At 39.6% G+C, this 57,671-nt stretch carries 56 protein-coding genes and 1 tRNA gene (1 of these 57 running past the window's edge); 22 read left to right on the forward strand and 35 right to left on the reverse strand.

From position 1 onward, the window contains the following. Positions 1-557 (forward strand): thioredoxin family protein (locus tag ABJE44_RS04450; protein WP_348120660.1); only part of this gene is annotated, 557 nt, incomplete at its 5' end. 68 nt (positions 558-625) lie between these two features. On the opposite strand, the gene upp is transcribed toward ABJE44_RS04450, so the two are convergent. Both upp and ABJE44_RS04460 read right to left on the reverse strand, forming a co-directional pair. Then, positions 626-1,255, reverse strand: coding sequence for a uracil phosphoribosyltransferase (gene upp / locus ABJE44_RS04455; protein ID WP_348113568.1), 630 nt, complete (start codon positions 1,253-1,255; stop codon positions 626-628). An 11-nt stretch (positions 1,256-1,266) separates the two neighbouring features. Continuing rightward, positions 1,267-1,791: an ACP phosphodiesterase gene (locus ABJE44_RS04460; protein ID WP_348113567.1), complete on the reverse strand. Its 525-nt coding sequence runs from the start codon at positions 1,789-1,791 to the stop codon at positions 1,267-1,269. Positions 1,792-2,031: 240 nt separating this feature from the next. Here ABJE44_RS04460 and aroQ point away from each other — a divergent pair, with 240 nt between their 5' ends. Genes aroQ through accC form a run of 3 tightly spaced genes read left to right on the forward strand, consistent with a single transcriptional unit; the run spans position 2,032 to position 4,328 of the window. Beyond that, complete coding sequence (gene aroQ, locus ABJE44_RS04465) at positions 2,032-2,466, forward strand: type II 3-dehydroquinate dehydratase (RefSeq protein ID WP_348113566.1); 435 nt, start codon at positions 2,032-2,034, stop codon at positions 2,464-2,466. A 46-nt stretch (positions 2,467-2,512) separates the two neighbouring features. Next, positions 2,513-2,965: an acetyl-CoA carboxylase biotin carboxyl carrier protein gene (accB, locus tag ABJE44_RS04470; protein ID WP_348113565.1), complete on the forward strand. Its 453-nt coding sequence runs from the start codon at positions 2,513-2,515 to the stop codon at positions 2,963-2,965. Positions 2,966-2,978: 13 nt separating this feature from the next. Further along, positions 2,979-4,328, forward strand: coding sequence for an acetyl-CoA carboxylase biotin carboxylase subunit (gene accC / locus ABJE44_RS04475; RefSeq protein ID WP_348113564.1), 1,350 nt, complete (start codon positions 2,979-2,981; stop codon positions 4,326-4,328). A 74-nt stretch (positions 4,329-4,402) separates the two neighbouring features. Here accC and ABJE44_RS04480 read toward each other — a convergent pair whose 3' ends face one another. Next, positions 4,403-5,713 carry a PAS domain-containing methyl-accepting chemotaxis protein gene (locus tag ABJE44_RS04480; protein ID WP_348113563.1) on the reverse strand — a complete coding sequence of 437 codons (1,311 nt, stop codon included), beginning with the start codon at positions 5,711-5,713 and terminating at the stop codon, positions 4,403-4,405. 201 nt (positions 5,714-5,914) lie between these two features. Between ABJE44_RS04480 and prmA the strand changes: the two genes are divergently transcribed. After that, positions 5,915-6,796, forward strand: a complete 882-nt coding sequence (prmA, locus tag ABJE44_RS04485; RefSeq protein WP_348113645.1) for a 50S ribosomal protein L11 methyltransferase — start codon at positions 5,915-5,917, stop codon at positions 6,794-6,796. Positions 6,797-6,846: 50 nt separating this feature from the next. On the opposite strand, the gene ABJE44_RS04490 is transcribed toward prmA, so the two are convergent. The 5 genes from ABJE44_RS04490 to trxA all read right to left on the reverse strand — a co-directional run bounded on the left by ABJE44_RS04490 (position 6,847) and on the right by trxA (position 10,730). After that, positions 6,847-6,922 (reverse strand) — tRNA-Thr (locus ABJE44_RS04490). A 121-nt stretch (positions 6,923-7,043) separates the two neighbouring features. Then, a complete protein-coding gene (locus tag ABJE44_RS04495) occupies positions 7,044-8,198 on the reverse strand; it encodes a 5-(carboxyamino)imidazole ribonucleotide synthase (protein ID WP_348113562.1) in 1,155 nt (384 codons plus the stop codon). Between the two features lie 21 nt (positions 8,199-8,219). After that, positions 8,220-8,717 (reverse strand): 5-(carboxyamino)imidazole ribonucleotide mutase, encoded by a 498-nt coding sequence (gene purE, locus ABJE44_RS04500; RefSeq protein WP_348113561.1) that lies wholly within the window; start codon positions 8,715-8,717, stop codon positions 8,220-8,222. A 115-nt stretch (positions 8,718-8,832) separates the two neighbouring features. After that, positions 8,833-10,098 (reverse strand): transcription termination factor Rho, encoded by a 1,266-nt coding sequence (gene rho / locus ABJE44_RS04505; RefSeq protein ID WP_348113560.1) that lies wholly within the window; start codon positions 10,096-10,098, stop codon positions 8,833-8,835. Positions 10,099-10,403: 305 nt separating this feature from the next. Next, on the reverse strand, positions 10,404-10,730 hold the full coding sequence (trxA, locus tag ABJE44_RS04510) for a thioredoxin TrxA (protein ID WP_133468159.1): 327 nt from the start codon (positions 10,728-10,730) through the stop codon (positions 10,404-10,406). Positions 10,731-10,834: 104 nt separating this feature from the next. Here trxA and rhlB point away from each other — a divergent pair, with 104 nt between their 5' ends. The 5 genes from rhlB (at position 10,835) to ABJE44_RS04535 (ending at position 18,672) form a co-directional block, all read left to right on the forward strand. Further along, positions 10,835-12,097 carry an ATP-dependent RNA helicase RhlB gene (gene rhlB, locus ABJE44_RS04515; RefSeq protein ID WP_133468158.1) on the forward strand — a complete coding sequence of 421 codons (1,263 nt, stop codon included), beginning with the start codon at positions 10,835-10,837 and terminating at the stop codon, positions 12,095-12,097. After that, a complete protein-coding gene (locus tag ABJE44_RS04520) occupies positions 12,094-13,611 on the forward strand; it encodes a guanosine-5'-triphosphate,3'-diphosphate pyrophosphatase (RefSeq protein WP_348113559.1) in 1,518 nt (505 codons plus the stop codon). Before rhlB ends, ABJE44_RS04520 begins: the two co-directional genes overlap by 4 nt. An 86-nt stretch (positions 13,612-13,697) precedes the next feature. Continuing rightward, positions 13,698-15,575, forward strand: a complete 1,878-nt coding sequence (locus tag ABJE44_RS04525; protein ID WP_348113558.1) for a diguanylate cyclase — start codon at positions 13,698-13,700, stop codon at positions 15,573-15,575. 119 nt (positions 15,576-15,694) lie between these two features. Continuing rightward, positions 15,695-16,822, forward strand: coding sequence for an FIST C-terminal domain-containing protein (locus ABJE44_RS04530; protein WP_348113557.1), 1,128 nt, complete (start codon positions 15,695-15,697; stop codon positions 16,820-16,822). Positions 16,823-16,845: 23 nt separating this feature from the next. Further along, entirely contained in the window at positions 16,846-18,672 is a 1,827-nt protein-coding gene (locus ABJE44_RS04535) for a bifunctional diguanylate cyclase/phosphodiesterase (protein WP_348113556.1), read from the forward strand. A 94-nt stretch (positions 18,673-18,766) separates the two neighbouring features. On the opposite strand, the gene hemB is transcribed toward ABJE44_RS04535, so the two are convergent. The 7 genes from hemB to tatA are packed head-to-tail and all read right to left on the reverse strand — an operon-like array spanning position 18,767 to position 24,272. Further along, positions 18,767-19,762 (reverse strand): porphobilinogen synthase, encoded by a 996-nt coding sequence (gene hemB / locus ABJE44_RS04540; protein WP_348113555.1) that lies wholly within the window; start codon positions 19,760-19,762, stop codon positions 18,767-18,769. Positions 19,763-19,783: 21 nt separating this feature from the next. Next, positions 19,784-21,667 carry a diguanylate cyclase gene (locus tag ABJE44_RS04545; protein ID WP_348113554.1) on the reverse strand — a complete coding sequence of 628 codons (1,884 nt, stop codon included), beginning with the start codon at positions 21,665-21,667 and terminating at the stop codon, positions 19,784-19,786. Next, positions 21,657-22,469, reverse strand: coding sequence for a TatD family hydrolase (locus tag ABJE44_RS04550; RefSeq protein WP_348113553.1), 813 nt, complete (start codon positions 22,467-22,469; stop codon positions 21,657-21,659). Before ABJE44_RS04550 ends, ABJE44_RS04545 begins: the two co-directional genes overlap by 11 nt. Positions 22,470-22,472: 3 nt before the next feature. After that, positions 22,473-22,970, reverse strand: coding sequence for a hypothetical protein (locus ABJE44_RS04555; protein ID WP_348113552.1), 498 nt, complete (start codon positions 22,968-22,970; stop codon positions 22,473-22,475). Further along, complete coding sequence (tatC, locus tag ABJE44_RS04560) at positions 22,967-23,710, reverse strand: twin-arginine translocase subunit TatC (protein ID WP_133468149.1); 744 nt, start codon at positions 23,708-23,710, stop codon at positions 22,967-22,969. The genes ABJE44_RS04555 and tatC overlap by 4 nt, the downstream gene beginning before the upstream one ends. 5 nt (positions 23,711-23,715) lie before the next feature. Beyond that, complete coding sequence (gene tatB, locus ABJE44_RS04565; protein WP_133468148.1) at positions 23,716-24,015, reverse strand: Sec-independent protein translocase protein TatB; 300 nt, start codon at positions 24,013-24,015, stop codon at positions 23,716-23,718. Further along, entirely contained in the window at positions 24,015-24,272 is a 258-nt protein-coding gene (tatA, locus tag ABJE44_RS04570; RefSeq protein WP_348113551.1) for a twin-arginine translocase TatA/TatE family subunit, read from the reverse strand. Before tatA ends, tatB begins: the two co-directional genes overlap by 1 nt. 164 nt (positions 24,273-24,436) lie before the next feature. Here tatA and ABJE44_RS04575 point away from each other — a divergent pair, with 164 nt between their 5' ends. After that, entirely contained in the window at positions 24,437-25,357 is a 921-nt protein-coding gene (locus ABJE44_RS04575; RefSeq protein ID WP_348113550.1) for a hypothetical protein, read from the forward strand. Between the two features lie 69 nt (positions 25,358-25,426). Here the strand turns inward: ABJE44_RS04575 and ubiB are convergent, their stop codons facing one another. The 3 genes from ubiB to ubiE are packed head-to-tail and all read right to left on the reverse strand — an operon-like array spanning position 25,427 to position 28,504. Then, entirely contained in the window at positions 25,427-27,052 is a 1,626-nt protein-coding gene (gene ubiB, locus ABJE44_RS04580; RefSeq protein ID WP_348113549.1) for a ubiquinone biosynthesis regulatory protein kinase UbiB, read from the reverse strand. Between the two features lie 10 nt (positions 27,053-27,062). Further along, complete coding sequence (locus ABJE44_RS04585; RefSeq protein ID WP_348113548.1) at positions 27,063-27,698, reverse strand: SCP2 sterol-binding domain-containing protein; 636 nt, start codon at positions 27,696-27,698, stop codon at positions 27,063-27,065. Positions 27,699-27,700: 2 nt separating this feature from the next. Then, positions 27,701-28,504, reverse strand: a complete 804-nt coding sequence (gene ubiE / locus ABJE44_RS04590; protein ID WP_348113547.1) for a bifunctional demethylmenaquinone methyltransferase/2-methoxy-6-polyprenyl-1,4-benzoquinol methylase UbiE — start codon at positions 28,502-28,504, stop codon at positions 27,701-27,703. A 144-nt stretch (positions 28,505-28,648) separates the two neighbouring features. Here ubiE and ABJE44_RS04595 point away from each other — a divergent pair, with 144 nt between their 5' ends. After that, positions 28,649-30,994, forward strand: a complete 2,346-nt coding sequence (locus tag ABJE44_RS04595; RefSeq protein ID WP_348113546.1) for a TonB-dependent receptor — start codon at positions 28,649-28,651, stop codon at positions 30,992-30,994. A 214-nt stretch (positions 30,995-31,208) separates the two neighbouring features. Here ABJE44_RS04595 and ABJE44_RS04600 read toward each other — a convergent pair whose 3' ends face one another. The 6 genes from ABJE44_RS04600 to prlC form a co-directional block, all read right to left on the reverse strand. Beyond that, complete coding sequence (locus ABJE44_RS04600) at positions 31,209-31,667, reverse strand: DUF4262 domain-containing protein (RefSeq protein ID WP_348113544.1); 459 nt, start codon at positions 31,665-31,667, stop codon at positions 31,209-31,211. Positions 31,668-31,731: 64 nt separating this feature from the next. Beyond that, positions 31,732-32,148, reverse strand: a complete 417-nt coding sequence (locus ABJE44_RS04605) for a UPF0158 family protein (protein ID WP_348113543.1) — start codon at positions 32,146-32,148, stop codon at positions 31,732-31,734. Between the two features lie 84 nt (positions 32,149-32,232). Continuing rightward, positions 32,233-32,670, reverse strand: a complete 438-nt coding sequence (locus ABJE44_RS04610; protein WP_348113542.1) for a DUF695 domain-containing protein — start codon at positions 32,668-32,670, stop codon at positions 32,233-32,235. A gap of 121 nt (positions 32,671-32,791) precedes the next feature. Beyond that, positions 32,792-33,211: a hypothetical protein gene (locus ABJE44_RS04615; protein WP_348113541.1), complete on the reverse strand. Its 420-nt coding sequence runs from the start codon at positions 33,209-33,211 to the stop codon at positions 32,792-32,794. Between the two features lie 95 nt (positions 33,212-33,306). Then, positions 33,307-33,996, reverse strand: coding sequence for a DNA-3-methyladenine glycosylase I (locus tag ABJE44_RS04620; protein ID WP_348113540.1), 690 nt, complete (start codon positions 33,994-33,996; stop codon positions 33,307-33,309). A gap of 106 nt (positions 33,997-34,102) precedes the next feature. Beyond that, positions 34,103-36,142, reverse strand: coding sequence for an oligopeptidase A (gene prlC / locus ABJE44_RS04625; RefSeq protein WP_348113539.1), 2,040 nt, complete (start codon positions 36,140-36,142; stop codon positions 34,103-34,105). Between the two features lie 243 nt (positions 36,143-36,385). Here prlC and gorA point away from each other — a divergent pair, with 243 nt between their 5' ends. Both gorA and ABJE44_RS04635 read left to right on the forward strand, forming a co-directional pair. Then, positions 36,386-37,732 (forward strand): glutathione-disulfide reductase, encoded by a 1,347-nt coding sequence (gorA, locus tag ABJE44_RS04630; RefSeq protein WP_348113538.1) that lies wholly within the window; start codon positions 36,386-36,388, stop codon positions 37,730-37,732. A gap of 840 nt (positions 37,733-38,572) precedes the next feature. Further along, on the forward strand, positions 38,573-38,938 hold the full coding sequence (locus ABJE44_RS04635) for a hypothetical protein (protein WP_348113537.1): 366 nt from the start codon (positions 38,573-38,575) through the stop codon (positions 38,936-38,938). 147 nt (positions 38,939-39,085) lie between these two features. On the opposite strand, the gene ABJE44_RS04640 is transcribed toward ABJE44_RS04635, so the two are convergent. Then, the gene (locus ABJE44_RS04640; RefSeq protein ID WP_348113535.1) at positions 39,086-40,219 is read right to left on the reverse strand and encodes a helix-turn-helix domain-containing protein; all 1,134 of its coding nucleotides are present in this window, start codon (positions 40,217-40,219) and stop codon (positions 39,086-39,088) included. Positions 40,220-40,467: 248 nt separating this feature from the next. Here ABJE44_RS04640 and ABJE44_RS04645 point away from each other — a divergent pair, with 248 nt between their 5' ends. Further along, on the forward strand, positions 40,468-40,977 hold the full coding sequence (locus tag ABJE44_RS04645) for a hypothetical protein (protein ID WP_348113533.1): 510 nt from the start codon (positions 40,468-40,470) through the stop codon (positions 40,975-40,977). 146 nt (positions 40,978-41,123) lie between these two features. On the opposite strand, the gene ABJE44_RS04650 is transcribed toward ABJE44_RS04645, so the two are convergent. After that, positions 41,124-42,320, reverse strand: coding sequence for a serine hydrolase (locus ABJE44_RS04650; RefSeq protein ID WP_348113531.1), 1,197 nt, complete (start codon positions 42,318-42,320; stop codon positions 41,124-41,126). A 99-nt stretch (positions 42,321-42,419) separates the two neighbouring features. Here ABJE44_RS04650 and ABJE44_RS04655 point away from each other — a divergent pair, with 99 nt between their 5' ends. From ABJE44_RS04655 to ABJE44_RS04665, 3 genes are all read left to right on the forward strand, one after another. Continuing rightward, on the forward strand, positions 42,420-42,557 hold the full coding sequence (locus tag ABJE44_RS04655) for a hypothetical protein (RefSeq protein ID WP_348113529.1): 138 nt from the start codon (positions 42,420-42,422) through the stop codon (positions 42,555-42,557). A gap of 3 nt (positions 42,558-42,560) precedes the next feature. Then, positions 42,561-42,806 carry a ribonuclease E inhibitor RraB gene (locus ABJE44_RS04660; RefSeq protein WP_348113527.1) on the forward strand — a complete coding sequence of 82 codons (246 nt, stop codon included), beginning with the start codon at positions 42,561-42,563 and terminating at the stop codon, positions 42,804-42,806. Positions 42,807-43,051: 245 nt separating this feature from the next. Then, positions 43,052-43,702 (forward strand): peroxiredoxin-like family protein, encoded by a 651-nt coding sequence (locus ABJE44_RS04665; protein WP_348113525.1) that lies wholly within the window; start codon positions 43,052-43,054, stop codon positions 43,700-43,702. Between the two features lie 71 nt (positions 43,703-43,773). Here ABJE44_RS04665 and ABJE44_RS04670 read toward each other — a convergent pair whose 3' ends face one another. Continuing rightward, entirely contained in the window at positions 43,774-44,592 is an 819-nt protein-coding gene (locus ABJE44_RS04670) for a TIM barrel protein (RefSeq protein WP_348113524.1), read from the reverse strand. A 167-nt stretch (positions 44,593-44,759) separates the two neighbouring features. Here ABJE44_RS04670 and ABJE44_RS04675 point away from each other — a divergent pair, with 167 nt between their 5' ends. After that, positions 44,760-46,346, forward strand: a complete 1,587-nt coding sequence (locus ABJE44_RS04675) for a M28 family metallopeptidase (protein WP_348113644.1) — start codon at positions 44,760-44,762, stop codon at positions 46,344-46,346. Positions 46,347-46,371: 25 nt separating this feature from the next. On the opposite strand, the gene ABJE44_RS04680 is transcribed toward ABJE44_RS04675, so the two are convergent. From ABJE44_RS04680 to ABJE44_RS04690, 3 genes are all read right to left on the reverse strand, one after another. Beyond that, complete coding sequence (locus ABJE44_RS04680; RefSeq protein ID WP_348113643.1) at positions 46,372-47,091, reverse strand: heparin lyase I family protein; 720 nt, start codon at positions 47,089-47,091, stop codon at positions 46,372-46,374. Continuing rightward, positions 47,091-47,765 (reverse strand): nitroreductase family protein, encoded by a 675-nt coding sequence (locus ABJE44_RS04685; RefSeq protein ID WP_348113523.1) that lies wholly within the window; start codon positions 47,763-47,765, stop codon positions 47,091-47,093. The genes ABJE44_RS04680 and ABJE44_RS04685 overlap by 1 nt, the downstream gene beginning before the upstream one ends. Before the next feature lie 68 nt (positions 47,766-47,833). Then, the gene (locus tag ABJE44_RS04690) at positions 47,834-49,345 is read right to left on the reverse strand and encodes a LytTR family DNA-binding domain-containing protein (protein WP_348113521.1); all 1,512 of its coding nucleotides are present in this window, start codon (positions 49,343-49,345) and stop codon (positions 47,834-47,836) included. Between the two features lie 173 nt (positions 49,346-49,518). On the opposite strand from ABJE44_RS04690, the gene ABJE44_RS04695 reads away from it, so the two are divergent. Next, entirely contained in the window at positions 49,519-50,988 is a 1,470-nt protein-coding gene (locus tag ABJE44_RS04695; protein ID WP_348113520.1) for an alpha/beta fold hydrolase, read from the forward strand. 119 nt (positions 50,989-51,107) lie between these two features. On the opposite strand, the gene ABJE44_RS04700 is transcribed toward ABJE44_RS04695, so the two are convergent. Then, positions 51,108-52,292 (reverse strand): histidinol-phosphate transaminase, encoded by a 1,185-nt coding sequence (locus tag ABJE44_RS04700; protein WP_348113519.1) that lies wholly within the window; start codon positions 52,290-52,292, stop codon positions 51,108-51,110. Between the two features lie 259 nt (positions 52,293-52,551). Here ABJE44_RS04700 and ABJE44_RS04705 point away from each other — a divergent pair, with 259 nt between their 5' ends. Both ABJE44_RS04705 and dapF read left to right on the forward strand, forming a co-directional pair. After that, the gene (locus ABJE44_RS04705; RefSeq protein WP_348113518.1) at positions 52,552-52,860 is read left to right on the forward strand and encodes a hypothetical protein; all 309 of its coding nucleotides are present in this window, start codon (positions 52,552-52,554) and stop codon (positions 52,858-52,860) included. A 5-nt stretch (positions 52,861-52,865) separates the two neighbouring features. Next, entirely contained in the window at positions 52,866-53,387 is a 522-nt protein-coding gene (gene dapF / locus ABJE44_RS04710) for a diaminopimelate epimerase (RefSeq protein ID WP_348113517.1), read from the forward strand. Positions 53,388-53,433: 46 nt separating this feature from the next. Here dapF and ABJE44_RS04715 read toward each other — a convergent pair whose 3' ends face one another. The 4 genes from ABJE44_RS04715 to ABJE44_RS04730 all read right to left on the reverse strand — a co-directional run. Then, positions 53,434-55,038, reverse strand: a complete 1,605-nt coding sequence (locus ABJE44_RS04715; RefSeq protein WP_348113642.1) for an ABC-F family ATPase — start codon at positions 55,036-55,038, stop codon at positions 53,434-53,436. Positions 55,039-55,280: 242 nt separating this feature from the next. Next, entirely contained in the window at positions 55,281-55,709 is a 429-nt protein-coding gene (locus ABJE44_RS04720) for a 3TM-type holin (protein ID WP_133468122.1), read from the reverse strand. Between the two features lie 8 nt (positions 55,710-55,717). Further along, positions 55,718-57,085 (reverse strand): N-acetylmuramidase domain-containing protein, encoded by a 1,368-nt coding sequence (locus ABJE44_RS04725; RefSeq protein ID WP_348113516.1) that lies wholly within the window; start codon positions 57,083-57,085, stop codon positions 55,718-55,720. A gap of 139 nt (positions 57,086-57,224) precedes the next feature. Further along, positions 57,225-57,671, reverse strand: the 3' end of a protein-coding gene (locus ABJE44_RS04730; RefSeq protein WP_348113514.1) for a LysR family transcriptional regulator. 456 nt of this gene lie beyond the right edge of the window; 447 of the gene's 903 nt are visible here — the last part of the coding sequence; its start codon lies off the right edge, out of view; it ends in the stop codon at positions 57,225-57,227.

Consider the following 57,671-nt stretch of genomic DNA (forward strand, 5'->3'; position numbering starts at 1 on the left):
GGTCGCTGTTAGGGTTAGCAAGCTTTACTTATTTTTATGTGATGAACCAAGCCACAGCGGTGTCTTTCTTCAAAGGCGTTAGGGCATTAATTATTTTTGTCGGTTTGTTTATATCTGCAATCTATGGATATCAAACCACCAACAGTATTTTTTACCAAGATACTGTGAGTGAAGATAATGTTGGTAGTATTTCACACGTAAAGTTTAAGCAAGTTACTAGTATTAAAGCTTTTGAAGAAGCTTTAGCTGACGCCAATGCTGAAGGAAAGACTGTTATGTTAGACCTATATGCTGATTGGTGTGCGGCGTGTAAAGAGTTCGAGAAATATACATTTTCTGATCAAGCTGTAATTGATGCCTTAAGCAATACGGTATGGATGCAAATTGATTTAACTGATAACAACCCTGATAACCTAGCATTTCAAGAGTACTTTTCAGTTTTGGGTCTACCAACGATTTTATTCTTTGATAAAAGTGGCCAAGAACTGAGTTCAGCTAGAGTGACGGGGTTTATGAAAGCGAGCACTTTTGAGCAACACGTAACTCGTATTTTTTAATGCTTAATGAGTAAGGTACTTATTTTGGATTTGACATAAGTACCCAGTAGTTTAATGGTTAAAAGCCTTTATCGGGTGCCGAATATTTTATCTCCAGCATCCCCTAGTCCAGGTAATATGTAACCTTGCTCGTTAAGCTTTTCATCTATCGAGGCTGTGTAAATATCGATATCTGGATGTGCAGCCTCTAAAGCGGCAATGCCCTCGGGAGCGGCTACTAAAAATAAGCCCATAATATTAGTGCAGCCTTTTTGTTTTAATAAATCAATTGTGGCAATTAGTGTTCCACCTGTTGCTAGCATCGGGTCAACTATAAGCGCGGTTCGCTTGGTGATGTCTTTCACTACTTTGTCGAAATAGGCTACAGGTTGCAGTGTTTTTTCATCTCTGTATAAGCCAACCACGCTAATTTTTGCATTCGGAATAAGTTGTAGTACACCGTCCAACATTCCCAACCCAGCCCTTAGTATGGGTACAACTGTTATTTTTTTACCTTTAATCTTCTCCGTTTGTAATGGTTGTCCATCCCAAGCTGTAATGGTTGTTTGTTCTGTTTGTAAGTCTCTCGTGGCCTCGTAGGTAAGCAAGTTTCCTACTTCACTAGCAAGCTCACGAAAATCTTTACTACTAATGCCTTGTTTACGCATTAAGCCTATTTTATGTTGAATTAGCGGGTGTTTTATTTCTTTAATGGCCATGGTGCTTTCTCTTACTTGGGGACTGAATATGATTGAACAAAGTTTACTCCATGTTCTAATAACTCTGGGTAAAACTGTGAAAATTTTCTTGCAAATAGATTATGATTTTGTTTGATAAAGTGGTTGGCGTGGGCAGCAAATTGTATTTTATTTCCTAGCCTTGATTCAATTGAGGAATATGCTTGAAAACAAGTCTCTCGATTGGAATATTGGTTAAGCCATCGATATTTTACAAGTCTTTCAGCTTGTTTATCAAATTCGCTGCTTATGGGTAAACTGAACGTCTCTAGCTCATCATAAAACTGAGCAAATAAGATGTGACTGTTAGAAGTAGAATACTCTTTCCAATTCGTCATTAATAAATAATCAAAATATATATCGATTATGACACCTGACATTCTACGAAGTTTCCCGGTGAATTCTTGTTTAAGATCCAATACTAGTGGATGGCTATCCGTAAATGTATCTACGCTGCGATGCAAACGGACTCCTAACTCAATGTCTGAAGGTAAATGACTTAGCTCTGAGCCCCTCACAAAATCCCCTAAAAAGTTTCCAACTAAGCTAGTACGAGTATGATTAGCTAGGTGAATGTGGGCGATATAATTGATAGCAAAAGCTCCCTAAAAAGCGAGTGATAAAAATACAATTTTTGTAAACTTTGCGGTAATCTTCGCAGATAAGACCAGTATTTTGCTGCTAATTTCTATTTACCCACTATAATGGTCCGATAATTTCAATTCTAGTACATATATTGTACGTAAAATGGTCAGCCAGTGAACTTATTAGTCATTAATGGGCCCAACTTAAATATGTTGGGTACGAGAGAGCCAGAGACTTATGGATCTGAAAATCTACAACAAATTAATAAAAAGTTAGATAGGTTTGCTGAATCTATTGGTATTAGTTTAACTCATGTGCAATCCAATGCGGAACATGAATTAATTGATGCAGTACATAAAGCGTTTAACAAAATTGATTTTATTGTAATCAATCCGGGGGCGTTTACTCATACCAGTATTGCCTTAAGAGATGCATTGTTAAGTGTGTCTATTCCTTTTATAGAGGTGCATTTATCAAATGTGCATGCTAGAGAGGCGTTTAGAAAACACTCCTACCTTTCCGATATTGCTCAGGGCGTGATTTGTGGATTGGGCTCACAAGGGTATGAGTTTGCTATTGCAGCCGCGAAACAGTATTTAACTAAATAATTGCACACCCAATTTATGGGTTTGCTGGTCTATTAGAGAGAGAAAAATGGATATACGCAAAATTAAAAAATTGATTGAACTGGTTGAAGAGTCAGGAATATCTGAATTAGAAATCACTGAAGGTGAAGAGTCTGTAAGAATTCAAGTTGGTGGTAATGTTGCCGCTGCACCTGTTCAATATGCACCAGCTCCTCAAGTTGCAGCTCCTGCACCTGTTGCTGCTCCAGCTCCCGTTGCCGCTCCAGAAGCTGCCACAGCTATAAGTGGGCATACTGTATGTTCACCTATGGTGGGGACTTTTTATCGTTCATCATCTCCTACTGCAAGCGCGTTTGTTGAAGTGGGTCAAAAAGTGAATGTGGGTGATACGCTGTGTATCATCGAAGCCATGAAAATGATGAATCAAATCGAATCTGATAAAGCTGGGGTTGTTAAGCAAATTCTAGTTGAAAACCAAGAGCCAGTAGAGTTCGATCAACCTATGTTTGTGATTGAATAAAAGGTTAATGACGATGTTAAATAAAGTCCTTATTGCAAACCGTGGTGAAATCGCTTTGCGAATTTTGCGCGCCTGTAAAGAGTTGGGCATTAAAACTGTCGCGGTTCATTCAACGGCCGACGAGTCTCTAAAACATGTATTGTTAGCCGATGAAACCATATGTATTGGTAAAGCATCTGCAACCGAAAGTTATCTAAATATTCCGCGTATAATTGCCGCTGCTGAAGTAACAGATGCAGAAGCTATTCATCCAGGTTATGGTTTTTTAGCTGAAAATGCAGACTTCGCTGAAGCGGTTGAAAGAAGCGGCTTTATCTTTATTGGCCCTAAAGCAGACACCATTAATTTAATGGGCGACAAAGTGTCCGCAATTAAATCTATGAAGGCGGCAGGTGTGCCATGTGTACCAGGCTCAGATGGCCCTCTAGGAACTAACGAAGCTCGTAATAAAGAGCTTGCTCAAGGCATTGGTTACCCGATTATTGTTAAAGCTGCAGGTGGTGGTGGCGGTCGCGGTATGCGCGTAGTGCGTAATGAAGAAGAGCTTATTTCTTCAATCGAGATGACAAAGAGCGAAGCCGGCGCAGCATTTAATAATGATGTTGTGTATATGGAGAAATTTTTAGAAAACCCACGCCATGTAGAAATTCAAGTGTTAGCTGACGGTCAAGGTAGTGCGATTCATTTAGGTGAGCGAGATTGCTCAATGCAACGTCGTCACCAAAAAGTGGTAGAAGAGGCGCCAGCTCCAGGTATTACTCCTGAAATGCGTGCAGCTATTGGTGCGAGATGCTGCCAAGCTTGTATTGATATTAATTATCGTGGCGCGGGCACATTCGAATTTCTTTTTGAGAATGGAGAATTTTATTTCATTGAAATGAATACTCGAATCCAAGTAGAGCACCCAGTATCTGAAATGATCACAGGTGTAGATTTGATTAAAGAACAGCTTCGTGTTGCTTCTGGTCAAAAATTAACTATTACTCAAGAACAAATTGACGTAAAAGGCCATGCAATTGAATGCAGAATAAATGCAGAAGATTCTGAAACCTTTATTCCTAGCCCAGGTAAAATTACCAAGTTTCACCCACCGGGTGGCCTAGGTATACGTTGGGATTCTCACATTTATGCTGGATATAGCGTACCGCCATATTATGATTCTATGATAGGTAAGCTAATCACCTATGGTGAAACTCGTGAAGTGGCTATTGCTAGAATGCGTTTAGCATTAGATGAGCTAGTTATTGGTGGAATTAAAACCAATATCGAGTTGCAAAAGAGCATTATGGCTGATGAACATTTTGCTGCTGGTGGTGCAAATATTCATTACCTAGAGAAAAAACTAGGTATGGGTGGGCATTAGCCACAAGCTTTCTTGATGTCAAAATGGGGCTTTATAGCCCCATTTTTATAGTTAAGAATTACTATTAATCTTAACTAATTGGTTAATTGTGATTGTATTTCTTTCAGGATTTCTTTGGTATTACTGCTAATTTCATCAATTGCTGCACCAGTTTGTTCTACTAACTCTATTCCAGATTTAGAGTTTTCAACTACTGCCTCCATTGATTTTACCGCATCTGATGCGAGCGTATTATTCTCTTTTACAACACCATCTATTTCAGCTGTAGATTTACTCGTACGTGCGGCTAATTGCCTCACTTCATCGGCAACAACAGCAAACCCTCTACCTTGTTCTCCTGCTCTCGCTGCTTCTATCGCTGCATTTAGTGCTAGGAGGTTGGTTTGGTCTGCAATTGCAGTAATTGTATTCACTATCTCACTAATCTGGTCAGACTGGTTACTTAATGAGTGAATACTCTGGGCAGCAGATTCTAAACCGTCCGATACTTTCGACATTGCTTGTATCGCGTCATTTACGATACCTAGCCCCTTTTCAGATACACCGTCAGTGTTTGTCAAAGATTCATATGCCATTTGGGTGGACTTTGAAGAGGAAGTCACGGTTTCTGTTATGTTATTTGCAAACTTAACAACCTTAAAAACTTTATTATCAGAATCGAACATGGGGTTATAAGTTGCCTGTAACCAAAGAGGTTGGTTGTGTTTGTCTACCCGTTCAAATTTTCCTGACAAAAATTGCCCTTGATTCAACTGTACCCACATATCTTTATATTGGTTAGAGCTAGCGTATTCCGGGGTACAAAATATTCTATGATGTTTTCCGATTATCTCTTGCTCTGTATAGCCTGTTGAGGCAGAAAAATTGTCATTGCATTTAATAATTGTGCCGTCGAGGTTGAACTCTATTACTGCCATTGAGCGTGAAACTGAGTCAACCATGCTCTTCAACTCCCGCATAGAATTAACAGTTTCAGTGACATCTGATGCAATTTTAATAACTTTTTCAACATTTCCTAATTCGTTGAAAACAGGACAATAACTAGCAGCTAAATATATACTTTCCCCGGATTGGGTGAGACGTTCAAACTCACCATTAAAGGCCTCTCCTTTTTCCAGCCTTTGCCAGAATTCTTTGTACTCATCAGAATTGACAAACTCCGACTTACAAAACATTTTATGGTGCTTACCTATAATTTGTTCTAGAGGGTACTCCATCGTATCTACGAAGTTTTGATTCGCACTAAGAATGTGTCCGTCAGGCGTAAACTCAATCATTGCCATGGAAGCTGAAAGAGCGTTGAGCATTGAGTTTTGTGAGCTTAATTCAGCATCTTTTTGAAGTAATTTATTTTCTAATTCAAGACTTTTACTAGTTAACCACATGAGTTTGACCCCTTTATGACTTTACATTTAATCGTAGCAGGGTCTGGTCAACATGCGTATTAAACTATAGTTGTATAAATGTTGAGCAGTTAATTTACCTCTTAAAACGAAGTGAAAAAAATATAAGCTTGGTTGCTATTTATATTAGGTGGACAGACTAATGGTATACTAAAAAGTAAATACATTTTGAAGACTTCTACCATGCCTTGGATCCAACTAAAAATAAATCATCAAGCTGAATATGCGGAACAAATTGGGGATATGCTGTCTGCCAATGGCGCACAAGCTGTTACCTTTGTAGATGCTAAAGATACTCCTATGTACGAACCAAAGCCTGGAGAAGTGCTCCTTTGGCCCGACACTCAGGTTGTAGGCTTATATGACGCAGAATATGATATGCAGCGGGTTATCAATCAGCTTGAGAAATCTAAAATTTTAGGTAAGGGGTTTAACCATAAGCTTGACCAACTAGAAGATAAAGATTGGGAAAGAGAGTGGATGGAGAACTTCCATCCCATGCAGTTTGGAGAGCGCTTATGGATTTGCCCAAGCTGGCGTGATGTACCAGACCCAAAAGCTGTTAATGTCATGCTAGATCCAGGCTTAGCATTTGGTACGGGTACCCATCCTACTACTAGTTTGTGTTTAAAATGGTTAGATGGTTTAGAGCTGTCTCAATCTATAGTTGTCGACTTTGGTTGTGGCTCAGGTATTTTGGGTATTGCAGCCCTTAAGTTAGGCGCAAAAAGAGTCATAGGTATAGATATAGATCCTCAAGCTTTATTAGCCAGTCAAGATAATGCTAACCGTAATGAAGTAGGTGACAAAATAGAGCTGTATTTACCTGAGAGCCAGCCTGAGTTATTGGCTGATGTTGTGTTAGCTAATATCTTAGCAGGGCCGCTTAGAGAGCTTAGAGAAGTCATTACCGCTTACTGTAAACCTGGTGGAAAACTAGTACTTTCAGGTATTCTAGATAACCAGGCTCAAGAAATTAACGACTTATACTGTCAGGATTTTGATATGGAACCTATTGTTACAGATGGCGAATGGGCCAGAGTGTCTGGTAGACGAAAAATATAAGTTTCAGCGATTGATTGTAGATTTTCTTGAAAGTATTGCGGAAGAGAAAATGGTGCCGACTACCGGAGTCGAACTGGTGACCTACTGATTACAAGTCAGTTGCTCTACCAACTGAGCTAAGTCGGCACTGTTTTCTTTACTTAGTGACGCTACTTTAAGGTTGTTGGTATTACTGCGAGTTGCAGCTAAGCCTCAAAGCGAGCGCCATTCTATTCATAATTGGATTGATGTCAAACATTTAACGCGATTAGTTTTGTTTTGTATCAAAATCAATCAATCTTTGCGCTTCGTCTTTTAACATTGGGAAATATTCAGCGGGTACATATTCGGTTAAAGCTAACATGGATTTTCCAAGTTGTTGGTAATCTTCAGCACATAAATTGAAGTGTCCCATCTTGCGTTTCTCTCTCGGGGCTTTGCCGTACCAATGTAGATGGCAACCAGGAATACTTAACATTTCCCGTGCAAAATTTTTGCAGCCGATAATATTGATCATGGCCGTTGGTGAGGTGACTTTTGTTGAGCCTAGGGGTAAGCCTCTAACGGCACGAATGTGATTTTCAAACTGGCAAGTATCAGCACCATGCATGGTCCAATGCCCTGAATTATGGACCCTTGGGGCTATTTCGTTGACTAAAAGTTGCTCTCCTAGTTGGAAAAACTCAACGGCTAACACCCCCACATAATCAAGTGACTCGGCAAGTTTATTAAAGATTGTTTGCGCTTGTGAGGTTAGGTCATCATTTATATTGGTTGCGGGTGCTACCGATACATGTAATTGACCTTGATGATGTAGGTTTTCTGCAAGTGGGTAATAGGCCATTTCACCATCAGCACTTCGTACTGCTACTAATGAAAGTTCTCGGTCAAACTGAAGCATTTTCTCTACAACTAAAGGCACCTTATTAAGATCTAATTCAGATAATTGCTCTTTTAGTTTTGGTAGGTCAGCTTTATTCTGCAAACGCCACTGGCCATAGCCATCATAGCCATCTCGACTTGCCTTAATGATTAGCTTTTCACCTAAAGACTCAACCGCAGCATCAAGCTGTGCAACGTCGATGACTATGCTAAATGGGCAATTGGCTATGTGGAGTTTTTCTAGTAATTTCTTTTCTCTTACTCTGTCAGCGCCGGTCAGTACTGATTCAACACTAGGTTTGAGCTTCCCGCTGCGATGGGCTAACTCGAGTAGATCTTCTGGTATATGTTCGAACTCAACTGTGATGGCGTCCACTTCCCCTAGTAGTTGTTCAAGGGTGTCATTAATCGCTTGTTTGGTAACAGGGTCGATAATTTTATTATCAGCCACATCAACAGCTTGTACACTAATGCCAAGTGGGTAGGCTGATAACGCCATCATTCTAGCTAATTGGCCAGAGCCAAGAACTAATATACTCATGCTGCTACTCTCTAGGGTTGTCTATTTTTCGGTAGGTAAGGTTAGTTCGTCTTGCGCTAGCACAGTCGAGGTTTGTTCGGCCCTAAATGCCTTTATCGCCTGCTCAACATTTTTGTCTTGTAACGCTATAATTTGAGCGGCTAGAAGACCTGCATTTGCGGCTCCAGCTTCGCCTATCGCTAAGGTTCCAACAGCGACGCCCTTTGGCATTTGCACTATAGACAATAACGAATCTATACCGTTAAGTTGGCTAGAACGCACAGGTACGCCAAATACGGGTAAGTGAGTGTGAGCTGCAATCATACCTGGTAAATGAGCAGCACCACCTGCACCACCGATTATAACTTGATAGCCTTGTTCCGCAGCTTGTTCTGAAAACTCTGTCAGTAAACTTGGAGTACGGTGCGCAGAGACTACTTTTGCAGTGTAATCCACCCCTAATTTTTCTAACATTAATGCTGCTTGCTGCATAGTAGGCCAGTCTGATTTAGAGCCCATAACAATAGCTACTTTTGACATATTCATCTCACTTAAATTTGTATCTGTGGTTTAGGAGTGACTGATGGCACTATTTAAAAATCCGCGAACAGTTTCCTGCGCGGATTTTAGATAACTTATTATTTGTAACGTTGGCTTAGCTTTTTTGCCTGCGCATCGCGGTGAAGAACTCATCGTTGGTTTTAGTCATGGATAACTTACCAATTAAAAATTCCATTGCATCTATCTCTGACATTTCATGAACTATCTTGCGTAATATCCACATTTTTTGTAGTTCGTCTTGAGTAGTAAGAAGTTCTTCACGACGAGTACCAGAACGGTTGTAATCAATTGCTGGGAATACACGTTTTTCTGCAATTTTGCGGTTCAAGTGCAATTCCATATTACCAGTACCCTTGAACTCTTCATAGATAACCTCGTCCATTTTTGAACCGGTATCGATTAATGCGGTAGCTATAATGGTTAAGCTGCCACCTTCTTCAATGTTACGAGCGGCACCAAAAAAGCGTTTTGGTTTGTGTAGAGCATTTGCATCTACGCCACCGGTTAGCACTTTCCCTGAAGACGGGATTACCGTGTTGTACGCTCTGGCTAGGCGAGTGATAGAATCTAGTAAAATGACAACATCTTTTTTATGTTCAACTAAACGCTTAGCTTTTTCGATTACCATTTCAGCAACTTGAACGTGACGACTTGCAGGCTCATCAAAGGTAGATGCCACAACTTCACCACGTACCAAGCGTTGCATTTCGGTTACTTCTTCAGGGCGTTCGTCAATAAGTAATACCATTAACAAACATTCTGGATGATTAGCCGCAATAGATTGGGCGATGTTCTGAAGTAACAGTGTTTTACCTGCTTTAGGTGGAGCGACAATTAAGCCACGTTGGCCTCGACCTATAGGAGACGCTAAGTCTAATACTCTTGCAGTTATGTCTTCGCTACTGCCATTACCACGTTCCATTGTTAAACGTTCGTTGGCATGTAAAGGAGTAAGGTTTTCGAATAATATTTTGTTACGTGAGCTTTCTGGACGGTCGAAGTTAACTTCGTTAATTTTTAATAATGCAAAATACCGTTCGCTATCTTTGGGTGGGCGGATTTTTCCAGATATGGTGTCACCGGTACGTAAATTAAAACGTCTAATTTGACTCGGTGATACATATATATCATCAGGTCCTGCCAAATATGAAGAATCATTTGAACGTAAGAATCCGAAGCCGTCTTGAAGTATCTCTAGTACCCCGTTTCCAAAAATATCTTCTCCACTTTTTGCGTGGGATTTGAGTATTGAGAAGATTATGTCTTGTTTGCGAGCACGAGCCATGTTTTCTAGCTTCATTTCTTCTGCTAGTTTTACAAGTTCACTGATCGGTTTATTCTTAAGTTCAGTTAAATTCATATTGGTGGGTCTTTATGATAACAGCTTGTTACAAGCTAATTGTGTTGAGTGAGTCAAAGGTTTTTACTTTTTTATGTCTCTGATTTGAGCGAAGTCTTGGTCTGTTCAGCTGTGAACATGGCAAAAGTTAGCACCAAAATTACACTTAGTCTAGCAAATTGTATGATTAATAGCGCTTTAAGTGGATTTTTATTGTCTATCTACTCTGCACTAACGCTACATATATATACATGACTAGATATCAGTAATAAAAAAAGCTCAATAATTATTGAGCTTTTTTATTCTACTTTATTTTGTTAAAGCATTTAAATGTTGTCGTTTAAGAACTCTAAAAGTTGAGTTTTTGACAAAGCACCAACTTTAGTTGCGGCAACACTTCCACCTTTGAAAAGTAACAAAGTTGGAATGCCTCTGATGCCATACTTAGGCGGTGTTTCGTTATTTTCATCGACATTCAGCTTGCCAACTGTTACTTTGCCGTCAAATTCGTCAGCAACTTCATGCAGAATTGGCGCAATCATTTTACATGGGCCACACCATTCTGCCCAAAAATCAACTAATACAGGACCCGCAGCATTGATAACATCGGCCTCGAAACTATCGTCAGATAACTGGATAATTTTGTCGCTCATTTTTTTCTCCGTAATTTTTTTCTGTCGCTGAATAATAAACCAGCGCGGTTATGATTGTTATATAGAAACTGGTTTTTAATGCAAGCAATGATAAGCTATAAGCTATGCAAACAACACATTTAACCGAAACACATTTTTCAGACTTGCCGATTAATCCGCAGGTTATAAAAGCGCTTTCTGCTGCTAACTTTAACCACTGTACCCCAATTCAAGCGTTGAGTTTACCTCCATTGCTTGAAGGCAATGATATAGCGGGGCAGGCACAAACTGGAACAGGTAAAACCATTGCGTTTTTGGTTGCTACCTTCCATTATTTGTTGTCCAACCCACAAGACTCAAAAGGTCAACCTAGGGCTATTATTATGGCTCCTACTCGAGAGTTGGCGGTGCAAATCTTTAATGATGCAGAATTGCTTAGTAAACACACAGGTTTAAGCCTTGGTCTCATTTATGGGGGTGAAGGTTACCAAAGTCAACGGGAAAAGCTTCAAGAAGGTGTAGATATTATTATCGGTACTACCGGGCGTATTATTGATTACTATAAACAGAACATTTTTTCTTTAGAAGGGATTCAAGTTGCTGTTTTGGATGAAGCCGACAGAATGTTTGATTTAGGCTTTATTAAAGATATCCGTTATTTATTCAACAGAATGCCAAAGCCAACTAAGCGTTTAAGTATGTTGTTTTCGGCGACTTTATCATATCGAGTACAAGAATTAGCTTATGAGCACATGGATAATCCTACCCATGTTCAGATAGAGCCAGAAAGAAAAACTGCAGAGCGCGTAAAAGAAGAATTGTTTTACCCTTCAGATGAAGATAAACCCTATTTATTATTAACTTTAATGGAAGAGGAGTGGCCAGAAAAAGCTATTGTTTTTGCAAATACAAAGCATAGTTGTGAAAGAGTGTCTGATTGGTTGCAAGCTGATAACCATAGGGTTGGTTTGTTGAGTGGTGATGTTCCTCAAAATAAACGCCTTAAAATTTTGGAAAACTTTACATCAGGTAATATAGATATTTTAGTGGCAACTGATGTTGCAGCTAGGGGATTGCATATTTCATCTGTTAGTCATGTGTTTAACTATGATCTACCAGATGATGCTGAAGACTATGTGCACCGTATTGGTCGTACTGGGCGAGCTGGGCAAAGTGGTATTTCAATTAGCTTCGCCTGTGAGAAGTATTCTCTTAATCTTCCGGCTATTGAAGAATATGTGCAACATTCAATTCCTGTCACTGAATACAACCCCAATGACTTGATGAGAGATGTTGCTCCGCCAAAACCGCGCTTTAAAAAGCGCATGCAAAATGGACGTACACCTCAAAAAAGGCATTCAGGGCCTAGACATAAGCAGCCTAGATGATTAATAACACTGAAGTCACAGCACCCTTTACCCAACCTGAACAGTTATATGCAGCCGTAGATTTAGGCTCAAATAGTTTTCATATGGTGATTGTGCGAGTATCGGCTGGAAGTGTTCAAATCATAGGTAAAGTAAAACAAAAAGTACGATTGGCTGCAGGTTTAGATGACAACATGCAGCTTAACCAAGATAGTTTAGATCGGGGGTGGAAGTGCCTAGAAATGTTTGCAGAGCGCTTGCAAGATATTCCTCTCGCCAATATAAAAATTGTTGGTACAGCAACCTTAAGGTTAGCTACGAACGCCAATGTGTTTATAAAGAAAGCACAACAAATTCTGCATCACAGATTAGATGTTATTGATGGTAAAGAAGAAGCAAGGCAGATTTATTTAGGTGTTGCTTACACTTCGGCTAATCAAGGAAATACACTGGTTATTGATATCGGAGGAGCGAGTACAGAAGTTATAGTCGGTAATGATATGACTCCCATTCACCTAGAAAGTCTCAATATGGGCTGTGTTACGTTTAAAGAACGTTATTTCTGTGATGGTAAAATTACTACTGAGAATTTTGAACAAGCCATCGATGCCGCGAAATTAGAATTAAAACCAGTGGTTAATGATTTTATCCATTTTGAGTGGCTGCAATGTTTAGGCGCATCAGGCACACCACAAGCGATAACGGAAATATTAGTTACTCAAGGGATCAGTGATTCCATCCGTTTAGATTACCTTTATAACTTGCAACAACAATGTATAGATTGCATGGCTATTGATTTGTTAAGTATAGACGGATTAACCGAGTCTAGAAGGGCTATTTTCCCTAGCGGTTTGGCCATTTTGATTGCTTTGTTTGAAGAATTAAATATACAAGAGATGCAAATTTCGGGAGGAGCACTTCGAGAAGGCCTCATTTATGGCATGCTCGATAACATGCAACAGAATGATCGAAGGTTGCAAACGTTACGACAAAACATTGCACGTTTTCATATCGAATCTAGTCATGCAAATAGAGTAAAAAATTTATCTCTAAACCTGTTTAGGCAGGTGCAACGCCAAGTAGAATTCGGCAATTTGGATTCTGAGGCAATTTTGATCGCAGCGGCTATGCTACATGAAACCGGTTTACACATTGAGTACAAACAACATCATTTGCATGGAGCATATATACTCAGTCACCTACCTATGGTTGGCTATACAAAACAACAGCAATCAGGTATCAAAACCTTAGTGCAAAGTCACAGGCAAGATATTAATCTGAGCTTGTTTGATGCTTATCACCCTGATGTACGCCACGCGCTATTGATTTTACTTCGCGTTTTACGATTGGCTTGTATATTATCTATTCGCAGAAAAGATAAAATTCTTGCTAAATATGAACTGCAAGTTTCAGATGAAAAATGGGTGTTAACCTTTCCTGTTGGGTGGTTGAAATCTCATCCATTGATTGACGCAGAACTCGCTAATGAAAAGTGGCAACAATACAAAGTGGGTTGGGTATTAGAATGCCGTTGATCGTATATATAAAAAGCTTAACTTTCTTTAAGTAGTTTAATACGTTAGACATTATTTGCTCCGCTACATAGGGATTTATAGCGTTTATGATCGCTCAGAGGTTAGAAGTAAAAACACTACCATCCAAAGTGTTATCAATTATTTTATTTTTGATGACTGTCGTTCTTTTTTCCGCTTTAATTTTTCACTTTGGTGTCGCACTCAAAGCTAGTCATGTTTTGGCCAAAGGTGGTGAGCTGACGTTTCAAGAAAATTACTTTAAAAACCATAAAATAACTTCCTTGACTGGTGAGTGGGCTTTTTTTGAGCGTCAGTTAGTTGAGCCTCATAATATTCAAAATCTACTTAGTGACGCTACTTTAATTCAAGGCACGGGTGGTTGGTCTTTAAACAACTCTACTAGAGACTCTGTGCTTGGATATGGAACTTACCATCTAAAGGTTCACCTATCAGATTCTGATTTAAATTTAGCTTTGCAAATTCCAAAAGTAGAAACAGCATATAAATTGTTTTTAGATGAAAAGTTAGTTGCCAGTGCGGGGGTAGTTGCTACAAGTGTGGAAAAGGGGGTGCCAGAGTTTAAACCAACAATAGTTATCATCCCTAAACACACTGAGAGTTTTTCACTAACAATACAGGTCTCTAATTTTCATTCCGCATGGGGTGGATTATGGTCACCAATAGTGCTTGGTAATACTGACAGTATTTACTCAGTACAGCGAGATTTGGTGGCATTAAGCATGTTTATAATTGGTGCGCTGGTGGTAACTACGGCGTTTTACCTGATTCAGTATTATTTTAGACCAGATGAAAAGATTCCATTAGCGTTTGTTTGTTTATGCTTAATCTTTTTATTGAGAGAGTTCACAGCTGAGCATATGTATTTTGTTTTGCAGTACTTTTCCATTGGTTATTCCGCTGCCTTGAAACTAAATTATCTAACGTTTTATCTTGGCGTACTTAATGTATTGTATTTTATGCACTTATGTTTTCCTAGGGTATTTAATATTAATATATCCAGATTTTTCTATGTTATTGGAATCAGCTATTCGCTATTTATATTGTTTAGTCCAGTAGAATTAATCGGCTACTCATTAATGAGCTACCAGTTATTTTCTTTTATTGTGATGCTGTACATACTCATAAATATGTTGGTTGCTAATGTAACCAAGCAACCGACTGCTAAAATGATGACATTTAGTGCTGTTGTTCTTAGTCTCTTTGCAATTAATGACATCTTGTACGCAAATAATATTCTAGATACTGGGCCGTTTTTTAACATGGGGATAGTTGGATTTATTATTTGCCAAAGTTATGTAATAAATCAGCGCTTTAATAGCGTTATTAGCAATAATGAAGCTTTGTCTATGCAGATCCAGCAAAGTAACAGCGAATTGCAGCTTCTGGGTGCCGAGTTAGAAAATAAAGTTGAGTTACGTACTAAACAGCTGGAGAAAGCGAATTTTGAGTTAGATAAACTAGCTCGTTCAGATAAGTTAACTGGTTTGTTAAATAGACACGGTTTACATCCTTATTTACAACGAGCCTTTGATAATTCGAAGCAAGATTTTGAACCTTTTTGTATAGTTTTGTATGACTTTGATAATTTTAAATACATTAATGATAGCTATGGCCATGATCTAGGTGACACTGTATTGATTAATGGGGCGAAAATACTTAAAGGAACAATTAGAAAGCAAGATAAGCTAGCTAGATGGGGGGGCGAGGAGTTTTTAGTGTATTTACCAAGTACTGATTTAGTGGGAGCCATGGCCATAGCTGAGAAGTTAAGGTTGGCAATTGAAAACATGCAAATAAACCAAGGAGATGTAAATATACCCGTTACTATTACCGGCGGGGTAGCTGAGCTTGAACCTGAAGATACATTCGAAGCTTTGTTTAAAAGGGCTGACAATGCGCTCTATAAAGGAAAAAGTTTGGGGCGGAATTGTATTCAAAATTAACGTTCCATGTATTTTCTTCATTTTTTGTACTAAGTTTAGTATCTTACGTTTCTTGTTTGGGGTGTAAATTTTACCGCTTGTCTTTTGGCCGCTGTCTTGTTTAATAAAATGGAAAATACATGGGTCTTTTATTTGGACAATATCAATATTCAGTAATAGTCACAGGCGAATCACTGCAATCATTAATTAATGCCGCTTTATCTAGTAGCCCCCAAGCTTTATTGATATTTTGCTGTGATGAAAGCTTAAAAAACCAAACTTTTGTTGACCCCATTTTAACATCTTTGCAGGTTCCCGTTTTTGGAGGGGTATTTCCGGCTATCATTATAAAAGATGAAGTGATAGATGAAGGCCTGCTAGTTGTACCTATATTTTCTGATGTAAAGGTAATGCTACTTACTAATTTAGAAAATGCTGATTCAAGTGATTTTGATATGTTGAGTGACTCCTCTCATTTCGAATCTGCCATGATATTAATTGACGGAATATCTAGGAATATAGACTTTGCTTTGAATTCTATGTTCGAGCACTTTGGAAATAAATTAAACGTTTTTGGCGGTGGCGCTGGATCATTAAGTTTCGAACGCAAACCCTGTCTATTCTCTAATCAAGGGCTGCTAATGGATGCAATGGTTGTTATTTTTATGCCAACCTTATTCGAGCTGGCAATTGGCCATGGCTGGGAGGTTTTGGACGGGCCATTTTTGGCGAATGAAGTTGATGATAACAAAATTATTCAACTGAATTTTCAGCCGGCATTCGAGGTATATGAAGACGTCATTGATAAATTTGAAAATAAGAGCTTCACTGCGAATGAATTCTTTGAAGTCGCTAAAACCTATCCTTTTGGGATAGAGCGTTTAGATGATGATGTGTTAGTGCGTGACCCTATTAGTGTTGAAGAAAATAGTTTAGTTTGTGTAGGTAAAGTTCCTGAAAACACTTTGCTATATATATTAAAAGGTGACAACAAAAAGCTGGTTGCTGCAGCCGTAAATGCAGTAGAGGAAGCAACACAAGCTACTGTTAAGGAGCAAGGGTTGCTATTTGATTGTGTTAGCCGGCATTTGTTTCTTGAAAACGAATTTAAGGATGAATTAAAAGGTATTACATCTGCTTTCAATAACTCAGCTTTGTTAGGGGTTTTAGTATTAGGAGAAATAGCATCGAGTGCATCTGGTGCTATTCATTTTCATAATAAAACAGCAGTGACTGCTGTAGCTAAGCACCCAGTAAAGACTATTTAGATAAAAGAATTAACATTAAATTTATGTACTCTACAGACCGAGCATTACAAATTATTTCTATTCAACATGAGCTGGTTATGAATATCGGCTTAGATTTGAAACTAGAAACGATGCTGAATACATTCATGCAGCGCACCTTACAGCGATTAAGTTTGAGATCGGTTATGCTAATGGACTTTAACCAGTGTGAGTTGACAGAAACACCCAAAACTCACTCTGATGGGAATTTATATTGTTACCCACAGCTAACTTCTGACTATAAACTAACGTTAGTAGAGGACGCAAAGCGCTTCTACTATCAAGAGGAGGTGGCCTATTCATGCATTTCAAAACAATCATGCCATTATTATTTTTTAAAGGTTCCACAATTTGGCGTGCTCATTTTAGAAAGGTACGCTACAGAAATTGATGAGGTGATACTTGCAGCTTTAGAGCCGTTATTAATTAAGCTATCCGCAAGCTGCAAAGCCTGCCAAGAACATCAGAATTTAATTAAAGAAATCGAAGCGCGCAAATTCGCAGAAGAGTTATTAATAGAGCAGTCAATGTTAGACCCTCTCACTAATTTGGCTAATCGAAAAAAGTTTAATCTAGACTTACTAAAAACATTATCTTCAAGTTTTACGACCAAAAACATCGGCGCAATTTTTCTATTAGATTTAGATCGCTTTAAGGTTATTAACAATACCTTAGGTCATGCAGTGGGTGACGATGTTATAAAAATTGTTGGTAAGCGACTACAAGAGTGCATGCGGCAAGGAGATACGTTAGCAAGAATAGGAGGGGATGAATTTGTTTTATTAGTTGTTGAGCTTTCTGTTGACTATTCAATTGCAATAGAAAAGGCTAAGAAAATAGCTAAGAAAATAGCGGCTCTAATAGCAGCTCCTATTAACGTAGATGGCAACATATTTAGTATTTCAGTGTCCACAGGGATCAGCATGTTTCCAGTAGAGGTGGATAGTGTACTAAGTGCTCGCCAACAAGTAGACGTAATCGTACAAAACGCTGAAAAAGCAATGAATGCAGTAAAGCAAGCCAATCGCAATGGTTATAGCTTTTACAATAAGCAGCTCGAATCTTCTTCAGAGAGAAAAACGCAAATAGAAAAGTACTTAAAAACTGCGATTCAAAATGATGAATTTGAAGTCTACTATCAGCCATTAGTGGCAGCCGATGGGAAAGTACTTGGAGCAGAAGCCTTAATACGATGGTCTAATCAAAGCTTAGGACGAGTAGGTCCTGACGAGTTTATCCCTATTGCGGAAGAGTCTGGTTTAATACTAGATATTGGGAGTTGGGTTTTGGAACAAGTTTGCCAAATCTTGAGTTCTGTAGCGTCAAATGACGCACTCAAATATATTAGCGTTAATGTTAGCCCTCGCCAGTTTATTCATCATAATTTTGCCGATAGTTTACTGAGTGCGCTTAATAGATATTGTATAAATAGTCGTCAAATTAGAGTGGAAGTTACAGAGGGAGTGGTGATCGATAATATCGATTTAACTATTCTAAAAATGAAGTACTTAAAAGATAAAGGTGTGGTGACTATGCTTGATGACTTCGGTAGTGGCTACTCTTCTTTATCTTATTTACATCAATTGCCATTGCAAACTATAAAAATAGATAGAAGCTTTATTATAGATATTGACCAAACCAATAAAAATCACGTTATCGTCGATTCAATCATAGATATTTGCGAACACTTTTCTTTGGAATGTATTGTTGAAGGTGTTGAAAACAGTGATGAGTTTGCATATTTGGCAACTAAAAACATTACAGCGTATCAAGGTTATTATTTTCATCGCCCAATGCCTAAATATGACTTTATTACGCTCTTAGAACAATAAAAAAAGTGACAATGTTATGGGGTTAAAGTAGGAGCTATTCGTATGTTTAAATTGAAAGCTCGTTTAGCTACTAGATGCATCAAAACTTTAATCATTACCCTTTAAGTAATTGCGCAGCTTGTTTAGCAAAGTAAGTCAGAATTCCATCAGCTCCTGCTCGTTTAAATGCTAACAATGACTCCAGTATTACCTGTTCTTCATTGAGCCAGCCATTAGCAAATGCAGCCTTGTGCATGGCGTACTCACCGCTAACTTGATAAGCGAAAGTGGGGACTTTAAACTCGTCTTTACAGCGTCTTACAATATCTAAATAAGGCATGCCTGGTTTCACCATCACCATGTCAGCCCCTTCCTGAAGATCTAAAGCGATTTCTCTTAATGCTTCGTCGGAATTGGCGGGGTCCATCTGGTAGCTTTTTTTGTCGCCACCTTTAATATTGCTTGCTGAGCCGACCGCATCTCTAAATGGGCCGTAATAGCTAGATGCATACTTAGCTGAATAGGCCATAATACAAGTGTTTATATAACCTTGCTCTTCGAGTGCCTTACGAATTTCACCTATGCGTCCGTCCATCATATCTGAAGGGGCTACAATATCGGCCCCTGCTTCTGCATGTGATAAAGCCTGTTTGACTAACACCTCTATGGTTTCATCATTAAGCACGTAGCGAGTATCGTCAATAAGTCCATCTTGACCATGAGAGGTGAAAGGGTCTAATGCAACATCAGTAATAATCGCTATATCTGGCACCGCAGCCTTTAGAGCTCGTACTGCTCTTTGTGCTAATCCCTGGGGATTAAATGCCTCACTGGCGCACAGCGATTTAGCTTCTGGCGGTGTTACCGGAAATAAAGCAACGCCTTGAATACCAAGCTCTAGTAGCTCCTGAGCTTCTCTAACTAACAGGTCGATAGACATTCGTTCAACACCTGGCATAGAAGGCACTATTTGTTTTTGGTTTTCGCCTTCCAATACAAACATCGGATAAATCAGGTCATTAGTCGAAAGTTGATTTTCTGCTACTAAATTGCGAGTTGAAGCTTGTTTACGCACTCGACGCATACGGCTTTGAGGATATTGTTCAAACATGTGTGTACCTACGTAAGTTGGCTAAGACAAATAGCTGCCAATCGTTTGATTGCGGCCAGCATTTTTTGCCTTGTATAATTGTTGATCAGCCAGTGCCAAAATGCTCTTTTCATTCATGGTCACTTCCGCTGTTGCAGTACCGATACCGGCACTGATTGTTACTTTTACTGAGGCTTCATTTAATACAATCTCTGTATTTGATATCTCTATACGTATTTTTTCAACCAGAGCTAAAGCCCCTTCTAAATCAGTACTAGGTAATATCATTGCAAATTCTTCACCCCCATACCTGCAAACATCATCACTAAGCCTCTTTAATGATTGTTTCAAAATATTGGCTACTACTTTAATGCACTCGTCTCCCATCAAGTGACCATGAATGTCATTGACACTTTTAAAATGGTCTATGTCTAACATAACAATGGACAGTTGAGTTTGTTCTCGTTTACTTCTACGAAGTTCTGCCTGGTATTTTTTATCAAAATAACTACGATTTCTAATTCCGGTTAATGAGTCTAAGGTGTTCTTCTTCTCTAGCTCTTGATTTTTTTCTGAAAGTTCTCTTAGAGTGATTTCTAATTCTAAAGTACGTTCTTGTACTTTGTACTCAAGTTCTTCGGTAGCTGTTTTTTGTTGTTCTAATACTTCTTTTTCGGTGTTACGGGTTTGTCGTTCTATATCTAACAGCTCGGTTTGTTCAATTAGCTCAGCTTGTTTCTGCTTGTTATGGCTAATAATTAGAATCAAGGCTAAAAATATAGTCTCTATCGTTGCCCCTAACATTAAAAAGTGAGTGGGCGATAAACTAAAGCTCACTATATTTAAATTGTCTAAAACAACTGCTAGGCCTAGAAGATACAACATAGCCCACGTAAGGGTGTAATAGTGCGCGACGGTTGAGCCTTTTTTCCACAACCAAATACCAGTCAAAAATACAACTAAGCCGCTTACTAGTGTCATTGATAGAAAAGCATCGATAAATAAAGGTAAAGGTATGAAGAAACTCACACCCGCGCCAATGATAAAGATTGTAGCAATAACTCTTAAAAGTTTGCTTAACTGAGCACTGTAAACTTTTACTTTGAGTAATTGATCGCAAAAAATAGTAGATAGGCAAAGTAAGCATGAGGCGAAAAGTGCCAATGAATCTTGTTGAAATAAAGTGGATTCAGGCCAAAGGTATCGAAATGTTAAGCCAAATAAGGTGGTAATGGTAAGTACCAAGCTACCAACATAGCCACTGTAAATTAGAAACGGTAAGGCTTTAGTGGCGACAAAGCAGAATAAACTGCAAATTCCCATAGCTAACATCAAGCCAATAAACACCCCCATGGTGATGGCACTTTTAGTTTCGTAACTCAAATACATCTTCTCTGGCCACAGGTATATTGGCAGGCGAATGGACCCTGTTGAATAGGCGCTAACGTAAACATCGATAGTACCTGTGGTTGCCGGCACTGAAAAAACAAAGTTCTCATGTAAAATCGGCCTTTCACTAAAAGGTTGTTCATCACCTGTGCTTAGATGGCTTAGTATTTTATTTTTTTGTACAAACCAGACATTAACTCGATTTAAAAATGGGTTATCTATCTCTAATAGTTTAGGACCTAACGCCTCTCTACCTTGGATAGTAAATTTTAACCAGTGTATATCGTCCGACATGGCCGGGGAGTAGATGTCTGTGACATTAGTCTGCCAATCTTTTGTTTCAAAGTTGAGGGCTTGGCTAATATCAATGTCATGTGCTGAGTCAACAAGGTAATGTAAGTTATCTATTCTTACTTCTTTTTTTCCATTATTACTCATCAGAGCATTTGCAGTAATAAACATTAGTAAGCAACAAAAGCCAGCTAGTATTATTGAGCCATTTACAGATAATTTGGTACCTAGAATGCTAGTGCTCACTATCGATACCTATCTTAATTTTATTGAATAACTTATGGGTGTTGTCGTAACAAGTTTGTTGTAGTGCCTGCTGCTCAACACCCATTAGGTTCGACAATTCAGCCGCAATAAACGGTAAATAAGCAGGCTCGTTATTACCTTTATCTAATTTTCGGTTGTTGGGTAAACCTTTAGGGCGTAGATAAGGGGCATCCGTTTCTATTAGTAATCGTTCTAAGGGCAGAGAAGAAACTGCGTTTCTAAGAGCCTGACCTCTTTTGGTGTCGCAAACCCAACCAGTAATGCCTATATATAGGTCTAAATCTAAGTATTGAGCCATTTGTTCTGAGTCACCAGTAAAGCAGTGGGCAACGCCACCGACTAATTCACTACGGTATTTTTTAAGTAATGTGACTTGCTCTGCAAATGCGTCCCTTTCATGTAAAAAAACTGGCAAGCCTAATTCGCTAGCTAATTGTAATTGTTGTTCGAATGCATGGAGTTGCTGTGCTGGTGTAGAAAAGTTGCGATTGAAATCTAAGCCACACTCACCAATTGCTACAACTTGCTTTTCATTAGCTAACTTTTCTAAATTAGTACGAGTTTGATGGTTAAAGTGTTTTGCGTGATGGGGGTGAACGCCTGCTGTAGTGTACAAGGTTTTTGGATGATTTTTAGCCAATGTTAAAGCGTCGTAGCTAGCTTGAATACTCGTCCCTGTGATAACTAATTTTTCAATTCCAACATTAATGGCCCGTTGTATAACTGGCTCAGCATCTAATCTTGAATCAGCTAAGTTGACTCCAATATCAATCCAGCTCATAGGTCATTTTACTCGTTTTACCCGTATTCGCGTGTTCATTCCGTCTTTTTTAATAAAGAAAGAATTAAGTGCACCTCTTTGAATTATTACATTATCGCCCTTTGATAATTTTAAGCGTTTGTCATCTGTTTGTTTCCATATATGCCCGTTATCTAATTGGATTGCATATTTTTTATAGGGTCCTAGCTTAACTGATGTGATAACTGCACTAATCGTAGCCGGTAAATCGCTGGTATCCGCTTTGTGCTCGACTCCAAACTGCTTGATTTTATCCTCTAACTTTGGTTGTTGTTTTGTGGGTGGGTGCGGCTCTACGCCCGCTATTGGCTTTAATTCTTGGTAGGTTGTGGGTAGATTTTTACTGACTTTATCGAAACACACTAACCTTTCGAGTGCATTTTCAACTTGCTTACAGTGTTGCAAGTTATTTATTAATTCATTGCTTGAAGCAGCAAAGCTAACTATAAATAATAATGCTCCAATGGCGGTAAACAACTTCATATTTGTTCCTCTGGGGTGTCTTCTTTCTTTTTACGGGTGTATATGCTGCCCACAATTACGCCACATTCGAATAATATCCACATAGGAATTGCAAGGAGTGTTTGTGAAATGATATCTGGTGGCGTGAGTAACATACCAAGGACAAATACCCCAACAATCACATAAGGACGTTTTTCTCGAAGGGAGTCGGGTGTTGTCATTCCTGTCCAGCACATTAAAACAATGGCTATGGGGATTTCGAAAGACAATCCAAACGCAAAAAATATTTTTAATACAAAATTTAAGTAGCTGCTTATGTCCGTGTTATTGACTATGCCTTCCGGTATGACACTTGTAAAAAATGCAAACGCGAGGGGAAAAACAACGTAGTAGGCAAAAGCCATCCCTAAATAAAATAATAAGGTGCTCGAAAATAGCAAAGGCGCAATTAATCGTTTTTCATTTTTATACAATCCGGGCGCGATAAACCCCCAAATTTGATATAGCACCATAGGAATGGCTATAAAAAACGATAACACCATGGTGAGCTTAAAGGGCGCGAAAAACGAAGATGCAACATCTGTCGCTATCATTTGTGCATTATCGGGCAAAGCTTCTTGTAAGGGAGTGGCAATCCATAGATATAAATCTTGAGCGAAATATACAAGGCATAAGAACACAAAGAAAACACTTAAAAATGCTTTTAAAACGCGGCTTCTAAGCTCAATTAGGTGGGTAACTAAGCTATTTTGGTCGGCCATTCTGGTTACTCTTTAGAATAGGGTTTTTGTACGGATTTTGCGGCGTCACGTAATTCGTCAACAGACTTTTGTAACTCCGGAGATAGATTTTCTAAACTTTGCTCTTCAGCTTTTTTTAGATTTTCGTGGAGCTCATGAATTTTAAACTGTTGTTCAACTTCTTGACGAAAGCCATTAGCCATACCCTTAATACCTCGAACTGTTTTGAGAGTAGAACGTATAGCTCCAGGTAGCCTTTCTGGGCCTAACACCACTAACGCAATGACAGCAATGAAGAGTATTTCAAAAAAGCCAATATCAAACATTAATTGTGCTCTTTTTGTTCACTTTTTGTTTGTTGCACTGTGTTGTCAGCTGATTCGCTAGATTTGTTTTCTACTTTTTCATTAGCAACAAAGTCAGCGTCTTTTTCTTTTTCTTTGTCGTCATCGCTCATAGCTTTTTTAAAGCCTTTAAGAGCTGAACCTAAATCGCCACCCATACCGCGCAATTTTTTTGTTCCAAATAATAAAATAACGATTACTAAGATGATCCCTAACTGCATAGGACTAATACCAAACATAAATAGACTCCTTAAGACTTATCTCTCCCTATTATACGTAGCTAAATGAAAAGGTCACTGGATTTGATAGCACAAAATCCTTGTTTGGTCATTTAGGTAATATATGGGTACACTAATTATCAACTTTTAAGTCACATAACGTATATCTTGTATTGAGAGAAAGTGTGATTAAAAATACTATTATTGTTTCTTTTTTTACCTTACTTGGTTTTAGTGCTTACGCTGAAGAGCAGCTCGAACCTTATCCTTGGCTAGATGCTATGCACCAAAGCATAGCGTCTTCAGTTAACGATAGCGTTTTATGGTTTGATGATTTTTTTGCTTTAGAAGGCTTTGATACCACAGAAAAGGCAAGAGGAGAGGCGCGAATTAGACTTGGTTGGGAGCCGAGAAGCCGAGACTTCAGTGAGGTGAAACCCAGGTTTAAATTAAGAGTAAAATTACCCAATCTCAAAAATCGTGTTGATGTCGTTCTATCTGACTATGACGATGAATCCCCAGATGACAACCTGTTAAGTGACGTAAATAATAATATTCGAGAACGAAATCGCGTTAGCTTAGCGCTACGTTGGCAACGAACTCCGGGTAAAGGTTTAGCCCATCGAATAGGCATAGGTCGCAGATTACAAGCTTTTACAAAAAGTACGTTTCGAAATTCAATACCCATATCAGATAAAGCGAGTTTGCGCTGGGAAACGTCAGCTTATTTATATAGCCGAGATGGCTTAGGGGCTGATTTTGCTTGGCAGCTTGCTTATAAATCCACTAAAAACGCTATGTACAGATTTAATAACCATTATTATTTTAGGGACCGAAGTAATGATTGGCGATGGCTGCATAGCCTGCAAAAGTTAACGCAATTTAGTGAACATAATGCACTTATAACTGGGGTCTACTTTGAAGGTACTAGCCGTCCTAACTTTCGACTAGAAGAGTATTTGGTGAGTATGCGGTGGCGTAAAAATGCCCTGAGAACATGGCTTTTTTATGAAGTCGAGCCCTTTGTTTTATGGCGTAGAGACGAACACTTTTCAGCTTCTTACGGGGTGGCTTTAAGAGTCGAAGGCTATTTTGGAAAAACATGATTTTGTATAGAATATTGTGAATCTCTAGCCAGAAAATAGAGGACGAACGGCATCATCTAATTTGATTCTTTATTTCGCGCGCCAAGCTAAAATCCAACTAATTAAGCCTATCACCCCACAAGATGCACTTGGCCACCATGGCTGTAAATACATGGGTAGCAGTGCGGCAACCAAAATAAAGGTTGTACCAATCATCATCAATTGTGAGCTGGTATGTTGACGTTTAGCTGCCAGTTGTTGACGCTCAAACTCTTGCCTTTGTTGCTCTGGAAGAGTTTTTATCTGTTTCAAAGAGTCATAAATGAGATCTGGCATTTCTGGCATCTTTTCTGACCAAAAAGGCAAGTTGGTGGAGATTTTTTGATACATGGCTTTGACGCCAATTTGCTCTTTCATCCAGTTTTCTAAAAATGGCTTTGCTGTTTGCCACAGATCTAATTGTGGGTATAGCTGACGCCCTAATCCTTCTATGTACAACAAGGTTTTTTGCAATAACACCAGTTGCGGCTGAATGATCATATTGAAGCGGCGGGCGGTATTGAACAGTTGCAACAACACATTGCTAAATTCGATTTCAGCGAGAGGTTTTTGAAAAATAGGTTCGCACACTTTACGTATCGACGCTTCAAAATCATCAATGTCAGTGTTAGATGGAACCCATCCGGAGTCTACGTGTAGTTGAGCAACTTTACGGTAATTACGATTAAAAAAGGCAATGAAGTTTTCGGCTAGATAACGTTTATCTTCACTATTTAAAGTGCCCACTATGCCAAAATCTATAGTGATATATTGTGGGTCGTCTGGGTTAACCGTAGATACAAATATATTACCTGGGTGCATGTCTGCATGAAAAAAACTGTCGCGAAACACCTGGGTAAAAAATACTTCAACGCCTCGTTCTGCCAAGCGTTTCATATTGGTATTACGGGCTTTAAGCTGTTCAATATCAGATATAGGTGTACCATAAATGCGCTCCATAACCATGACACTTTTGCGGCTATAATCACCATAAATGGTAGGCACGTATAAAGCGGGTGAGTTCTCAAAGTTCACCTTAAACTGAATGCCGTTGGCGGCCTCATGCATCAGGTCTAACTCATCAATAATGGTACGTTCGTACTCTGCAATCACTTCAACTGGACGTAAACGTTTGCCATCGGGTAACAACTTTTGAAGAACCGCTGCAGCGGTCTGCATAAGCTCAATATCAGACTGGATAAGTGATTTGATATTAGGTCGAATAACCTTCACTACCACATCTTTATCGCCCTCTTTTAATCTAGCCGCATGAACTTGAGCAATAGATGCAGATGCTAATGGTTTGCTCTCGAAAGAGCTGAATATTTCGCTGACATCTTTAATGCCGAGCGATTGACAGATAATGTTTTGGGCTATGTCGCTGTCAAACGGCTGTACTTGATCTTGTAAAATAGTTAATTCGTTGGCGATGTCATCGGCCAATAAATCTTTGCGAGTCGATAACATTTGCCCAAATTTAATGAAAACAGGCCCTAAGGTTTGTAAGGCAAGTCGAACTCTAACTCCTTGTGATTTATCTGGGTGTTTGTTGCGCAGCCAAAATAAGCTAGCTCGACATAATTTTGCGTACCAAGGTAACCATTTTCGAGGGATCAACTCATCTAAGCCATGCTCTAACATAACTTTATTTATCTGATAAAAGCGTAAAATTCTCACCTTGGGGTATTTATCCTTTAGAGTCGTCTAGGGATTTTTCTAGTCTTTGAAGTCTAGCTTGTAAGCGCTCAGTATCACTGCGCAAATCGCTAACTTGATCGCTAAATAAAGCCATTTCAATGGGTTTTACGGCTACCGCGTCAGCTTGGGTCATACGGTTGCCAATACTTGTTGCGGCTTTTTCAAGTTCTTGCTTGGCTTGTGATAATAGTGACTTTGCACTGCTAAATGTTTGGTGAGCGACCACATCACCCGTGTACTTTGATAGCTGCTCTTCCCAATCAATATCTAACTCTTTAATTAAGTCACCAAAAGTTTGCGCAATATAGATATCACCAATGAGTGACAATTTCTTTTGTTGAATAAGCTGAGTTAACTGACTGCTGTCTTGTAGTTTGGGAAGGGTGTTAATGTCTAATTCTATCAAGCAATCTGGAGCTTGATTATGTTCGTTGCTTTCAATTACCGCGCCGACTTCAACCTGTTCAGAAAAGTTAAACAATAACGGGAAGGGTAACTCTTTTACTGAGACCTGTAGCGACTTTCCATTTAATTTGGCTAGTCGAGCTTGGCTATCTGAGTCGAGCTTTAGAAGTTGATTAAACCCTAGCTCAACCCCTGATGTAAGTAACTGTGCAATAGGCATAACTAAAACTTAAAGCCACGGTGTAGGGCGACGATCCCACCTGTTAAATTAGTATAAGTGGTTTGTTCGAACCCTACATTTTCCATCATTTCTTTTAATACGTCTTGCTCTGGGTGCATACGAATCGACTCAGCCAAATATTGGTAACTATCTGCATCATTTGCTACAAGTTGCCCAATTTTAGGCAGCAAATGAAAAGAATACATATCGTAAGCTTTGTTGAGCATGTCGTGGGTAGGTTTAGAAAACTCTAACACTAACAATCTGCCGCCGGGTTTCAGAACGCGGTACATAGACGCTAATGCTTTATCCTTATCGGTTACGTTTCTTAGGCCAAACGCTATGGTGATTATGTCAAAGCTATTATCTGGAAAAGGTAATTCTTCGGCATTGGCTTGTACATATTCAACGTTACCTACTATGCCTTTGTCTCTAAGCTTTTCGCGGCCAACTTTAAGCATAGCACCATTGATATCAGCCAGTATTACTTGCCCAGACTCGCCTACTATTCGTGAAAACTTAGCAGTTAAATCACCTGTGCCACCGGCTAAATCTAACACCTTGTGACCCGCTCTAACACCACTAGAGTCAATGGTGTAACGTTTCCATAATCTATGAATACCCAAAGACATCACATCATTCATTATGTCATATTTTGCGGCCACCGATTGAAACACGTCTTTCACCATATTCACTTTTTGGTCGGTATCAACCTGTTTAAAACCAAAGTGAGTAGTATCGGATAACGCCTCGATGGGAGGGGTTTCGTTATTATCTTGCTCGGCATTGTAACTCTGGGGACTCATAGCGTTTCCTTTAGAATATTCACTTGATAGTTTACCTAATAAATCACTCAGCCAACAGATAAAATGGTCATCAGAAAAGATAGACTGTAATAAAACTTAGACTCGTGAGGTCTTTAAGCTCGAATCAATATCGTGAGGATCAACATGTCTACTAGACTACGCAGCATGAGTATAACTATCAGCCTAACTATGGCCTTTGCTGTTTCAGCCCAAGACTCAAATAATGAGTTAGAACATATAACTGTAAATGGACAACCGACTTCATCGTTAATTGTGTCTCCCAAAGACTCAATAGTAGATGGGCCATTTGGAAAAAATAAGCAAATAACAGAAATCTCAAGAACCCTCACCTCTATCTCTGAAGACATGCTTGAGCAATTATCGATTGATGATTTACAAGATGTGCTTGTTCTTGTGCCTAATACTTACGCTGCTAGTGGGTTTGGTGCGCCGAGTTTGCCAACTATTCGTGGGCAGTTGGGTGAAGTATTTCAGGAAGGGCTGCGGCGACAAGGTGGCAACAATGGTTTTGGTATTCCTTTGTCGTTTAACAGCGTAGGGCAAATAGACATAGTGAAAGGTGCTCCTTCGGTGTTGCTTGGTACAACCCAGCGTAACGGTGGGTTTGTGAACTTAAACAACAAAACGGCCACTCTAACGGGAAGCGATGTTAGCTTACTAGTAAGTGCTGGCAGCTGGGATCACTACCGTGGTCAGTTAGATATAGATAAAGCGATAGAAGAAGGCAAAAGCGGCGCCCGTGTCAGCATTGAGTTAATCGATAACGGCAGTTTTTACGATTATAGCGCCTACCAAAGTGAGGATGTATATGTTGCATATCGTTTGTTGCCAGACGCTCAGTCTAGTTGGGATGTAAGCTTCGAATACTACAATGTGGATTTTACCGACAACGCTGGTATTAACCGCCCCACCCAAAATTTAATAGACCATGGTTTGTATATTACTGGCCAAGGTGTGCAACCTAATGGTTCAGAAGTACCCGGTGCCTTTGCTGTGATATCGCCAACAGGTGAAGTACCGATTTCGCGAAGTACAGTGTTGACCGATCCTGACAATATAAACAATGTACAAACATACTTGTTTCATAGCACGTACGAACGTCAGCTAAATAGCATACACAGTTTAACCAATCGTAGTTATTTTCAATATTTAGACCGAGAAGAAATCGCCCAAAATAGTTTTGTAGAAATTATAGATGGCGCTAAAACTGCACAAAACAGAATTGAAATAAACTCTATCTGGAACCCACAGCAGCAAACTACTTGGGGGTTTGATATTCGTTATAACGATGTGGTGGGCTACAGTCAGTTCACAACAGAAGCTGATTTACCCATTGATCTATTGGGCACCCTAGAGCAGCGCCGTATTCCATTAACCGAAGCCCAAGAAGCCCGCTTAGTTGAATTGCGCCCAGGCGTGTTTGTATCCCCTGGAGCTAATTATGATGTAGATGGCGATGGTATAAACGACTTTTCAACCTCTGATACCACTGACTCCACCACTTGGCAAAGTGGTGTTTTTGTTGAGCAGCAAAGCGATTGGAGTGAGCGCTTTAGCACTAATGCAGGCGTGCGTGCAGACTATTACGACGTCGCGGCGCAAGATGCTCTAGCGCCACAAGGGCAAATTGCCGCTCATGATACCTATAATACTTGGCTGTACTCAGGCTCCCTAAGCGCTAACGTGAAATTACAAGATGATTTAGTGACTTACGCCAGTTACAACTACAGCGAAGCCACATCTAACAGTATTGCTGGTGGCACAGCATTGGGCGCCGACAACCAGATTAACCCACTAAATTTTGAGACAATCAATGAGCTGTTTGAAGTAGGCATTAAATATGCGCCTTCCCAAAACCCTTGGTATGCTGATGCCTCAATTTTTGAACAAACCCGTAGTCTACGTAACAGAGACGGCAGTAACTCAGGGATTGTGGCAAAAGGTTTTGAAGGGCAAGTGGTGTACCAAGGGCAAAAACTTTGGGCTACCTTAGGTTATAGCTATTTAGATGCACGCTACGACGACTCGGCTAGTTTTCAAGATTCACAACAAGTGGCTGACGCCTTTGATAACTCACGCCCAGACATTATTGTAGGCACAGGTATAGGCGCACCTAACTTTGCAGGTTTTGCTCCGTCTAATCAAAGAGTGCAGGGCATACCAGAACAAACAGTATCGATGAATGCAGGGTGGATGATCTCAGAAAACTGGGACATTTCAGCCTCGGCAATTTATAGCAAAAGCTACCCGCTAGACTACTTGGCCACTGTGTTAATACGTGATCAAATTACCATAAACGCCAATACAACTGTGGCATTAAGTCAGCATGCTAAGTTACGTTTCGAAGTTCAAAATTTAACGGATGAAAAAAACTGGCGACCGGTGTTTGAAGGCGGCTACTTTGGCTCTACCTTGGTATTCCCAGAATTACCAAGAAGCGTGCAAGTTACCTATCGTCATAACTTCTAAGCGGTTAATTGAATTAGGTGATAGGTTGGTCATAGCTCAATTAGTCATCATGCAATCTTAAAGACTACAGGGCGCAAGTAGCTTTTATTAAGCTACTTCGTTCTAAACTAACTTATTGCCTTGTTAACTGCTTGCCCCCTTAATATTAAAAGAAGAATAACCAGTTAAACCTTCAAGTAAACACCTAATAGATATTACATACACTGTTTAGAGTTCACCATGCTGATACGTGCTGAAAACTTGGTTGAAGAGACTTAAAACTTTCTGATGCTTCCTTTTCCCACGGCCAAATACCATTCACAGTAGGGAATACTAGTTGTAACACTGGGTAATCAGTTCCTTTGTATAACCAATTACATGAAAGCATATGTTCTTCTTTGTACTTTTCCGTAACAGGTTTAAAGCAAACTTCAAAACCATCAAGGAACCCCTCATAAAAATCCCCTACAGAAAAGTTTTCATCATTTTGGATTCGGCTATTATATTCATTTGCAATCCAGGATGCTAAGTCGTTTCTAAGACCAAGTATGATCAATTCAGGCTTCTTTGTTTGCCTGGTGATACCTGTCGTGTATGTAAAATTAGGATCGTCTTCTTTTGGGTCAAATACAGAAGTAACATGACATCCATATTCTTCTATATTTTTCATTATCTCTATTTCAGCTTGGTTCATATAAACGCTTGTGATTCCTTAGGTTTAACATATACGCCTTTGCAGTGGGGTTCTGCAAAATTTGTTACGTGTCGCTGTTAATTTTAATATTATTATTTTTACACCATTGAATAGTCGCTCGTTTTAACGCAGCCTCCTCGTACGTATACCAATCTTCTAGCTTTCCTTTTGATTCTAACAGCGACTTAAATTTTGCGTATGCGCCGCGGCGGCTAAAAATATCGTATCCAAGTTCCAATTTTTCGGGGAGCAACTCAGCAATAAAACTCAGGGCCAATCGCTTACTTAATCCTAAATCCTGTTTGCTGGGTAACATAAGATATCTATCACTCTCATAGAGGTCATCTGGTATCGGTTCTTCCACAGCATCACCAACATAATAAATTTTGCCAGTATCTAAATTGATATACGCCTCATGGTCTCCCAATCCAGAAGAAGAGAATTCAATTGCCCACTCAATGTCATCTAATTTTGCTGCCATAACCTTCTCTTAGACATATAGCGATTTGCATATGAGGTGCGGCTTTTTCGCGTTTCATGCATAGTTGATTTGTTAGGTGCATTTTTACTCACAGATTTCATATACTTTTTTTAGCTCTGTCCACTCAGTGTCTTCGCACACTTGTAATTCGATTGGAAATTTATCGTGTTTCGATAGCGCACTATTTATTATTTCTCCTACTTTTTCAATGTTACCGGTATAGAAATGCCATTCGCGGGTGCCCGCATTTGTGTAGGAATAAACAAATATTGCTAATCGATCGACATCTAAGGGATCGACGATTGCATCTTCAAAAATTTTCATTTCATCTAGTTGGGTGTTGCTAGGCAACCCAGAGTCATTCGTCTGTTTATAATCCCAAAATATAACAAGCCGTTGAGGATAGTTAGGAGAGCCGATAAGTTGTCTTAACTCTGGTCTATAGCGGATAAGGCTAGGTTTTCCATTAGCTTTGCCTTCAGCAATGTTCCATGCGTCTGAATCCGCGGGTTTGATTTCCATTATGTTTCCTTAAATCAACTGTTCGCACCTCGAATCTATTGTGTCAGATTCATTGATTAAACGGTTCTGATCCCACAGGCTTGTAAATAGGCTGACTATGTAAGTGGTGCTTATGGGATTTTTAGACCGCATTATCAATAAAACGATAGCGATTTTGGTATTTATTACCATGCTTGGTTGCAACTACCAATATAGCTATATAAGCAAATAGCTCAACAATAAACACTTCCCAGGTTATCAAAGCGATTGGAATTAGAAAATCTAACGTAAAGCCTATAGCAATATTCAAAATATATACGAAAACTGCATGCTGAAAAGGGTGATAAAATTGCTTTTTCGCTAACGTAAAATAGGCAAAATAAGTAATAGCAAATGAACAGAAATAGCTAGCCAACAGAAATATTGTTGCGTCTTCAGTAAAATCAAACCCCAAATTCAATAAACTAAAAGTTAGAATAGCAACAACGAACACAACTGAAATGCTGAGCACAATGGAGTAAGTGATGACTTTTAACCACTGGATTTTTTTAAAGTGCAGCATAATTTGCCTAAGATGATCTTACAAATACACCAAGATAAAATTCTTAAAAGAGTACGTCCATTTTATTATCCACTGACACCTATGCTAGTCGCTTACTAGAGAATATTATCGCCAACACTTCTAGAAATAATTAAGCTTAATTCTTGTAACGAGCGTCCGCTTTGTTGTTGTAACTCATTGAAGGATTGTTGTATCGCGGTAAGTGAGCGTTTTGATTGAGCAGAGCCTGAGATTATGCCTCTTTGGGTAAAGTAGCCCACAATATCGTTGGTGAGTAAGAAGGTATCTTTACCAATGGCCCGCAAACCATAGGGGCCAGTGTTGCCGCCTAATCTAGCGCCGTTCTTTTTGAGAAAAGCCCATAAACCTATAATATCATCGCTGGGCCAGTCAGCCACAAACTTAGCAAAGCTGCCATGTTCACGGGCTACACTGTCAATCATTTGTGCATTGTCGCGTATGGTTTTCACCTTAGTGAAGTTGCGAATAATGCTGGGGTCAGCTGCTTTTTGTTCTAGCATTTCATCAGGTATCAATAAGATTTTTTCAATCGCGAACCCAAAAAACATACGCTCAAAATCAGGCCATTTGTTTCTAACCACACGCCACACAAATCCAGACTGAAATACTTTTTGGGTAAACTCTGCTAAAAAACGGTCGTCACCAATTTGCTGTAATTCTGCAGGCGTTAAAGGTTTACCTAACATAGCTTCTAGTACTTTAGGGCCACCTTTTCGCTCACAAGCTCGCTGGTATATATCTTTAAATTTTTCTAAATTTTCCATGGTGTGCTTAACATCTGTTGGGCGGTAACTGGGTATACGCCACGCTATAAATTTAAGTTTACAGCGTGGCGCAAGTTAGTGTTTTTAGTTTGGGGGGCAAACTAAATTATGCGGCAATGCCCGAGTGACGTAATAGTGCATCAACTTCGGGCTCGCGGCCTCTAAAGGCGACAAACACCTCCATAGGCTCTTTACTGCCGCCCATTTCGAGTATGTTTTGCAAAAAGTCTTGTCCGGTTTGAGGGTTAAAAATACCTTCTTCTTCGAAGCGGCTAAAGGCATCTGACGACAATACCTCAGCCCACTTATAGCTGTAGTAACCTGCGGCATATCCACCTGCAAATATGTGGCCAAAGCTGTTTTGAAAGCGATTAAAGCTAGGTGGAGTCAATACTGCCACTTGTTCACGAACTTGATCTAACCAGGCTTGTACATTGGTTTGTTCTGCATCGATAAAGTTTTCGTGCAGACTAAAATCAAAAATACTAAATTCTAGCTGTCTTAACATCTGCATAGCTGACTGGAAGTTTCGGGCAGCTAACATATTGTCTAATAAGGTTTGTGGTAATGGCTCGCCAGTTTCATAGTGGCCAGAGATAAAGCTTAGAGCTTCTGGCTGCCAGCACCAGTTTTCTAAAAACTGACTAGGTAGCTCTACTGCGTCCCATGCCACACCGTTAATACCTGATACACCGCCCACATTGATTTTGGTTAGCATGTGATGAATGCCATGACCAAATTCGTGGAATAAGGTTACGACTTCATCGTGGGTAAATAGGGCTGGTTTGTCACCTACTGGGCCACTAAAGTTACAGGTTAGGTAGGCCACAGGAAACTGCTGTGTATCGTCTAATTTTTGTCTGCGTACTTGGCATTCATCCATCCATGCACCGCCGCGCTTTTTCTCACGGGCGTATAAATCTAAGTAAAAGCTACCTCTTAATTCACCAGACTCGTCTTTGATATCGTAAAAGCGTACGTCTTTGTGCCACGTGTCAACGCCTTCTCGCTCAGTAACAGTTAACTTGTAAAGCCTTGAAATAACTTCGAACAAGCCTTTTACCACCGTGTCTTGGGGGAAGTACGGTCGTAATTGTTCGTCAGATATTTTGTAGGTTTGCTCTTTTAGTTTTTCACTGTAGTAAGCAAAATCCCAAGCTTGTAAATCTGATGCTTGAAAATGCTCTTGGGCATAACTTGTCAGCGTATCAATATCTTGCTGTGCTTGTGGTTTAGAGCGATTGGCTAAATCAATCAAAAAGCCATTAACTTGCTCGCTAGAGTTGGCCATTTTGCTTGCTAGTGAATATTCAGCAAAGTGTTTAAAGCCTAGTAGTTTTGCAAGCTCTTGGCGTAACGTTAGGGTTTCGTTAATAATCTCGGTGTTGTCCCACTTACCAGCATTTGGACCTTGCTCTGATGCCCTTGAGGTATAAGCTCGGTACATTTCTTCACGGAGCTGGCGATTATCAGCGTAGGTTAAAACCGGTAAATAACTGGGAATATCCAATGTAAATACCCAGCCATCAAGTTCTTTGCTTTGTGCTAATTGTTTAGCCGCGCCTAAAGCTGACTCTGGTAAACCAGCGAAGTCTGCTGGGTCTGTGATATGTTTTTGCCAGCCTAAGGTGGCATCCATTACATTGTTGCTAAAGGTCGAGCCTAAATCAGATAAGCGACTTTTCACTTCGGCATAACGGGCTTTTTTATCATCGTCTAAGGCTACCCCAGACAATTTAAAATCACGTATCGCTTGGGTAATGACTTTTTGCTGGGCTTCTGACAAATCAGCAAATTCACTACTGGCTTCAATTTCACAGTAGGCATTATATAAATCTGCGTTTTGTCCTACCCAAGTACCGTATTCTGACAATGCAGGTAAGCAGGCATCGTGGGCTTCGCGAAGTGCATCATTGCTGACCACTGAGTTCATGTGTGACACAGGTGACCACTTTCGACTTAGCTGGTCGTCAATTTCTTCGATGGGAGCCACTAAGCTTTCCCAGCTATAATTTTGTTTGCTTAATAACTCAGAAATTTTAGTTTTACAGGCTGCTATCGCGTCTTCGATGGCAGGTTGGATGTGCTCAGGTTTAATGGCAGAAAATTGAGGCAGGCCAGATAAATCGTTAATTGGGTTCGTCATAAAAACTTCTTTTTACGTTAAGTTACTTTCAAAGGTTGGGTTGATTACAGTAAATCTCAATAGTAGACCCGTGATACCAGTATAAATTTTTAACTCTGTGTAATTAATTTGTTTTAATAAGGTTCTTTTACAGAATATGAATGCCTACATTGATTTACTCGATTATATTAATTGAAAAAATACGATGTTCTTTTTTGCAAATAGGCATTATCTTCTTATTACTATTTTTATTAAGGCAGACTTATGGCAGATTTCGATTTTATATGTATTGGTGGTGGCAGCGGTGGTATTGCATCAGCAAATCGCGCAGCCAAACACGGCAAAAAGGCCGCAGTAATAGAAGCGGTTGCCATAGGTGGCACATGCGTTAACGTGGGCTGTGTACCCAAAAAAGTCATGTGGTTTGGTGCCCATGTAGCAGAAGCTATTAATTTATATGCTCCAGATTATGGCTTTGACGTAACGGTTAATAAGTTTAATTGGAAAACCTTAGTTGATAGCCGTGAAGCTTATATCAAGCGAATTCATGGCAGTTACGGCGGTGGTTTTGAAAAAAATGGCGTCACCTTAATAAAAGGTTTCGCTACTTTTGTTGATAAAAACACAGTTGAAGTAGACGGTAAGCAATATACAGCTGACCACATATTAATCGCTACGGGCGGTCGTCCTGTTCAGCCTAATATTCCTGGTGCAGAGTTGGGTATTGACTCAAATGGCTTCTTTGAACTTGAAGAGCAACCTAAACGGGCTGTAGTGGTGGGCGCGGGTTATATTGCTGTAGAGCTTGCTGGTGTAATGCATGCCCTTGGCACCAAAACAGATTTAGTGGTGCGTAAACATGCACCATTACGTAACTTTGATACCATGTTGTCAGAGACGTTAGTTGAGCTGATGGAGCAAGATGGTCCTACGCTACATACTCATGCAACACCTACCCAAGTGCTTAAAAATGCTGACGGTTCGCTTACCATTGAATTTGCAAGCGGCGATAAAATCGAAACCGATTGCGTGATTTGGGCCATTGGCCGTGAGCCAGCTACCGATAAAATTGGTTTAGATAAAATTGGCGTTGAGTTAACCGACCGTGGTTACATCAAGGTAGATAAATATCAAAACACCAGTGTTGAAGGCGTATATGCAGTTGGAGACAACATTGGTTATGTTGAGCTAACGCCTGTTGCTGTTAAGTCTGGTCGCTTATTGTCAGAACGTTTGTTTAATGGCCAAACTGATGCACACATGGATTACAGCTTAATACCTACAGTGGTATTTAGTCACCCGCCAATTGGCACTATGGGGCTAAGTGAAGCAGAAGCTAAAGCAGAATACGGTGAAGACAACATTACTGTCTTCAACTCAGGCTTTGCGGCAATGTATACGGCCGTTACTAAGCATCGCCAAATGACACGCATGAAGTTAATTTGTGCTGGCGACAACCAAAAAGTGGTAGGTATACACGGTATTGGTTTTGGTATGGATGAAATCTTACAAGGCTTTGGCGTAGCCATGAAAATGGGCGCAACCAAAGCAGACTTTGACGCTTGTGTGGCTATTCACCCTACGTCTGGTGAAGAATACGTCACTATGTAGATTTGCATTGTGTAAGCTTGAACTGGCGCTAAGCTAGTTGCTTACTCGGTGAGTTAATACATTGATTAAGGGCCTCGCTATCGCGGGGCTTTTTTTCGCTGGCCGCTGGGCTTAAGATTTTTGAGCCTAAAGCCTAAAGCCTAAAGCCTAAAGATTTAAGGGCATCGCTGCGCGACAGTGCATTCACTTATGTGCTTCGCACACTTATTCGCTGCGCTTATGCCATCCATGGCTTTTTTCAAACGAAATCCATTTCGTCCAGCTTACTTTTCTTCAACAGCTAAGAAAAGTAAGCAAAAGAAGCCGTGCTCCACAAACTTATCCAATCTAAAAATTCCTATCCTTTAATGTCGAAACGGGCATAAGTCGCATCCATGCTATAAAAGATGCTCTTGTCCAGATGTCCATATTTGGCCATCCGACAAGGACAGGAATTTTTAGGGTAAGTTTCAGTCGCGTGAATCAAAAGCATGAGCTTTGCACATCAAAAAAAGTGTATAAACAACTTGTAGGTTGGGCTTTAGCCCATCGATTTTTATAAAGGCAGTCACTTTTAAAAAAGTACTCGTTTACCTCTTTTAATTCTCCTCTGTACCATTTTCATAGCCTTCGTAAAAATTACATGGCTGATTTAGTTGTATTGATTGTGGGATTAGAAGGTTTTAGTTTTTGTTTTTTGTAACGTATTGATTTTTATTGTTTAAAGTAATTTCCTTCACTGTCACTTCATGGCTTTTTAGCCTGTCATTATTTGGCATAACGTCTGCAATAAGGTTTGTATATCTAATGTGTTAGCTCGATTTAGTGCACTACATGTAAACCCTTGGAGGAGATGTGAATATGAAGATTATTACTAGAATACTGGTAGCTGGTACTTTTGTGGTTGGCGTTGTTGGTGCTAGCCCGCTTGTTTATAACGAAGTACAAGAGTTCGATAATTATGCTAGTTCTAGTCTTGCTGATTCAAACCATAAGCATTTATTTGTTGAGGTTGAAGATATACGTATCGCAGCGCAAAACAATCTAGCTGCTGATGCAAATGTTGCTTCACAATTACGGTATCAACAGGTTATCAAGCGTTTAAAAAATGCTTCAAGATATTTGGATAGTGGTGTGGTTGATGCCGCTAAGTATGAGCTAGCAATTGCGAATGAAATATTGTCGTTACCGCCTCATTCTGGCTTTCCTGGTGTGATAGGTGCTTAGTTTTTCTTAATTAGTTTGTTAAAAGGCAGGCGAAAAATTTATAGAGGTCAAAGATATTGAGTCTTGTTATTTGTTTTTTGGTACTGTAGAAATTAACTGAATCTAGGTTTCAAAGTAACTGCGTAAAGCTACTAATGTAACAGTACGCTATCCAGTATTGGCGTGTTCTTTTCTAAATTTTGAGGGTGTATCGCCTGTCAGTTTTTTAAATAGTGTATTGAACGTGGTTTTACTGTTAAATCCTGCATCTTCAAAGATCCGTTGAATAGTTTTGTCATTGAATTCGGGGTTACTTAGCTGTTTTTTTGCGTCTAACACCCGATAGTAATTAATAAAGTCATAGAAAGTTTTTTGATAGTAACCATTCAACAAGGCCGACACACTGCGGGGCGATAGGCCCATACTATCAGCTAATCCGTCTAACCTTAGTTCTGGGTCCTGATATATTTTCACCCTCAACATAAGATCTTCTAGTTTCGATTTTTGCTCTTCTACTGCTTTGTAAGGCTTGGTTTGAGCCTCTTTATTGTCATTCGATATGTCGCTAACCTTAATCCTCAAGGTTTGACCATATACCACCATAGCACTCATCAATAGCATAGGGGGGAGATTGCTAATAGACCCTAAATTTTTTGATAACTGGTGCAGTGTAGGGTTGCCTAGTACATTACCTAAATAACCAAATACAGAACTAGCTAAGACAATTCCCCATACACAAACGAAACCTAAGGCGCAAAACCATAGCCAAGAGAGCCTCAGGTTTTCAATATTAGAAAAGCGCTGCCGTATTCTAATATCGTAACGTTTAAGACGAACTAATGCTTTAATACCAAGCACTATGGATAAAGGTAATACTAGCCAAAACCATGGCATAAAAAGTTTACTGGGTGCATTAATCTGAATGATGCGAAAAACTCCGAAGCCTATGATCAGTAATACAAATAGCGCTCCCCCAATATTTATTTTGGTATTTAACTTTATAGGTTCTCCAATCATTGCTTTGCTATAACAAAGTAGTAAAAAGCCTTGGGTGCCATATAGCAACGTTAATAAAACAGCATGATATGGGTAAAGTGTATTTAAAGTTTGAGGGCCAATAGTTTCGTTGTATAGCAAAACGATATTTACAGATATAGCGCCTTGACTAAGAAGAAAACAACAAAGTAGTAAGTCACTAGATGTTTTATCGCGTTTGATGAGTAGAGGGATAATATAAAGTGACGCAACTACTGCAGTTGTTAATACCATAAAATCATAAAAATTTAATACATACGAAAACACTGCACGGCTCTCTGTCGTAGAAATGAATTATTCATTGAATTGTTTATGCCATCTTCCATTCGTTTATTCTAGTTTCTAATTATTTTTCTTGGTAAAAAAGGTTCGGTTAGCTGAATTGCTTGTAAACGAACGTTCGGTTGCTGGTTTTGCTACTCACCGAGCGTTACATAAAATTCTACTACCTAAAGTGAATGTGAATTTATTTCAACTATCTGTAATTAACTGACACATACTTTAGGAATTTTATTATGACTTACTCAACACAAACGCTATGCCTTGGGATATTGTCTATTGTTGTATTTTATAGCAACCTAGCCTTTGCTGGTAATCACCTATCGGTAGGGCAAATGAATGATTTGCTAGACAACTGCTTTTTACAAACCCAACTAGTCGAACATAAAGAGTCGGTAGATAAAGCAAATGTAGCTTCATGTAGCACTGTTTTACTCAGTGATTGGCTACCCAGAGAGTCTGAGATAAACGTTTACTTCAATAGAGGGATTGTATTTATGGCAAAAGGAGAAACACAAAATGCCATAGGAGATTTCAATAAAGTTGTTAGTCTTAATCCCGACTCATACAGAGCTCACGTAACATTAGCTCAACTTCTTCATAGCGAAAGAGAATACCTTCAAGCTAAATATCATTATGATAAAGCTATCGCGATGAATAATACCAATCCCTTGCTACTGCATAATCGTGAGTTAGTGATTAAGTCGATTAATGCAGAAAAACAAGAGCGGTTATCGATGAATTGACAAATTAAGCCATGATTAGCAAACTCTCAAGTTTTTAATTTGCGCTTAAGCCATTACTAAAATAGGTATTGGATAATCTACTGCAACTTATTGGCAGGGCAGTAGACTTGCCCGAGGAGTTAGATCTTCGGGCGCAAATGTATTCACTAATTAGCTTCTGCATCTATTGACGCCCTGATTAGGTCAATAAAGTTAAAGCGTTTTTCATTTAATATGGGATCGCTGGCGTGTAACCAATTACCGTTAAAAGCGATGACCAAATCATGTTTAGGATCAATAAAAATGGTTTGCCCAAAAATGCCTCTGGCGGTAAAGCTGCCATCATTAAATGTCCACCATTGATATCCATAACCTTTGCCATCTCGGCCTATATCGACTTGCTTATTTGTGGCTTTTGCCAACCAGTCATCGGGGAAAACCGATTCACCGTTTATGGTGCCCCCTTCTAAGATAAATAAGCCATAACGTGCGTAATCACGTAAACTTGCTTGAATACAACAACCGGAAATTTCATAGCCGTCTGCGCCTAATAACCAGCTTGCTTTATTTTCCATACCAAAGGGTTGCCAAATCTTTTCGGTAAGATAACCGGCCAGATTACGGCCTGTTGCTTGTTCAACTAAAATACCTATTAGGTTGGTTTCGCCAGTAGAGTAACTCCATTTTTCACCAGGTGGGTGGGCTCTTTTGAGTTGGCGCATGTAACTAACAATGGTAGGTAAACCATCTTCAGCTTGGTGCAAGTTAAATTGTGATACGTCTGAGTTTGGATCAGTGTAGCTTTCGTTCCATGCTACGCCAGATGTCATTGTCAGTAATTGTTCAATTGTGACATCGTCATAGGCTGAGCCCTTTAGTCCAACAATGTATTGAGATACCTTGTCGTTAAGACTTGATATATGGCCTTCTTTTAGGGCAATACCCACTAAGCTTGACGTAAAAGATTTAGCCACTGAGAAACTAGTCCAACGTTTGTCTACAGAGTGCCCCAAACCGTATTTTTCGAAGCGTATTTTGCCTTTATGTAAAATTAATGCGCCAGATAAACTTTGTTCTTCAAAAAAGGCATTAATATCTTGGCTTAATGAAATGGCTTCTCCCTTTGGTAAAGGCCTCACGTTTTTACTGGGTGTGATGTCTCGTGATTTTACTAACCAAGGCAATTGATCGAGCAGCTTAAAGCCCTCGTCTCGTTGACTTTGGCTCCAAAAAAGAATTCTTGTATCTGTAGGTGGGTCGGACAAAAAGGCTCGCCAATCTGGGCCCACTGCCCACCAACTAACTGCTGCAACAATTAACAGTGTTAAAAAAACTCTGAGTGACCACTTTGTCCCTGTTTTCATGATAAGTCCCATTTAAATACATTGGTGAAGTATTGTAGAGTAAAGTTATATTCTGTTCGCCATTTTCTATAGTTTTATAAACTAAATTTTAGGCGTTTTATGATACGTATTATATTTTCTAGTCTCATGGTTTTATTTGTAACTGCTTGTGCACAAACAAGGGATTTTCCAAATGATGCCAACGGACAGGTTTTACAGCAATTTAAAGATAGCGGTGTTGATCTAGATAAAGAGTAGGTAGTGGATTTTTGCCACTTGTTTGAAGATGAACAATCAGCAAAAAGTATGGCTAATGAGGTAGTAGAAATATTTTTAGATGTTGAAGTCGATATATACGTAGATCTTGACCCAATATCAGTATGTGTATCCCGAAAAATGGTGCCCACCCACAAATCCATAACCATGGCTGAGTATGCTTTTGCCGGAATAGCCAATAAATACGGTGGCGTGAGTGATGGTTGGGGGTTTATGGTCGATTCACTTTAGGCCTAACTCAAATTTTCTTGGTTGGTACCTGAGCAATCCTTAAGATGGCTTAATGTTTTGATTGATTCTAAGTAGATTCGCTGACTCGAACTTTAAATCATTCTATAGCAATACAATCTCTACTTATAAGCCTCCCAATATAGAACTTTGGGTGGTCTTTGTAGTCAGACGCCTTAGTTTGAATGAGGTTCTCTAATTTCAAATCAGCCTCCAATTTTCCTTAAAATAAATGTTCAGGTTAACTAATGACAAGTCTTAGAAGTCAAACAAATGCACAAATCGACAAAACCCGCCAAGGTAACCCTGAGTTCGCCCAGAAAGTAGATAAGCTTTTAGCAGATGCAGTAGCATTTAAACAAGGTGACAGTGCTTTAACAGTTGGTAGTAAAGCCCCAAGTTTTATTTTACCTGATGCAAATGGTGTTCAGGTAAAGTCTAGTGATTTGCTAGATAAAGGGGCTCTGGTTGTTACCTTTTACAGGGGCAGTTGGTGTCCTTATTGTAACTTGCAATTAAGAGCCGTGAGTCAGCGCTTATCTGAAATACATGAGCTTAATGCCGAGCTGGTGGCAGTTAGTGCTCAGGTGCCAGATGAGTCATTAAGTGTTGTTGAAAAACAAGAGCTTACCTTCCCAGTTTTGTCTGATCAAGATGCCAAATTAGCAGAAGCCTTTGGTGTGGCATGGCAAGTGCCAGCAGTACTTACTGAGCACATGAAGAATGACCGCGGCCTAGATCTTGAAAAAATTAACAATGGTAATGGCAGTATTTTACCTATTCCTGCTACGTTTATTATTAATCAAGCGGGCGATATAGTGTGGCGCTTTGTGGATGTTGATTATCGCAACCGTTCTGAGCCAGACGATATTGTCGAGCAACTTAAAAGCCTCGGTTAAATCTAAAGTTAATCCTCCCTAACTTGAAAATAGTTCGTCACAGTAACGGACTATTTTCTAAACTTTAGCGCTTAAATCAGTTTGTCTTGCAAATGTTGTTTCATAAAGTTATTTGCTTTCCAGATATCAGTAATAGGCTGATGTGATTGTGGCTGGACATGGGCATAAGGAAATGGACCAAACTCTGGTGTGATGGTGAAAGATGATTGCTGGCGCTTTTGGGCGAAATCTATCACATTTTGCCATAGGTTCACGTGATTATTTACGTGACTTTCCCAGAGTGAGTCTTGTGGGTCAGTTACCTGTGGTCCTTCTTCAAATCCCACTCGAGCATGAATATGATGCACGTGAGGAAATATTTTTTCTAACCTAGCTAATTGATCCCCTAAGTCAGACTCGTGCACAACCATCCAGTGACTGATGTCTAAATTTAATTTTAATTCTGGTAGGGCAGAGACTATTTTTTCAGTCTCAAATGTACTGAAGGTAGGTCTAAACCTGTGGGTTTCATGGGTAATTATAACTTTGTATTTTTGCTCTAATTCTAGAGCGTGTTCAAACAGTTGTAGGTTGTCTTCTAAACTAAAAATATCTCTACCGGTGTGGCTGTTAATAAGTATAGGGTTAAACGATAGTGCTCTTTCTACTTGCGTCTCCATGCTTTTTAGATGCTCTGCGACATTATTACCTTCGGTTGCTATCCCCGTGATGATATTCAGAAAATGTTTGCGATGGGCAGCTAATGTGAATTCTGCATCAAAGCCAAAAAACGGGAGAAATAATTCAGTACCTTGGTACCCGTCTGCATGGGTTCGCTCTACTAAAGCTTTTAATTCTTGTTCGGTAGTGCAGGGAGCTTCCCAGAATGATTTATGAAAATTCAGCTTCATGTATGTCTCGTGTTCTAATGTGTAGGGTAAGTGCGGTTTTCTTTAGAAGTGTAAAAGCAACTGCGATAAACTTGTCTCATTATAATTAAGAGACACTTTAAATGTCACCTATACTCTTTCGCCGCTTTTGTGTTGTCACGTTTAAACCTATAACGGTACTTTTCTTTATGTTGGTTAATTTTTATACTCTTGCAGAGTCTAACAAATATAAGGTTGATCTACCTAGCGTAGCTCAGCATATTAAAGTACTCGCTTCTGACGAATTTGCAGGTCGCGGACCTTTAACAAAAGGTGAAGCTCTCACCATTGAATATTTGGCGAACGAGTACCAAAAAATAGGCTTAGTGGGGGGAAACCCTAACCGCGTCGGTACTTCACCATTAGGGCATTACTATCAAGCTGTGCCTATGGCGCAGATTACCCCTGACCCAAATATTATGTTGAAAATTGGCGACTTATCTTTGCAATCTGGCGCTGATTTTACGGCCCGCACTGAGCAAATTAGCGAAAAAATTGAATTAGATAACACGCCTTTGGTATTTGTGGGCTATGGCATTAACGCTCCAGAGTACAACTGGAATGACTATGTTGATGTCGATGTAAAAGGCAAAACCGTTATTGTATTGGTGAATGATCCTGGCTTTGCTACTCAAAACCCTGATTTATTTACTGGTAATGCGATGACCTATTATGGTCGCTGGACTTACAAGTATGAAGAAGCAGCCCGCCAAGGAGCAAAAGCGGTATTAATTGTACATGAAACGGCACCTGCAGCTTATCCGTGGAGTGTCGTCGAAAGTTCTAACACGGGCAGTAAATATACGCTAGTAGATGACGCGAATAACGTCTCTAAGTTACCTATTATGGGCTGGCTGCAGTTAGCCGCTACTGAGAAAATTTTCGAACAATCAGGCCTTAGTTACTCAGCACTTAAGCAACAGGCTTTAACAAAATCTTTTAGCCCCGTGACGTTAAAGCAAACAGCTAATTTGACTCTAAAGAATGAGATTAGCCATGCTACCTCGCATAATGTTATTGCCAAAATTGTTGGCAGTAAGTACCCCAACGAATATATCTTAGCTGGGGCACACTGGGACCATTTTGGTACCAAAAGTACACCTCAAGGAGATATTATCTATAACGGCGCGGTTGATAATGCTTCGGGTACAGCGGGCACGTTAGAAATGGCCAGAATATTAATGGCTAAGCACAAGGTTAACCCTTTTGAACGCTCGATTTTATTTATTAATTTTACCGCAGAAGAAACCGGTTTAATTGGGTCAGAACAGTTTTCAAAAGGCGAAATCATTGCCACTAAAGATATGGTGGCCTTGTTAAATATAGATGGCATGAACGTGCTTGATAAGGTGGATTATATTCTGCAGTACGGCGATGGTTTATCAGAAATGGAAGATTATCTAGCTGACGCAACCGCTGCACAAAACCGTAGGGTGAAACTTGATCCTCGTCCTCAAAATGGTTTGTTCTTCCGCTCTGATCATTTTTCTATGGCTAAACAAGGCGTACCAAGTTTGTTGTTTATGAGTTTAGGAGATACCGATCCTGATTATATTGCCCATAAATATCATAAAGCTGCCGATGATTACTCTGCTGCTTGGTCACTCGGTGGTGTACAGCAAGATATTGAGTTGATGGTAAATATTACTGAAAAGTTAGCCAACTCAAGAGCTTGGCCAAAGTGGAAAATGCCCTCAGATTTTAAAACCGCCCGAGAAGTCGATTTAGCAAAGTAGCCCAAGTGTGGCTTGTAAATAAACTTTACTTAACCGTTAACAGTTGTGCCAAAGAGCTCGTCTCTTTGGCATTGCGTAGATAGATAGTATCTACCAGTGTGTCTGATTGATTTCTATGTAAACCAAGTTGTATGAATAATGGGTTAGCATCGGGTTTGGTTTCAGCCGCTAATTTGGTAATCACTGCTTGGTTGTTAAACCACAGGCTAATGCGTCCATCTTGTTTGTTTTCAGACCAGGTCAAAGCCATATCTATTCTATGCCATTTACCTACTTCAACAGCTTTTTGCCAATGTATCTGACGTTTTGGGTGGCTACTGAAAAATGTCAATTCTGTAATTGGATGTCCGTTTTTAACTTCTGGCTTGAGATAAAATCCCATACTTTGTTGATAGGTTTTGTCTGTTTCCCAGTAGGCTATGTTGTTAGTTATCTTGATGGGCCTGTCTAGATAAAACTCCCAAGAAAAATAGCTAGTATCCCCCTCGTTTGTTGCGCAGCCGTTGTGCTTTACTTCGGCCCGAGTATGACCATTAGGCCAAATTGAATCTGGGGTAATAGTTAACTTTATTACTCTAGCATTACTATCTTTAGGATCAGGTGTAACCATTATATTCTGAGGATTAAGTTGATAATCCCACCCTGACACTTGGTTGCTTTCGGTACTAGCGTGCCACTCAGGGCAGGCAATACTTAGGCCTGTAAACAATAAGATACACGCTGTTAAAAGTACTTTGATAGCCATCACAGAAAACTTGCAATTTGATCTAGTGGTTTTTTAGTACTAGCGTGGTGAGGCACTGTCGCACTATTTGCAGGATAACCTACGATTAACAGCATATAGGGGCGTTCATTATCTGGACGCTTGCAAATTTTAGATAAAAAACTCATGGGTTTAGGGGTATGGGTTAGAGTAACTAGGCCAGAGTGATGTAAGGCATTAATCAAAAAGCCTGTGGCGATACCAACTGACTCGTGTACATAGTAGTTATTTTGCTTTTGGCCGGCTTCAGACTCTTTAGTTTTTTGACTAAATATAGCAATGAGCCAAGGTGCATGTTCAAGATAAGGTTTGTTTGCGTCTGTGCCTAATGGTTTTAATGCACCTAGCCACTCTTCTCCTGCTCGGCCTTCATAAAAGCCTCGCTCGTGAGTTTCTGCTTGTTCTCGTACTTGCTTTTTAATTTCTGGTGAATGAATAGCAGCAAAGTGCCAAGGCTGATGGTTTGCGCCATTAGGTGCGGTACCTGCGGCTTTTAAGCAATTTTCAATAATAGCTTTATCAACGGTCCGATCACTAAATTGGCGAATGCTATGACGACGTTTTATGTCTGTATAAAACTGCTCTGAACGCAGCAGCATTTCAGCTTGAGGATATTCAATAAAATCGTTTAATGGGGAGGCATTGTGGTTTTGCATAAGAGTCTCGTTACTAATTTTGTTTACGGTATTTGGTTGAAAATGAATTTGTTAGTTATCAATAAATATTAACTGTGACTTATTAAAGATTCTTTAACTTGGGGTAACATTCGCCTACTTACTGGAATTTGCAGCTTGTTGCTTAATATTAGATGTCCATTTTCGCCATCGCGTTTTAGGCTGATAACTTTATCGAGATTAACTATGTAAGACCTATGCACTTTGATAAAGGTGGTCGGTAATTGTTCTGCTATTGCTTTTAAACTACCGCTATAAAGCACCTCTTTGGTTTGCAGCTTTAGTTCAACGTAATCTCCTGACGCTTTGCAATAAAATATTTCTTGAGTGGGCACTTTATCGAGTTTTCCGGCACTGGGGATATTGATGAAATTAGCATTTTTTTGTTGCTGCATTTGTTCTAGTTTCAATTCAAGTTTGCCACGTAATGTTTTTTCAGCCTGTGCGATTTCCAGCTCATTTGAATAATCTTTTGCCTGTTGAAAAAATAAGTAGGTAAGTAAACTCGCAACAATGAGATAAAAGGCTAATTCGTGAAAGTACTGCTTTGTAGCCACAATAGTACTTATAAAAACGAACATAACGACTAAATACTTAGCTGTATACCAATTGAAGTTTTTTGCTAGTGTGGTGATAAGCAGTAGCGAAGATATGATGACTGGGAGCATGATCGCAAATGCCGTTTTGATATCAAAACCTGGAGTGAGAACCATTGCAAGAATCGTAATCAAGGCCCCACTGTATATCCAGTGATGCTTATGCTTGCCAGCAAACTGATGGCTAAAAAAAGCGAGTAGCGATAGGCCAAAACCCATGGCAAATAAAGCGATACAAATTAATCGTATATCTTGCATAGGATAACTATAATCAAATACGCCCCGTGATATCTCAGCTGCTAGTTGTGCGCTTACAAAAATTGACATCATAAAAAGTAAAGTTAAGGCTGATTTTTCTTTGGACATTAAAGCCAAGCTACCAAAATAGATGCTGCTAAGTATAAACATGCCCATAAAAATTAGGCCTAATGAACTACCTTTTTGAATAAATATTTTGTTAGTTCCGTAGGTCGCTAAACCTAAAAAGTGAATGGGGCGAGTAAGATCAAGATAGCCATGGTTAGCTGAAAGGTGCAGTACCAACTCATTTTTTTCTGGTTTTAAATGTTTTTTTGGTAGGTAAAAAACATGGTCCATTTTACCAACTATTTCTTCACTCTGATTAATATCTGGCTGCCCATTGTTGCCTATTTCTATGCCATTTAAATATACAACACTTGATGTTTTACCTAATAAATAAAGTCCAATCGGTCTGTTATCTAAATCTAAAATAGCTTGGTCGGGTATGTCTGTGCGTAGCCATAAGTTTCTGCCTTGAGGGTCGATTTCCCAAAAGTTTACCGGCTGACAGTTGGGTTGTGAAAAATCTGGAAAGTTTATCGAAGTGGGCACATCAACGCATTGGGTGAATGTTTGGGTGCTTAATGAATACACTGAATCAGTTGCACTAACGTTGGGACAGATTAATGTTGAAAATAAACAAACAAAGAAGTGATACAAACGCAATTTTTATTTCCTATTTAGACTAGCAGATTAAAACAGTCTGCCGAATATCGTAAAAACACTACCGCTTAACCATTAGGCCAAGGATTCAAGGGCCTTTGGCAGAAACCTCCTATTACCTGAGTGCCAAAAGGTGATGCAATTAAGCCATCTTAAATCAAATACGGGTATATCACATGTACTATAAAATTTTAGTGTTACTAATATTTACTGCGGTTAATTATGTAGTTAATGCCAATGAGAATATCGGATTATTTAAAAACGAAAAAGCAATACTATTCACAGCAAATGACGGACAGCAAACAGATGCCTATGAAGGATATATTATGGTTCCCGAGAACCGTAACAAAGCTAACTCTCGCGATATAAGGGTCAACTATGTGCGGTTCCCTGCAACCGGAAAATTCAAAGGCTCCCCTATTATCTATTTATCGGGTGGGCCTGGTGGCTCTGGAATTGGTACTGCCAAATGGCGTCGTTTCCCATTATTTATGGCACTACGAGAGCATGCAGATGTGATTGCTTTAGATCAGCGCGGCACAGGCGCATCGGAAAAAATGCCTTATTGTGTATCAGATTATGCCATTGGTTTAACAGAAGCTGTGCCTATCAATCAGGTCGAGCAAAGGTATCGTATAGCAGCCGCGGAGTGCGTATCTAACTGGACAAAGCAAGGCGCAGATGTACTGGGTTATACAACGGTTCAAAATGCGTGGGATTTAAATGACCTACGCCTACATTTTAAGGCTCCTAAAGTCACTCTTTGGGGTATTTCTTATGGTAGTCACTTGGCACTAGCCGCTATCTCATTGTTTGAAGAACATATAGATAAAGTTGTGATTGCTAGCGCTGAGGGGATGGATCAAACAGTTAAGCTACCAGTTAACACCAGTGCTTATTTTAAACGTGTTCAACAGGAAATAAATCAGCACCCAGAGCTTTTGGCAGTATATGGCGATATCGTTGGCCGTATGCAAAGGGTACATCAACAGTTAGCTGATAAACCCATTAAATTAACCTTGAAGGATAAAGATGGATCACCTATGCCATTTTTATTGCAAAAGCGCCATATGCAGTTTCTTGCATCAAGAGTTATATCTGATCCTAGTGAGTTTCTAGCTTTATTACTAAGCACTCACAGAGATATTGAAGGTGGTAGTTATCAGTCAATTACAAAAATACTCGAAAGAGGCATGTTCAATAACGAAAAAATTGGTTTTAGAATGATGTCTATGGCCATGGATGTTGCATCGGGGATCACTGACGCTCGTCTGGAGAAAGTACGCCAGCAAAAAGAAGATAGTTTGTTAGGCGATCTCTTGAACTTTCCTATGCCCCACCTAAACAAGTTAGTTGAAGGATTAGATCTTGGTGATAATTTTCGCCAACCTAAATCTGCAGAAGTTTCTATGCTATTGCTTACAGGCACGTTAGATGGCAGAACTTATATTGAAGGGCAAAAAAAAGCAGTCGCTCATTTAAGTAATGTCACGCAGGTAAAAGTCGTTAATGCGGGACATAATTTATTTATGTCATCACCTGAGGTGCTTAGCACTATGCAGCAATTTTTGAGAGGAGAAAAAGTCGAAACGCTAACTATTTCTGTTAAAGCTGAGTTTATAGAACACTTAAAACAGTCACTATAAGCATAAAAAAAGCCCAATCACATATGATTGGGCTATAGTGTTTCATTTAGACCTCAGTATATCTATTGCTAGCGCTACTCAGGTCTATATGAAGAGATATTATTATTATTGTAAACGATTTACGCTAAAACAACTTTTAATGCTGCAACGCAAGCATCTGTTTCGGTAGGTGTACCCACACTGATACGAGACCAAGTGTCGTAACCAGGCCAGGTTCTGCCAACAACTCTAATTTTAAGAGCTTTCATTTTTGCAGCAAACTCATCATGGGGCATGCCTGTATCCATATAAATGAAGTTCCCTTGAGGGTTCTTCGCATACGGTCTACCTAACTCTTCTGCTGCTGTAGTCAGTTTATTTCGTTCGGTTTTTATGGTGGCACGCATTGAATTTAGGTTCGCGTGGTCATCCATACTCGCCATACCGGCAACTAGACCTAGGTAGTTAACACCACCCATACGTAACATGCGGCCCATGGATTTGGCTTGGTCGGCAGGCATTATAGCGTAACCTAAACGTTGTCCAGCCATTGCATGGATTTTAGAGAATGTACGACAAATAACTACGTTATAACCATCTGCAGCAAGTTTAGATTGCGTGTTAGCTGGGTAAGCATCAGACATTTCGATATAGGCTTCATCGATGAAGACCTGACATCTTTTAGAAACTCGTTTAGCAAATGCGGTTAATTTAGCAGCATCAACTACTGTTCCAGTTGGGTTATTTGGATTACATACATAAACTGCAGTTGTATCGTCTGTTACAGCAGCTTCGATAGCATCCAAATCAAAATTCAGATCTGCATCTAAAGGAACAAATGTTACATCAGCGCCCATAAATGCTGCGCCGCGAGGCACACCTTCATATGTCGCCATTGAAGTAACTAGTTTGCCGCCATTTTTTGCTATCCAGTCAGCATAACCAAACAAGATTGGAGATGAACCATTTGTTACAATGATTTGATCTTCAGATACGCCTTCTTGGGCTGCTATTTTTTTGATAAGTACATTAGTAGTGGCATCAGCGTAGCGGCCAAGGTTAAATAACTCACCTTTCATTGCTTCAACAGCTTTAGCAGAAGGACCAAAAGCATTTTCATTCGATGATAAACGCACTAAGCCATCATTTAAGTTAGGTGTAGCCGTTGGAAAGTGATCAGTCTTCATTCCCGCAGCGCTAAGCTCTTTCACACTAGAATTAACACAAGATGACAAGGCAACAGCACTAGCGCCTATTCCAACGGACTTAAGCCACTTACGGCGTGAAGAATCGATTAAAGGGTTGTTTTGGTTCTCTTGGTTCATTAGCCACTCTGTCTGTAAAAAATACCGGGACATTAGACTAATTAGTATTTGTAAGCTATGCAATGGTCCAATATAAAAGCTATGGGGGTACATAGAAAAACTTATTGCGTAAAAAATCACTCCTATACTTGATGGCGTTCGTACTGACACACTCAATTTATGGTGTATGCCCAACAATCGTATTGAATTGGTTTTTGGATATAATAATCCTTAGTGCTTATATTCCCACTGTGAATAGACTGGAAACTAGAGTAATTAAATGAAATTTACTAAATACCACGCATTAGGAAATGATTATATTGTCATTGATCCTAAAAACTTAATCACTTCATTATCAAGCGAAGACATTAAAATCATCTGTAATCGACATTTCGGCGTTGGTTCGGATGGTATCCTTTATGGCTCTGAAAAAAGCGATACCTGTGATTTTTCTTTACGAATTTTTAATCCAGATTCAAGCGAAGCAGAAAAAAGTGGTAATGGTTTAAGAATTTTCTCAAGGTATTTGTGGGATGAGTCATTGGTCTTCGATAAGGAGTTCAGTATAGAAACTAAGGGGGAGCAGTAAAGGCTTTGGTTGCTGATGATGGGCTTTCAGTAACCGTAGGAATGGGCAAAGTTAGGTTTACACATGAGCCAATTGGGGAGCCAACCCCTAAACCTCAAGTGCTTACTGTTAAGGGCCGAGAGTTTACATATTTTGTAGCGAATGTGGGTAACCCCCATTGTGTTATTTTGCTTGATGAGGTTAATGATTCTGTAGCTAAAGAATATGGAAGCTTGATTGAAAATGACAATAGGTTTATGAATAAAACCAACATACAGTTTATGAAAGTTCTCAACAGGTCTGCAATTCAGATAGAGATATGGGAACGGGGAGCAGGTTACACGCTTGCTTCTGGTTCAAGCAGCACAGCGGCGGCTGCTGTTGCAAGGGCATTAGGGCTATGTGATCCAAATATCGATGTGCATATGCCAGGTGGCATAATTAATATTGATCTAAATAAAAGTTATGCTGCAACTATGTCAGGGGCTGTGTGTAAAATCTGTGAAGGGAATTTTGTATCAGAAGCTTTTCATTGCACCATAAAATAAAAAAGTCAGCTCATACCCAATTATTCGGATATGAGCTCATGTAGTCTTAAGCTTTTGCTTGAGCTTCTTTACGGCTGGCTAGGTACTCGTTGTAAGTACCTTGGAAGTTAATCACTTCTTGATTGTTTATTTCAATTACTCGAGTTGCAAGTGAAGACACAAATTGTCTGTCATGACTAACAAAAATCAAGGTGCCGTCGAATTTTTTCAAGGCGTTATTAAGTGCTTCAATGGCTTCCATATCCATATGGTTTGTGGGTTCGTCCATTATCAGTACATTGATATCAGACATCATCAACTTGCCAAACAATAAGCGGTTTTTCTCACCACCTGAGCATACCTTGGCTTTTTTGTTAAAGTCATCTGCGCTGAAAAGCAAACTACCTAACATGGCTCTTACTGCTAAGTCGTCGTGTTTGGGGGTACGCCACTGAGACATCCAATCAAACAGGCTTAAATCTTCTGCAAAGTCAGCCGTGCTATCTTGAGGGCAATAGCCAATAGTGGCATTTTCAGACCATTTAACTACCCCCTCTTTCGCTTGTAATTGGTCAACTAAACAACGTAAAAACGTGGTTTTGCCCACACCGTTTTCACCAATAACAGCTAGCCTTGCTCCAGCCTCTAAAATTAAGTCAGCACCTTTAAACAACAACTCGCCTTCAAAACCATGGCCTAACTGCTCTAAAATTAACGCCTGACGATGTAATTTTTTATGCTGCTTTAAAACAATACGTGGAGTACGGCGGCTAGATGACTTAACTTCATCAAGGGTGATTTTTTCTAAACGTCTAGCCCGAGAGCTAGCTTGTTTTGCTTTTGACGCATTAGCAGAGAAGCGGTCAACAAAGGCTTGCAGCTCATCCATTTCGGCACTTTTCTTGGCATTTTCAGTTAATAATTGCTCTTGTATTAACGAAGATGCAGCTTGGTAGGCTTCGTAGTTACCTGGGTATATGCGTAGCTCACCGTAGTCAATATCGGCCATATGTGTACATACAGAGTTTAAAAAATGACGATCGTGCGAAATGATGATCATGGTGCATTTACGTTGGTTTAGTACCTCAGCCAACCAATTAATGGTGTAAATATCCAAGTTGTTGGTAGGTTCGTCTAATAACAATATGTCTGGGTTAGAAAACAAAGCCTGAGCCAATAATACTCTGAGCTTTTTGCCTGGGGGAATTTGTGACATTAAACCAAAGTGAGCGTCTTCTTCTATGCCAGCTTCAATTAGCAAGTCACCAGCGCGGGCTTCTGCCGTGTAGCCATCCATTTCTGCAAATAGGGTTTCAAGCTCAGCAACGTGCATACCGTCTTCTTCGCTCATTTCTGGCTTAGAATAGATTTCGTCTCTCTCTTGTTTAATTTTCCAGAGTTTGGTGTCGCCCATGATCACGGTATCGACAACAGTAAACTCTTCAAAGGCGAACTGGTTTTGGCTTAGGGTTCCAACTTTATCACCTGGGGTAATCGACACGTTACCGGCGCTAGGTACTAGCTCACCAGTAAGGATCTTCATAAAGGTTGATTTACCACAACCATTGGCACCTATCAGTCCGTAACGGTTGCCTTGGCCAAATTTGGCTGAGATATTTTCGAACAATGGCTCAGCGCCAAATTGCATGGTGATATTTGCAGTAGAAATCAAAAGTTTGTCGTCCAGAGATAAAGTAAATAGATGGGCTTGCATCCTGATAAGGTTATCAAGCAAGCGAAGGCGCGCATCATACGGAACTGAAGATTAAATGTCGAGATTGCAAGGCGGTTTTTTAAACAGTTTAGAGACTGCTCAGGTGTATCTCACATTGTGAATGATTAACCTGCTAAATATTCTTAACTGATAGGTGAGTTATTTAGCAGGTTTACGGGATTCCCTTGGGTGAATTGGCTTTATCCCTTGGCCATATCATTTTTGGGCTCGGCAGGGCGAGCTTTTAAATATTGTTGAGTCATCTTTTCTGCCGAGCGGCCTGCAACATACCCCCCTAAACCAATTTGCAGTAACGTCCATGCCTCTTTCGCTAGCGGGTTAGGCAGCCAGCCAAAGCTGTCAAATACCACCAGACCTAAAAATGTAAGCATGGTAATAGGCCGCCAATTACGTTGCATCCAAGACTGGCCCGTTGCTTCGGCAGTAATAATGGCGGTTTTGCTTTGCAATAGTTGGTTTTCATAATCGATTACCTTTGCAAGTAATTCGTTTTCGACAGCCTTAATTTGGCTTTGAAGTTTGAGCTTTTCTTCAGTACTGGTGTGTACTTCATCAATTAATTTTACTGCGGGTTCAAAAATGTTACTTATAAAAGAAAAAACGTTCATATTCCCTCCTAGGAATGACTGTTATCCAAATTAGGCATCATCTTTTTAAATGCCACATAATGTTTTTGTATTTTTTCGCCGTAAACTTGTTTCTGTCCTGAGCCGTTGTACATACCTGCGAACTCCTCAAAAGATAAATCTCGTAAATACCCCAGCATTCTTGTTGAAAAAAAATCAAATAAACCGTTAACTTGTCCTTGAATATTCAATGAGAAAGCATCGAACATTTCAACTACAGATTGATAACCAATACGTTCGTAATGAAACCCCATGATTTGCGGTGCCCCCATGCTGATAGATAACATAGCAGCGCTTTCGTCTAGTTGCCGAGCAAATTCAAATACCTGCCATTCATTAGCTTGTACGCCGTGAAAAGATTGCCATTCACCTGTTGGTTCACGCCGCCACTCATGGCCTAACCAAACCTTGTCATCTCGATAGCGAAAGTGTTGGCGGTATTGTTGCGCGTTGTTTTTGCCCCAAAACTTCCAAAATTTATGATTCTCGAAGCGGATAATCATGCGATCACTGTTGTTTTGCTCAAACCCTTTACCAGAGCTTTCTACACATAGCACAGCTAGAGCACAGGCCACATCTAGCGCCTTTTCAGTACTGAGCGATTCCAGTAAAGCTCCCCATTTGTTCCAAGTGGCTGCTGCGTTGCGTTGCTCATTTGACCCTGCCACAGTTAAAATGGTGTTGGGTGTCAATCGGGATAAACTCTCGCTATGGTTTTCAATAGGAATGATAGTTTCTTGAGTGTTATCTATAACGATTGGAGTTGGTTCTGAGTTATCCACTTTATTAATAAATTGGCTAGCAACGTAGCCACGGTTGCCATTAAAACGAATTTGACTCCAATTTTTTTGTTGCCCCTCTACCCAAATTTCTTCTCCTTGTGCAAGTTGCCCAAATAAGCCTGCGTTTGGATAAGGGGCTGACCGTACATTTAATAAGTCAGCACTTACTTTTGCGTAATAGCCTGCTGATACATAAACTAAGTCTACATAAATAGCAGCAACGTATGCGGTGTATCCGTTAAATTCTATTTCTAGCCAATCGTTAACAAATGCTAAGGTTTTCACAGACGCGCCGCGAGTCAGTGTGGCTAGGTATTTTGCACTAGCAGATGGAGAATCACGTACATTAAGGTGGTTGGTATTAACGGTTCCGGTAAGTTTGGCTAAATCATTAATAGGCTGTAAATAGTGTGCCGATATAAAACCAAAGGTATCTTGGTAATTAAATTGTACCCAATCATCAAAAGGCCCTTCACCTTTTATCACCATACCTTGAGTCAATTGCCCTAATACAGCTGAGCTTGGAGTAGGCATACTGCGAACATTTAATCGGGTAGGGGTCACTGCCGCTAACATGGCGTTGGGCTGACTTTTGAAGACGTAAAGATGGTGGCAAACATGTTATAAAATCCTTTTAGTAATTCATGTGTGTCATTAATATAGAAGGCTAATTACACAATTTCAATAGATTCTTATTTAGATTTGTAATCCCATTTTATTTAGCCTGAATAATGGTTTTAGCATGTTCAAATAAGGGCACAACCGCCGGGTGTTTTAGTTTTCGTTCTGGGGAAATCAAATACAGGTTTTCTTTTATATCTTTCGTTCTACCTACAATGCTCACATCATAGTGTTCCATTAAATGTTGCTCGATTGAGGTAGGCGCACAGAATACTCCGTATCCAGCTTGCCCAAAAAGTTTTGTTAATGCACTGTCTTCAAACTCTGCTTTTATAATTGGTTGTATACCAAGACTGTCGAACCAAGTGAGTAGGTTTAGTCGCTGTACTGATTTTTCGCCTGAAATTAGAAAGGGTTGATGGTGCAAGGATTGGGGAAAATTGTCTTTTAAACTCTCAGCTAGATTAGCACTTGCTAAAAATGTAAGGCCACCTTCACCAATAACATGATTAAATGCTTTTACATGTACACCTGGTAGCAT

Source organism: Paraglaciecola sp. (assembly GCF_039942875.1).
Classification (GTDB): Bacteria; Pseudomonadota; Gammaproteobacteria; order Enterobacterales; family Alteromonadaceae; genus Paraglaciecola.

Excerpts from the sequence above, each read along its gene's own strand:
- upp (WP_348113568.1), bottom strand. The coding sequence starts at position 1,255 with ATGGCCATTAAAGAAATAAAACACCCGCTAATTCAACATAAAATAGGC.
- accB (WP_348113565.1), top strand. The coding sequence starts at position 2,513 with ATGGATATACGCAAAATTAAAAAATTGATTGAACTGGTTGAAGAGTCA.
- accC (WP_348113564.1), top strand. The coding sequence starts at position 2,979 with ATGTTAAATAAAGTCCTTATTGCAAACCGTGGTGAAATCGCTTTGCGA.
- ABJE44_RS04480 (WP_348113563.1), bottom strand. The coding sequence starts at position 5,713 with ATGTGGTTAACTAGTAAAAGTCTTGAATTAGAAAATAAATTACTTCAA.
- prmA (WP_348113645.1), top strand. The coding sequence starts at position 5,915 with ATGCCTTGGATCCAACTAAAAATAAATCATCAAGCTGAATATGCGGAA.
- ABJE44_RS04495 (WP_348113562.1), bottom strand. The coding sequence starts at position 8,198 with ATGAGTATATTAGTTCTTGGCTCTGGCCAATTAGCTAGAATGATGGCG.
- purE (WP_348113561.1), bottom strand. The coding sequence starts at position 8,717 with ATGTCAAAAGTAGCTATTGTTATGGGCTCTAAATCAGACTGGCCTACT.
- rho (WP_348113560.1), bottom strand. The coding sequence starts at position 10,098 with ATGAATTTAACTGAACTTAAGAATAAACCGATCAGTGAACTTGTAAAA.
- trxA (WP_133468159.1), bottom strand. The coding sequence starts at position 10,730 with ATGAGCGACAAAATTATCCAGTTATCTGACGATAGTTTCGAGGCCGAT.
- rhlB (WP_133468158.1), top strand. The coding sequence starts at position 10,835 with ATGCAAACAACACATTTAACCGAAACACATTTTTCAGACTTGCCGATT.
- ABJE44_RS04520 (WP_348113559.1), top strand. The coding sequence starts at position 12,094 with ATGATTAATAACACTGAAGTCACAGCACCCTTTACCCAACCTGAACAG.
- ABJE44_RS04525 (WP_348113558.1), top strand. The coding sequence starts at position 13,698 with ATGATCGCTCAGAGGTTAGAAGTAAAAACACTACCATCCAAAGTGTTA.
- ABJE44_RS04530 (WP_348113557.1), top strand. The coding sequence starts at position 15,695 with ATGGGTCTTTTATTTGGACAATATCAATATTCAGTAATAGTCACAGGC.
- ABJE44_RS04535 (WP_348113556.1), top strand. The coding sequence starts at position 16,846 with ATGTACTCTACAGACCGAGCATTACAAATTATTTCTATTCAACATGAG.
- hemB (WP_348113555.1), bottom strand. The coding sequence starts at position 19,762 with ATGTTTGAACAATATCCTCAAAGCCGTATGCGTCGAGTGCGTAAACAA.
- ABJE44_RS04550 (WP_348113553.1), bottom strand. The coding sequence starts at position 22,469 with ATGAGCTGGATTGATATTGGAGTCAACTTAGCTGATTCAAGATTAGAT.
- ABJE44_RS04555 (WP_348113552.1), bottom strand. The coding sequence starts at position 22,970 with ATGAAGTTGTTTACCGCCATTGGAGCATTATTATTTATAGTTAGCTTT.
- tatC (WP_133468149.1), bottom strand. The coding sequence starts at position 23,710 with ATGGCCGACCAAAATAGCTTAGTTACCCACCTAATTGAGCTTAGAAGC.
- tatB (WP_133468148.1), bottom strand. The coding sequence starts at position 24,015 with ATGTTTGATATTGGCTTTTTTGAAATACTCTTCATTGCTGTCATTGCG.
- tatA (WP_348113551.1), bottom strand. The coding sequence starts at position 24,272 with ATGTTTGGTATTAGTCCTATGCAGTTAGGGATCATCTTAGTAATCGTT.
- ABJE44_RS04585 (WP_348113548.1), bottom strand. The coding sequence starts at position 27,698 with ATGCCTATTGCACAGTTACTTACATCAGGGGTTGAGCTAGGGTTTAAT.
- ubiE (WP_348113547.1), bottom strand. The coding sequence starts at position 28,504 with ATGAGTCCCCAGAGTTACAATGCCGAGCAAGATAATAACGAAACCCCT.
- ABJE44_RS04595 (WP_348113546.1), top strand. The coding sequence starts at position 28,649 with ATGTCTACTAGACTACGCAGCATGAGTATAACTATCAGCCTAACTATG.
- ABJE44_RS04600 (WP_348113544.1), bottom strand. The coding sequence starts at position 31,667 with ATGAACCAAGCTGAAATAGAGATAATGAAAAATATAGAAGAATATGGA.
- ABJE44_RS04605 (WP_348113543.1), bottom strand. The coding sequence starts at position 32,148 with ATGGCAGCAAAATTAGATGACATTGAGTGGGCAATTGAATTCTCTTCT.
- ABJE44_RS04610 (WP_348113542.1), bottom strand. The coding sequence starts at position 32,670 with ATGGAAATCAAACCCGCGGATTCAGACGCATGGAACATTGCTGAAGGC.
- ABJE44_RS04615 (WP_348113541.1), bottom strand. The coding sequence starts at position 33,211 with ATGCTGCACTTTAAAAAAATCCAGTGGTTAAAAGTCATCACTTACTCC.
- ABJE44_RS04620 (WP_348113540.1), bottom strand. The coding sequence starts at position 33,996 with ATGGAAAATTTAGAAAAATTTAAAGATATATACCAGCGAGCTTGTGAG.
- prlC (WP_348113539.1), bottom strand. The coding sequence starts at position 36,142 with ATGACGAACCCAATTAACGATTTATCTGGCCTGCCTCAATTTTCTGCC.
- gorA (WP_348113538.1), top strand. The coding sequence starts at position 36,386 with ATGGCAGATTTCGATTTTATATGTATTGGTGGTGGCAGCGGTGGTATT.
- ABJE44_RS04635 (WP_348113537.1), top strand. The coding sequence starts at position 38,573 with ATGAAGATTATTACTAGAATACTGGTAGCTGGTACTTTTGTGGTTGGC.
- ABJE44_RS04645 (WP_348113533.1), top strand. The coding sequence starts at position 40,468 with ATGACTTACTCAACACAAACGCTATGCCTTGGGATATTGTCTATTGTT.
- ABJE44_RS04650 (WP_348113531.1), bottom strand. The coding sequence starts at position 42,320 with ATGAAAACAGGGACAAAGTGGTCACTCAGAGTTTTTTTAACACTGTTA.
- ABJE44_RS04655 (WP_348113529.1), top strand. The coding sequence starts at position 42,420 with ATGATACGTATTATATTTTCTAGTCTCATGGTTTTATTTGTAACTGCT.
- ABJE44_RS04665 (WP_348113525.1), top strand. The coding sequence starts at position 43,052 with ATGACAAGTCTTAGAAGTCAAACAAATGCACAAATCGACAAAACCCGC.
- ABJE44_RS04670 (WP_348113524.1), bottom strand. The coding sequence starts at position 44,592 with ATGAAGCTGAATTTTCATAAATCATTCTGGGAAGCTCCCTGCACTACC.
- ABJE44_RS04675 (WP_348113644.1), top strand. The coding sequence starts at position 44,760 with ATGTTGGTTAATTTTTATACTCTTGCAGAGTCTAACAAATATAAGGTT.
- ABJE44_RS04680 (WP_348113643.1), bottom strand. The coding sequence starts at position 47,091 with ATGGCTATCAAAGTACTTTTAACAGCGTGTATCTTATTGTTTACAGGC.
- ABJE44_RS04685 (WP_348113523.1), bottom strand. The coding sequence starts at position 47,765 with ATGCAAAACCACAATGCCTCCCCATTAAACGATTTTATTGAATATCCT.
- ABJE44_RS04695 (WP_348113520.1), top strand. The coding sequence starts at position 49,519 with ATGTACTATAAAATTTTAGTGTTACTAATATTTACTGCGGTTAATTAT.
- ABJE44_RS04700 (WP_348113519.1), bottom strand. The coding sequence starts at position 52,292 with ATGAACCAAGAGAACCAAAACAACCCTTTAATCGATTCTTCACGCCGT.
- ABJE44_RS04705 (WP_348113518.1), top strand. The coding sequence starts at position 52,552 with ATGAAATTTACTAAATACCACGCATTAGGAAATGATTATATTGTCATT.
- ABJE44_RS04720 (WP_133468122.1), bottom strand. The coding sequence starts at position 55,709 with ATGAACGTTTTTTCTTTTATAAGTAACATTTTTGAACCCGCAGTAAAA.
- ABJE44_RS04725 (WP_348113516.1), bottom strand. The coding sequence starts at position 57,085 with ATGTTAGCGGCAGTGACCCCTACCCGATTAAATGTTCGCAGTATGCCT.